At 58.8% G+C, this 56,051-nt stretch carries 58 protein-coding genes and 1 pseudogene (1 of these 59 running past the window's edge); 29 read left to right on the forward strand and 30 right to left on the reverse strand.

Annotated elements, in window-relative coordinates:
• Window positions 1–197: 197 nt before the first annotated feature.
• Both RGM3321_RS06915 and pyrE read right to left on the reverse strand, forming a co-directional pair.
• The gene (locus tag RGM3321_RS06915; RefSeq protein ID WP_244392263.1) at window positions 198–830 is read right to left on the reverse strand and encodes a DUF4124 domain-containing protein; all 633 of its coding nucleotides are present in this window, start codon (window positions 828–830) and stop codon (window positions 198–200) included.
• Window positions 831–840: 10 nt separating this feature from the next.
• Window positions 841–1,482: an orotate phosphoribosyltransferase gene (gene pyrE, locus RGM3321_RS06920; RefSeq protein WP_005778502.1), complete on the reverse strand. Its 642-nt coding sequence runs from the start codon at window positions 1,480–1,482 to the stop codon at window positions 841–843.
• 82 nt (window positions 1,483–1,564) lie between these two features.
• On the opposite strand from pyrE, the gene RGM3321_RS06925 reads away from it, so the two are divergent.
• Window positions 1,565–2,344, forward strand: coding sequence for an exodeoxyribonuclease III (locus RGM3321_RS06925; RefSeq protein WP_002551505.1), 780 nt, complete (start codon window positions 1,565–1,567; stop codon window positions 2,342–2,344).
• A gap of 69 nt (window positions 2,345–2,413) precedes the next feature.
• Here the strand turns inward: RGM3321_RS06925 and RGM3321_RS06930 are convergent, their stop codons facing one another.
• On the reverse strand, window positions 2,414–2,782 hold the full coding sequence (locus tag RGM3321_RS06930) for a DUF4870 domain-containing protein (RefSeq protein WP_244392264.1): 369 nt from the start codon (window positions 2,780–2,782) through the stop codon (window positions 2,414–2,416).
• A 21-nt stretch (window positions 2,783–2,803) separates the two neighbouring features.
• Entirely contained in the window at window positions 2,804–3,526 is a 723-nt protein-coding gene (gene rph / locus RGM3321_RS06935) for a ribonuclease PH (protein ID WP_003313989.1), read from the reverse strand.
• A gap of 313 nt (window positions 3,527–3,839) precedes the next feature.
• Between rph and RGM3321_RS06940 the strand changes: the two genes are divergently transcribed.
• From RGM3321_RS06940 to RGM3321_RS06965, 6 genes are all read left to right on the forward strand, one after another.
• Entirely contained in the window at window positions 3,840–4,703 is an 864-nt protein-coding gene (locus RGM3321_RS06940; protein WP_244392265.1) for a YicC/YloC family endoribonuclease, read from the forward strand.
• A gap of 13 nt (window positions 4,704–4,716) precedes the next feature.
• Window positions 4,717–5,361 (forward strand): guanylate kinase, encoded by a 645-nt coding sequence (gene gmk, locus RGM3321_RS06945; RefSeq protein ID WP_244392266.1) that lies wholly within the window; start codon window positions 4,717–4,719, stop codon window positions 5,359–5,361.
• 147 nt (window positions 5,362–5,508) lie between these two features.
• Window positions 5,509–5,772 (forward strand): DNA-directed RNA polymerase subunit omega, encoded by a 264-nt coding sequence (gene rpoZ, locus RGM3321_RS06950; protein WP_002551500.1) that lies wholly within the window; start codon window positions 5,509–5,511, stop codon window positions 5,770–5,772.
• A 60-nt stretch (window positions 5,773–5,832) separates the two neighbouring features.
• A complete protein-coding gene (spoT, locus tag RGM3321_RS06955) occupies window positions 5,833–7,938 on the forward strand; it encodes a bifunctional GTP diphosphokinase/guanosine-3',5'-bis pyrophosphate 3'-pyrophosphohydrolase (RefSeq protein WP_004655368.1) in 2,106 nt (701 codons plus the stop codon).
• A gap of 24 nt (window positions 7,939–7,962) precedes the next feature.
• Window positions 7,963–8,343, forward strand: a complete 381-nt coding sequence (locus RGM3321_RS06960) for a RidA family protein (protein WP_044319282.1) — start codon at window positions 7,963–7,965, stop codon at window positions 8,341–8,343.
• 54 nt (window positions 8,344–8,397) lie between these two features.
• Window positions 8,398–9,135, forward strand: coding sequence for a hypothetical protein (locus tag RGM3321_RS06965; protein WP_244392267.1), 738 nt, complete (start codon window positions 8,398–8,400; stop codon window positions 9,133–9,135).
• Window positions 9,136–9,186: 51 nt separating this feature from the next.
• Here the strand turns inward: RGM3321_RS06965 and RGM3321_RS06970 are convergent, their stop codons facing one another.
• On the reverse strand, window positions 9,187–10,035 hold the full coding sequence (locus RGM3321_RS06970; protein ID WP_244392268.1) for an SDR family oxidoreductase: 849 nt from the start codon (window positions 10,033–10,035) through the stop codon (window positions 9,187–9,189).
• A gap of 208 nt (window positions 10,036–10,243) precedes the next feature.
• Here RGM3321_RS06970 and exbB point away from each other — a divergent pair, with 208 nt between their 5' ends.
• The 6 genes from exbB to RGM3321_RS07000 all read left to right on the forward strand — a co-directional run bounded on the left by exbB (window position 10,244) and on the right by RGM3321_RS07000 (window position 16,956).
• The gene (exbB, locus tag RGM3321_RS06975; RefSeq protein WP_244392269.1) at window positions 10,244–11,197 is read left to right on the forward strand and encodes a tonB-system energizer ExbB; all 954 of its coding nucleotides are present in this window, start codon (window positions 10,244–10,246) and stop codon (window positions 11,195–11,197) included.
• Window positions 11,198–11,200: 3 nt separating this feature from the next.
• Entirely contained in the window at window positions 11,201–11,626 is a 426-nt protein-coding gene (gene exbD / locus RGM3321_RS06980) for a TonB system transport protein ExbD (RefSeq protein ID WP_002551495.1), read from the forward strand.
• Window positions 11,623–12,369, forward strand: coding sequence for an energy transducer TonB (locus RGM3321_RS06985; protein ID WP_058402720.1), 747 nt, complete (start codon window positions 11,623–11,625; stop codon window positions 12,367–12,369). The genes exbD and RGM3321_RS06985 overlap by 4 nt, the downstream gene beginning before the upstream one ends.
• Before the next feature lie 92 nt (window positions 12,370–12,461).
• Window positions 12,462–13,385, forward strand: coding sequence for a hydrogen peroxide-inducible genes activator (locus RGM3321_RS06990; RefSeq protein WP_244392270.1), 924 nt, complete (start codon window positions 12,462–12,464; stop codon window positions 13,383–13,385).
• 11 nt (window positions 13,386–13,396) lie between these two features.
• The gene (recG, locus tag RGM3321_RS06995) at window positions 13,397–15,472 is read left to right on the forward strand and encodes an ATP-dependent DNA helicase RecG (RefSeq protein ID WP_117140269.1); all 2,076 of its coding nucleotides are present in this window, start codon (window positions 13,397–13,399) and stop codon (window positions 15,470–15,472) included.
• Between the two features lie 86 nt (window positions 15,473–15,558).
• Window positions 15,559–16,956, forward strand: coding sequence for an aminoacyl-tRNA deacylase and HDOD domain-containing protein (locus RGM3321_RS07000; protein ID WP_244392271.1), 1,398 nt, complete (start codon window positions 15,559–15,561; stop codon window positions 16,954–16,956).
• A gap of 62 nt (window positions 16,957–17,018) precedes the next feature.
• On the opposite strand, the gene RGM3321_RS07005 is transcribed toward RGM3321_RS07000, so the two are convergent.
• A complete protein-coding gene (locus RGM3321_RS07005; protein WP_244392272.1) occupies window positions 17,019–17,420 on the reverse strand; it encodes a GFA family protein in 402 nt (133 codons plus the stop codon).
• Window positions 17,421–17,716: 296 nt separating this feature from the next.
• On the opposite strand from RGM3321_RS07005, the gene RGM3321_RS07010 reads away from it, so the two are divergent.
• A complete protein-coding gene (locus RGM3321_RS07010; protein ID WP_004655389.1) occupies window positions 17,717–19,024 on the forward strand; it encodes a CitMHS family transporter in 1,308 nt (435 codons plus the stop codon).
• Between the two features lie 68 nt (window positions 19,025–19,092).
• Here the strand turns inward: RGM3321_RS07010 and RGM3321_RS07015 are convergent, their stop codons facing one another.
• Complete coding sequence (locus tag RGM3321_RS07015) at window positions 19,093–20,586, reverse strand: YifB family Mg chelatase-like AAA ATPase (protein ID WP_244392273.1); 1,494 nt, start codon at window positions 20,584–20,586, stop codon at window positions 19,093–19,095.
• A 258-nt stretch (window positions 20,587–20,844) separates the two neighbouring features.
• Here RGM3321_RS07015 and RGM3321_RS07020 point away from each other — a divergent pair, with 258 nt between their 5' ends.
• From RGM3321_RS07020 to RGM3321_RS07030, 3 genes are all read left to right on the forward strand, one after another.
• On the forward strand, window positions 20,845–21,756 hold the full coding sequence (locus RGM3321_RS07020) for a hypothetical protein (RefSeq protein ID WP_244392274.1): 912 nt from the start codon (window positions 20,845–20,847) through the stop codon (window positions 21,754–21,756).
• A 364-nt stretch (window positions 21,757–22,120) separates the two neighbouring features.
• On the forward strand, window positions 22,121–25,507 hold the full coding sequence (locus RGM3321_RS07025) for a toxin VasX (protein WP_244392275.1): 3,387 nt from the start codon (window positions 22,121–22,123) through the stop codon (window positions 25,505–25,507).
• A 3-nt stretch (window positions 25,508–25,510) separates the two neighbouring features.
• Window positions 25,511–26,254: a permease gene (locus RGM3321_RS07030; protein ID WP_244392276.1), complete on the forward strand. Its 744-nt coding sequence runs from the start codon at window positions 25,511–25,513 to the stop codon at window positions 26,252–26,254.
• 66 nt (window positions 26,255–26,320) lie between these two features.
• Here the strand turns inward: RGM3321_RS07030 and RGM3321_RS07035 are convergent, their stop codons facing one another.
• From RGM3321_RS07035 to RGM3321_RS07075, 9 genes are all read right to left on the reverse strand, one after another.
• On the reverse strand, window positions 26,321–26,938 hold the full coding sequence (locus RGM3321_RS07035; RefSeq protein WP_244392277.1) for a hypothetical protein: 618 nt from the start codon (window positions 26,936–26,938) through the stop codon (window positions 26,321–26,323).
• A 113-nt stretch (window positions 26,939–27,051) separates the two neighbouring features.
• The gene (gene argE, locus RGM3321_RS07040; protein WP_244392278.1) at window positions 27,052–28,206 is read right to left on the reverse strand and encodes an acetylornithine deacetylase; all 1,155 of its coding nucleotides are present in this window, start codon (window positions 28,204–28,206) and stop codon (window positions 27,052–27,054) included.
• The gene (locus RGM3321_RS07045; protein WP_244392279.1) at window positions 28,203–28,880 is read right to left on the reverse strand and encodes a DUF1028 domain-containing protein; all 678 of its coding nucleotides are present in this window, start codon (window positions 28,878–28,880) and stop codon (window positions 28,203–28,205) included. Before RGM3321_RS07045 ends, argE begins: the two co-directional genes overlap by 4 nt.
• A 12-nt stretch (window positions 28,881–28,892) precedes the next feature.
• Entirely contained in the window at window positions 28,893–29,309 is a 417-nt protein-coding gene (locus RGM3321_RS07050) for a RidA family protein (RefSeq protein WP_032614164.1), read from the reverse strand.
• 31 nt (window positions 29,310–29,340) lie between these two features.
• Entirely contained in the window at window positions 29,341–30,636 is a 1,296-nt protein-coding gene (locus RGM3321_RS07055; RefSeq protein WP_244392280.1) for an NAD(P)/FAD-dependent oxidoreductase, read from the reverse strand.
• A gap of 126 nt (window positions 30,637–30,762) precedes the next feature.
• Entirely contained in the window at window positions 30,763–31,494 is a 732-nt protein-coding gene (locus RGM3321_RS07060) for a class II aldolase and adducin N-terminal domain-containing protein (RefSeq protein WP_003408339.1), read from the reverse strand.
• A gap of 58 nt (window positions 31,495–31,552) precedes the next feature.
• A complete protein-coding gene (locus tag RGM3321_RS07065; protein ID WP_244392281.1) occupies window positions 31,553–32,386 on the reverse strand; it encodes a transporter substrate-binding domain-containing protein in 834 nt (277 codons plus the stop codon).
• A 26-nt stretch (window positions 32,387–32,412) separates the two neighbouring features.
• Window positions 32,413–33,285: a phytanoyl-CoA dioxygenase family protein gene (locus tag RGM3321_RS07070; protein WP_244392282.1), complete on the reverse strand. Its 873-nt coding sequence runs from the start codon at window positions 33,283–33,285 to the stop codon at window positions 32,413–32,415.
• A gap of 24 nt (window positions 33,286–33,309) precedes the next feature.
• Window positions 33,310–34,830 carry an amino acid ABC transporter permease/ATP-binding protein gene (locus tag RGM3321_RS07075; RefSeq protein ID WP_244392283.1) on the reverse strand — a complete coding sequence of 507 codons (1,521 nt, stop codon included), beginning with the start codon at window positions 34,828–34,830 and terminating at the stop codon, window positions 33,310–33,312.
• Between the two features lie 475 nt (window positions 34,831–35,305).
• Here RGM3321_RS07075 and RGM3321_RS07080 point away from each other — a divergent pair, with 475 nt between their 5' ends.
• Together RGM3321_RS07080 and RGM3321_RS28455 are read left to right on the forward strand one after the other, a co-directional pair.
• Entirely contained in the window at window positions 35,306–36,220 is a 915-nt protein-coding gene (locus tag RGM3321_RS07080; protein ID WP_244392284.1) for a LysR family transcriptional regulator, read from the forward strand.
• Window positions 36,221–36,242: 22 nt separating this feature from the next.
• Window positions 36,243–36,347, forward strand: a pseudogene (locus tag RGM3321_RS28455) (addiction module antidote protein, HigA family); the annotation flags it as partial.
• A gap of 44 nt (window positions 36,348–36,391) precedes the next feature.
• Here the strand turns inward: RGM3321_RS28455 and RGM3321_RS07085 are convergent.
• Window positions 36,392–36,667 (reverse strand): accessory factor UbiK family protein, encoded by a 276-nt coding sequence (locus tag RGM3321_RS07085; protein WP_244392285.1) that lies wholly within the window; start codon window positions 36,665–36,667, stop codon window positions 36,392–36,394.
• A 417-nt stretch (window positions 36,668–37,084) separates the two neighbouring features.
• Between RGM3321_RS07085 and glnK the strand changes: the two genes are divergently transcribed.
• The 4 genes from glnK (at window position 37,085) to sutA (ending at window position 39,890) form a co-directional block, all read left to right on the forward strand.
• Entirely contained in the window at window positions 37,085–37,423 is a 339-nt protein-coding gene (glnK, locus tag RGM3321_RS07090) for a P-II family nitrogen regulator (RefSeq protein ID WP_002555808.1), read from the forward strand.
• Between the two features lie 33 nt (window positions 37,424–37,456).
• On the forward strand, window positions 37,457–38,794 hold the full coding sequence (locus RGM3321_RS07095) for an ammonium transporter (protein ID WP_096128115.1): 1,338 nt from the start codon (window positions 37,457–37,459) through the stop codon (window positions 38,792–38,794).
• Window positions 38,795–39,036: 242 nt separating this feature from the next.
• Window positions 39,037–39,462: a secondary thiamine-phosphate synthase enzyme YjbQ gene (locus RGM3321_RS07100; RefSeq protein WP_002555810.1), complete on the forward strand. Its 426-nt coding sequence runs from the start codon at window positions 39,037–39,039 to the stop codon at window positions 39,460–39,462.
• 98 nt (window positions 39,463–39,560) lie between these two features.
• Complete coding sequence (sutA, locus tag RGM3321_RS07105; protein ID WP_002555811.1) at window positions 39,561–39,890, forward strand: transcriptional regulator SutA; 330 nt, start codon at window positions 39,561–39,563, stop codon at window positions 39,888–39,890.
• A gap of 70 nt (window positions 39,891–39,960) precedes the next feature.
• Here sutA and RGM3321_RS07110 read toward each other — a convergent pair whose 3' ends face one another.
• Genes RGM3321_RS07110 through RGM3321_RS07135 form a run of 6 tightly spaced genes read right to left on the reverse strand, consistent with a single transcriptional unit; the run spans window position 39,961 to window position 44,534 of the window.
• Window positions 39,961–40,653, reverse strand: coding sequence for an HAD family hydrolase (locus tag RGM3321_RS07110; RefSeq protein ID WP_244392286.1), 693 nt, complete (start codon window positions 40,651–40,653; stop codon window positions 39,961–39,963).
• The gene (xerC, locus tag RGM3321_RS07115) at window positions 40,646–41,545 is read right to left on the reverse strand and encodes a tyrosine recombinase XerC (protein WP_057433664.1); all 900 of its coding nucleotides are present in this window, start codon (window positions 41,543–41,545) and stop codon (window positions 40,646–40,648) included. The genes RGM3321_RS07110 and xerC overlap by 8 nt, the downstream gene beginning before the upstream one ends.
• Window positions 41,546–41,547: 2 nt before the next feature.
• Window positions 41,548–42,282 (reverse strand): DUF484 family protein, encoded by a 735-nt coding sequence (locus RGM3321_RS07120; protein ID WP_244392287.1) that lies wholly within the window; start codon window positions 42,280–42,282, stop codon window positions 41,548–41,550.
• Window positions 42,283–42,295: 13 nt separating this feature from the next.
• Window positions 42,296–43,126, reverse strand: coding sequence for a diaminopimelate epimerase (gene dapF, locus RGM3321_RS07125; protein ID WP_244392288.1), 831 nt, complete (start codon window positions 43,124–43,126; stop codon window positions 42,296–42,298).
• A 4-nt stretch (window positions 43,127–43,130) separates the two neighbouring features.
• Window positions 43,131–44,378, reverse strand: coding sequence for a diaminopimelate decarboxylase (gene lysA, locus RGM3321_RS07130; RefSeq protein WP_244392289.1), 1,248 nt, complete (start codon window positions 44,376–44,378; stop codon window positions 43,131–43,133).
• Between the two features lie 9 nt (window positions 44,379–44,387).
• The gene (locus RGM3321_RS07135; RefSeq protein WP_002555817.1) at window positions 44,388–44,534 is read right to left on the reverse strand and encodes a lipoprotein; all 147 of its coding nucleotides are present in this window, start codon (window positions 44,532–44,534) and stop codon (window positions 44,388–44,390) included.
• Window positions 44,535–44,771: 237 nt separating this feature from the next.
• Here RGM3321_RS07135 and cyaY point away from each other — a divergent pair, with 237 nt between their 5' ends.
• From cyaY to rnk, 3 genes are all read left to right on the forward strand, one after another.
• Window positions 44,772–45,104 (forward strand): iron donor protein CyaY, encoded by a 333-nt coding sequence (cyaY, locus tag RGM3321_RS07140; protein WP_244392290.1) that lies wholly within the window; start codon window positions 44,772–44,774, stop codon window positions 45,102–45,104.
• A gap of 2 nt (window positions 45,105–45,106) precedes the next feature.
• A complete protein-coding gene (locus tag RGM3321_RS07145) occupies window positions 45,107–45,337 on the forward strand; it encodes a DUF1289 domain-containing protein (protein WP_244392291.1) in 231 nt (76 codons plus the stop codon).
• Between the two features lie 137 nt (window positions 45,338–45,474).
• Entirely contained in the window at window positions 45,475–45,882 is a 408-nt protein-coding gene (gene rnk / locus RGM3321_RS07150) for a nucleoside diphosphate kinase regulator (protein ID WP_244392292.1), read from the forward strand.
• A 156-nt stretch (window positions 45,883–46,038) separates the two neighbouring features.
• On the opposite strand, the gene RGM3321_RS07155 is transcribed toward rnk, so the two are convergent.
• The 3 genes from RGM3321_RS07155 to RGM3321_RS07165 all read right to left on the reverse strand — a co-directional run bounded on the left by RGM3321_RS07155 (window position 46,039) and on the right by RGM3321_RS07165 (window position 49,808).
• Window positions 46,039–48,885, reverse strand: coding sequence for a class I adenylate cyclase (locus RGM3321_RS07155; RefSeq protein WP_244392293.1), 2,847 nt, complete (start codon window positions 48,883–48,885; stop codon window positions 46,039–46,041).
• A gap of 182 nt (window positions 48,886–49,067) precedes the next feature.
• Window positions 49,068–49,316 carry a TIGR02647 family protein gene (locus tag RGM3321_RS07160; RefSeq protein ID WP_244392294.1) on the reverse strand — a complete coding sequence of 83 codons (249 nt, stop codon included), beginning with the start codon at window positions 49,314–49,316 and terminating at the stop codon, window positions 49,068–49,070.
• A gap of 216 nt (window positions 49,317–49,532) precedes the next feature.
• Complete coding sequence (locus tag RGM3321_RS07165; RefSeq protein WP_244392295.1) at window positions 49,533–49,808, reverse strand: hypothetical protein; 276 nt, start codon at window positions 49,806–49,808, stop codon at window positions 49,533–49,535.
• A 188-nt stretch (window positions 49,809–49,996) separates the two neighbouring features.
• Here RGM3321_RS07165 and RGM3321_RS07170 point away from each other — a divergent pair, with 188 nt between their 5' ends.
• The gene (locus tag RGM3321_RS07170) at window positions 49,997–50,671 is read left to right on the forward strand and encodes a glutathione S-transferase family protein (RefSeq protein WP_244392296.1); all 675 of its coding nucleotides are present in this window, start codon (window positions 49,997–49,999) and stop codon (window positions 50,669–50,671) included.
• 57 nt (window positions 50,672–50,728) lie between these two features.
• Here RGM3321_RS07170 and gltP read toward each other — a convergent pair whose 3' ends face one another.
• The 4 genes from gltP to RGM3321_RS07190 form a co-directional block, all read right to left on the reverse strand.
• Entirely contained in the window at window positions 50,729–52,060 is a 1,332-nt protein-coding gene (gene gltP, locus RGM3321_RS07175) for a glutamate/aspartate:proton symporter GltP (protein ID WP_244392297.1), read from the reverse strand.
• A gap of 457 nt (window positions 52,061–52,517) precedes the next feature.
• Complete coding sequence (gene rimK, locus RGM3321_RS07180; RefSeq protein WP_003318100.1) at window positions 52,518–53,423, reverse strand: 30S ribosomal protein S6--L-glutamate ligase; 906 nt, start codon at window positions 53,421–53,423, stop codon at window positions 52,518–52,520.
• Window positions 53,420–53,863, reverse strand: coding sequence for an ATP-dependent zinc protease (locus RGM3321_RS07185; protein WP_170947379.1), 444 nt, complete (start codon window positions 53,861–53,863; stop codon window positions 53,420–53,422). The genes rimK and RGM3321_RS07185 overlap by 4 nt, the downstream gene beginning before the upstream one ends.
• Before the next feature lie 49 nt (window positions 53,864–53,912).
• Window positions 53,913–54,695, reverse strand: coding sequence for an EAL domain-containing protein (locus tag RGM3321_RS07190; protein ID WP_244392298.1), 783 nt, complete (start codon window positions 54,693–54,695; stop codon window positions 53,913–53,915).
• A gap of 170 nt (window positions 54,696–54,865) precedes the next feature.
• Between RGM3321_RS07190 and RGM3321_RS07195 the strand changes: the two genes are divergently transcribed.
• Entirely contained in the window at window positions 54,866–55,273 is a 408-nt protein-coding gene (locus RGM3321_RS07195; protein ID WP_002555828.1) for a S4 domain-containing protein, read from the forward strand.
• 171 nt (window positions 55,274–55,444) lie between these two features.
• Window positions 55,445–56,051 carry the 5' portion of an Hsp33 family molecular chaperone HslO gene (gene hslO, locus RGM3321_RS07200; protein ID WP_244392299.1) on the forward strand. 296 nt of this gene lie beyond the right edge of the window, so 607 of the gene's 903 nt are visible here — the first part of the coding sequence; it begins with the start codon at window positions 55,445–55,447; its stop codon lies off the right edge, out of view.

Consider the following 56,051-nt stretch of genomic DNA (forward strand, 5'->3'; position numbering starts at 1 on the left):
TGGATGAATCGGTGCAGATCTACAATAGGGAGCGGCCACACTTATCCCTGAAATACAAAACGCCCGATGCGGTGCATCGGGCGTTTTGAGCGTGAAACAGGTGTAAACCTATTTCAGGACTAGACATTGATGATGATCGCTGATTATCGTTCCCACGCTCCAGCGTGGTAACGCCGCTCTGGACGCTCTGCGTCCGGTCATTGAGTCAGGCGCTGGACGCGTGCACGATCGACGGCGAAATCTGCTTCAGCCTTTACGCGTGCGGCCTGATACCCGGCGATATCGGTTTGCAGTTTCTGCTGCTGATCGCGCAAGTCATTCAACTGATCGACCAGCCCCTGCTGAACCGGACGCCCCGCGCGCTCCAGGTCGGCTGCCTGGCCTTGCAGATTGCGCTGCTGAGCCGCCAGCCCCTGAATATTGCCTTGGGCGACGCCAATAAGCGCATCCAGCTCGGCCAGTTTGCGGGCCTTGACGCGGTCCACTTCATCGACGCTGCTGTAGAGGCTCAGCAGTTGCGCATCAGCGGCGGCCTGGCGTTTTTCTGCTTCGGATTGGCGAATCTGCTCGGCAGTCGGCGCGGGCGGTACGACTTGTATCACCCGGCCACGACCATTGAGCACTTCGTAGCCTTTGGCAACGTAGTCGGGCGGCACGCCTTGCGTATCGATCACGGTCACGCCACGGCTGTCGACGTAGCGATAAAGGAGAGCTTCAGGCGCGTCGGCCGCTTGAGCGTGCAAAGGCGCAAGCATGCCAAGAGCCAGCAAGCCCCCCAAAACGCCCAGTACGCCTGAAACCGATGCCCGTCCCGTGCCGCTGACTGCCATAGGCTCGCCCTCAGATTCCGTATTGCGCGCGATAGGCTTCGACGGCAGGCAGATGCTGCTTGAGCTGCGGATCGTCGGCCAGGAACTCAAGCACTTGATTCAACGACACGATACTCACTACCGGGATGCCGAAGTCACGCTCGACTTCCTGAATCGCCGACAGCTCGCCATTGCCACGCTCCTGACGATTGAGCGCGATCAGCACGCCCGCAGCTGTCGCGCTCTGATCCTTGATGATCTGCATGACCTCACGAATCGCAGTGCCCGCCGTGATCACGTCGTCGATAATCAGCACATTACCCGCCAGCGGGGAGCCCACCAGACTGCCGCCCTCGCCGTGCGCCTTGGCTTCCTTGCGGTTGAAACACCACGGCAGATCACGGTCATGATGCTCGGCCAGCGCCACAGCAGTTGCCGAGGCGAGCGGAATACCCTTGTAGGCCGGGCCGAACAGAACGTCGAAGGCAATACCGCTTTCAACCACGGCTGCTGCGTAGAAACGCCCCAGCTGTGCCAGTGCGGAACCGGTGTTGAACAGCCCTGCATTGAAGAAGTACGGGCTGGTGCGCCCGGACTTGAGAGTGAACTCACCGAAGCGCAGAACACCGCGATCGATGGCAAAACGAATGAAATCGCGCTGATACGCTTGCATGGAAAAAGCTCCGGATACCACGGATTTAGCTAATTAGGTAGAGCTCGGGTATCATACACGCACGTGATTTTTGGGGCCATTTATGCGGATCATCAGTGTGAACGTAAATGGCATTCAGGCTGCAGTCGAGCGTGGTTTGCTCAGTTGGCTGCAAGCTCAGAATGCCGACGTCATCTGCTTACAGGACACCCGCGCCTCCACCTTTGAACTGGATGATCCAGCCTTTCAGCTGGATGGTTACTTCCTCTATGCCTGCGAAGCCGAGGTTCCCGCTCAGGGTGGTGTGGCGCTTTATTCGCGGTTGCAGCCGAAGGCGGTAATCAGCGGCCTCGGTTTCGAGACAGCCGACCGCTACGGGCGCTACCTGCAAGCAGATTTCGACAAGGTCAGTATCGCTACCCTGCTCTTTCCGTCAGGGATGAATGGCGATGAAGACCTGAATCAGAAATTCAAGCTCATGGACGATTTCGGCAAGTACATGGACAAGCAACGCCGCAAGCGTCGCGAATACATCTATTGCGGATCGCTCTATGTCGCGCAGCAGAAGCTCGACATCAAGAACTGGCGTGACAGCCAGCAGTCTCCTGGCTTCCTGGCGCCTGAACGCGCCTGGATGGACGAGATTGTCGGTACCATGGGCTATGTCGATGCCCTGCGTGAAGTGAGCCGCGAAGGTGACCAGTACAGCTGGTGGCCGGATAACGAACAGGCCGAGATGCTGAATCTGGGCTGGCGCTTCGATTATCAGATCCTGACTCCAGGCTTGCGCCGCTTTGTGCGTAGCGCCCGCCTGCCGCGCCAGCCGCGCTTTTCGCAGCACGCGCCGTTGATCGTGGATTACGACTGGACCCTGACTATCTGATAGCCAGGCAAGGCAGCAAACACGAAAAAGCCGACTTGAAGTCGGCTTTTTGCGCTGCCTGAAGTGATGCTACTTGATCAGGCGCAAGGTGAACGGATAGCGATAATCGACGCCGTCATTGGCTTTTATCCCGGCAATGATCGCCAGCACTCCGGCTCCGATGCCCACCAGCGTCAGTAACGCAAAGCCGATGATCAGTAGCACCAGCAGCATGCTGACGGTGGCCGCGATAGCGACTGTGATCTGAAAATTCAGCGCTTCCTTGCCTTGCGCGTCGATAAATGGATCGGTGTCTTTCTTCAACTGCCAGATAATCAGCGGGCCCAGCAGATTGCCGAACGGAAACATCAGTCCGGCAAACGCCGACAAGTGACAGAACATCGCCCACTGGCGAGCGCTTTGCGGCGGTTTGCTGAACGGTTGCAAGCTGTCACTCATTATCGGACCCCCTTCTGGGTATCAGTCGGCCAACGCGGCGCGCTGCAATTCAAACAATTCGGTCATGCCTTTCTGCGCCAGCGCGAGCATCGCGTTCAGCTCTTCCGGCTGAAATGGCGCGCCTTCGGCGGTGCCCTGAACTTCAATGAAACCGCCTGCACTGGTCATGACCACGTTCAGGTCGGTCTCGGCAGCCGAGTCTTCGAGGTAGTCGAGGTCGAGCACCGGCTCGCCCTGATACATGCCGACCGAAACAGCCGCGATCATCTGCTTGAGCGGGTCGCCGCCTTTCAGGCCGCCGCGCTTCTTGATCACCTTCAGCGCATCGGCCAGGGCCACCATCGCACCGGTAATGGACGCGGTGCGAGTGCCGCCGTCAGCCTGAATGACATCGCAATCGACGTACAGGGTGACGTCGCCCAGCTTGGACATGTCCAGCGCAGCACGCAGCGAACGACCGATCAGGCGCTGGATTTCGAGTGTACGACCACCCTGTTTGCCACGGCTGGCTTCGCGCTGGTTACGCTCGCCGGTAGCGCGTGGCAGCATGCCGTATTCGGCAGTCAGCCAACCCTGGCCCTGGCCTTTGAGAAAGCGTGGTACGCCGTTTTCGACGCTGACGGTGCAAATCACCTTGGTATCACCAAACTCGACCAGTACAGAACCCTCGGCGTGTTTGGTGTAGTTGCGGGTGATGCGGATCGAGCGGAGCTGATCGGCGGCGCGACCACTTGGACGTTTCATCTGGGATACCTGTACTGAGACGGAAAACTGCTGGGCATTATAGAGGCCACAGCTGTCGCTGGGCATCTCTAAAAGCCGTCAATGCCGATCCGGCGCAACCAGAAGGCCCTGGATCAAGGCTTTCGACGCGCAGATGCGGGGTAAAACAACGCCTTGCGTCACCTGCCACACTGTCGGATTGGGAGCCTGCGCCGCACTGCGCTACAATCCTGCGCCTCTACAGCCAGTCGGCTTTCACGACGCCCATGACCGCCACTTCTGCGCGCTCATGAACCAAACCACGCTTTTGCAAGCGAACCAAGAGGTATTTCCCATGGTGCACAGCATGACTGCCTTTGCCCGAGTAGAGCGGGCCGGTGCCCAGGGCACACTGAGCTGGGAACTGCGCTCGGTCAATCACCGCTATCTTGAGCCCCACCTGCGCCTGCCGGAGTCGTTTCGCGATCTGGAAGGTGCGATTCGCGAAGCGCTGCGCCAGGGGCTGTCGCGCGGCAAGGTCGAATGCACATTGCGTTTTGTCGAGGAAACCGCTGGCAAACCGCTGCAAGTGGATCTTGAGCGTGCAGGCCAGTTGATCGCCGCAGCCGAATCGGTTGCCGGCCTGATCAAGCAGCCTGCCGCGCTGAACCCCCTTGAAGTTCTGGCATGGCCCGGCGTACTGGTGGCTGATGCCAGCGACCCGCAGGTGTTGAACACCGAAGCACTGAAGCTATTCAATGATGCGCTGACCGAATTGAAGAGCGGGCGCGGGCGCGAAGGTGCAGACCTGGCCAGACTGCTTGATGACCGGTTGTCTTCCATCGTCGAAGAGGTTGCCACCCTGCGCACCCTGGTGCCGCAGATGCTGGCAACTCAGCGCCAGAAAGTACTGGATCGCTTTGCCGACATGAAAGCCGAACTGGACCCGCAGCGCCTTGAGCAGGAAATGGTTCTGTTGGCACAGAAAAGCGATGTTGCCGAAGAACTGGACCGCCTCAGCACGCACGTCACCGAAGTGCGTCGCGTAGTCAAGGCTGGCGGTCAGGCAGGCCGGCGCCTTGATTTCCTGATGCAAGAGCTTAACCGCGAAGCGAATACACTGGGCTCCAAGGCCTTTGACCCACGCAGCACGCAGGCTGCCGTCAACCTTAAAGTGTTGATCGAGCAGATGCGCGAGCAAGTGCAGAATATTGAGTAAGGCTGAACCTGACATGACCCATATCACTGGCACCCTGTATATCATTTCCGCCCCGTCCGGCGCGGGCAAGACCAGTCTGGTCAAGGCGCTGATGGACGCTCAGCAAGAGCCTCAGCACGGCGCGCAGGCAAAGATTCGCGTCTCGGTCTCGCACACCACCCGGGCCATGCGCCCCGGCGAAGTAAACGGCGTGAACTACAACTTCGTCGATCGTGCCGAGTTCGTGCGCATGATCGAGCACGGCGACTTTCTTGAGCAGGCCGAAGTCTTCGGTAATCTGTACGGCACCTCGCAGAGCCACCTGCAGCAGACCCTTGACGAAGGCCACGACCTGATTCTGGAAATCGACTGGCAGGGTGCCCGGCAGGTTCGTGCGCAAATGCCGCAGGCCCGGTCGATCTTCATTCTGCCGCCTACCCAGCAGGCATTGCGTCAGCGCCTGACCAACCGCGGCCAGGACAGTGACGAGATCATTGAAGCGCGGATGCGTGAGGCGGTCAGCGAAATGAGCCACTACAACGAGTATGAATACGTTGTGGTCAATGACGATTTTGCCGGTGCACTGGAAGACCTCAAGGCGATATTCCGCGCCAATCGTCTGACTCAGGAGCATCAGCAAGAGCAATACAGCGAGCTTTTTCAGGAGTTGCTGGCTTGATCGAGTCGTTTCCAGACATCAGGCAACAGGTTAAAAGCATGCCGTTGGTGGCTTGCCGCTTGATGCCTGGTGCTGTCCGCTTGTAAACTATCGAGTCCGCTCGCCCATCCGGGCATCGCGCATCCGCATTTGCTACGAGGAATACCCATGGCCCGCGTAACCGTTGAAGACTGCCTAGAACACGTGGATAACCGCTTTGAGCTGGTCATGCTCTCTACCAAGCGTGCCCGTCAACTGGCAACCGGCGGCAAAGAACCAAAGCTGGCCTGGGAAAATGACAAGCCTACCGTTATGGCGCTGCGTGAAATCGCGGCTGGCCTGATGGATTACGCTGTAATCGCAGAAGCCGAAATCGTTGAAGATGAACCATTGTTTGCAGCGTTCGAGGACGAGTCCAACGAGGCCGTCTAAGCCTATGCCAGGTCGACGTAGCACGGCGCAGGGTAAAAGCCATTGGCAAGGGGTAGCGCCTTGCCGAGCATAGACGCCCTCGCCGAAAGACTGTCGGCCTACCTCGGCAAGGACCAGGTCAATCTGGTCCGCCGAGCGTATTTCTACGCCGAACAAGCCCACGATGGCCAACGCCGTCGTAGCGGTGAAGCCTACGTCACCCATCCTCTTGCGGTGGCGAACATTCTTGCCGACATGCACATGGACCATCAGAGCCTGATGGCTGCGATGCTTCATGACGTCATCGAAGACACCGGGATTGCCAAGGAAGCGCTCAGCGCACAATTTGGCGAAACCGTCGCCGAACTGGTCGACGGGGTCAGCAAACTGACCCAGATGAATTTCGAGACCAAGGCCGAAGCCCAGGCAGAAAACTTCCAGAAAATGGCCATGGCCATGGCGCGCGACATTCGCGTGATCCTGGTCAAGCTCGCCGATCGCCTGCACAACATGCGCACGCTGGAAGTGCTGTCGGGCGAAAAGCGTCGGCGTATCGCCAAGGAAACCCTCGAAATCTATGCCCCCATCGCCAATCGGCTGGGCATGCACAGTGTGCGCATCGAATTCGAGGACCTGGGTTTCAAGGCGATGTACCCGATGCGATCCTCGCGAATCAACCAGGCGGTCAAGCGCGCCAGGGGCAATCGCAAGGAACTGGTCAACAAGATCGAAGAGTCCCTTAGTCATTGCCTGGCCGTTGACGGCATCGAAGGCGACGTGAGTGGGCGGCAGAAGCATCTTTATGGCATCTACAAGAAGATGCGCGGTAAGCGTCGCGCCTTCAACGAGATCATGGATGTCTACGCATTCCGCATCATCGTCGACAAGGTCGATACCTGTTATCGCGTGCTGGGCGCTGTGCATAATTTGTACAAGCCGTTGCCCGGCCGCTTCAAGGACTACATCGCGATCCCCAAGGCCAACGGCTACCAGTCCCTGCATACGACTTTGTTCGGTATGCATGGCGTGCCGATCGAAATCCAGATTCGCACCCGCGAAATGGAGGAGATGGCCAACAACGGGATCGCTGCGCACTGGCTGTACAAATCCAGTGACGACGAGCAGCCCAAGGGCACTCACGCCCGTGCAAGGCAGTGGGTCAAAGGCGTGCTGGAAATGCAGCAGCGTGCGGGCAACTCTCTGGAATTTATTGAAAGCGTCAAGATCGACCTGTTCCCGGACGAGGTTTACGTTTTCACGCCCAAAGGCCGGATCATGGAGCTGCCCAAAGGCTCCACGGCGGTGGATTTCGCCTACGCGGTACACACCGATGTCGGCAACAGCTGCATTGCCTGCCGGATCAACCGCCGGCTGGCGCCGCTTTCCGAACCGCTGCAAAGTGGCTCGACCGTCGAGATTGTCAGCGCCCCAGGCGCACGTCCGAATCCGGCATGGCTGAACTTCGTCGTCACCGGCAAGGCGCGTACGCATATTCGTCACGCGCTCAAGCTGCAACGCCGTTCCGAGTCGATCAACCTCGGCGAGCGCCTGCTGAACAAGGTGCTCAACGGCTTCGAATGCAGTCTCGACAAGATCACTCAGGAACGCATCCAACTGGTGCTCAACGAGTACCGGGTCGAAGTGCTGGAAGACCTGCTCGAAGACATCGGGCTGGGCAATCGTATGGCCTATGTCGTCGCCCGCCGCCTGCTGGGCGAGGGCGAGCAGCTGCCAAGCCCTGAAGGTCCGCTGGCGATCCGCGGTACCGAAGGCCTGGTGCTCAGCTACGCCAAATGCTGCACGCCAATCCCGGGCGACCCTATTGTCGGCCACCTGTCCGCAGGCAAGGGCATGGTTGTGCATCTGGATAACTGCCGCAACATCAGCGAAATCCGTCACAACCCGGAAAAATGCATCCAGTTGTCCTGGGCCAAGGATGTCACCGGTGAATTCAACGTCGAATTGCGTGTCGAACTCGAGCATCAGCGCGGCCTGATCGCTCTGCTGGCCAGCAGCGTCAACGCGGCCGACGGCAATATCGAAAAAATCAGCATGGACGAACGCGATGGTCGCATCAGCGTGGTCCAACTGGTGGTCAGCGTGCACGACCGTGTGCATCTGGCTCGTGTGATCAAGAAACTGCGCGCCCTGACCGGTGTCACACGCATCACCCGGATGCGCGCGTAGGCCATCCCATCATCAGGAGTTCTCATGACCAAGACTGTCATCACCAGCGATAAAGCCCCTGCGGCCATCGGCCCATACTCTCAGGCCATCAAAGCTGGCAATACCGTCTACATGTCCGGACAGATCCCGCTGGACCCGAACAGCATGGAGCTGGTCGAAGGCATCGAAGCGCAGATCACCCAGGTCTTCGAAAACCTGAAGTCTGTTGCCGAAGCGGCGGGCGGATCCTTCAAGGACATCGTCAAACTGAACATCTTTCTGACCGACCTGGGCCACTTCGCCAAGGTCAACGAAATCATGGGCACCTATTTCACCCAGCCTTATCCGGCTCGCGCAGCCATCGGCGTTGCAGCATTGCCGCGTGGCGCTCAGGTTGAAATGGACGCGATTCTCGTCATCGAATAATCCCCCGACGGAGCGTGCCTTGCGCTCCGTTCTCCCTGAAGGAAGGAATCCGTTATGCGCTCCGCGCTCGCCATCTCGCTGCTCGCCGTCATTCTGGGCGGCTGCGCCAGCCACGCCGACCGCAATCCGGACGGCACCTGGATCAACCAGACCGCCATCGACGCCGCCGTCAAACAAGGCAACCTGCGTCAGGCACTGCTCGCCAACGGCCCCAATCTGGAGTGGAAAATAAACTCCAAAGCCAATCAGGCCATTTACTCCAACGGTTTCGAGCTGGGTGAAGGCAAGATCGTCAGCGCTGCTGAAGGCAAGCTGCACATCGACTTCTACGGCAACTTCTTCGAAGACCTGAGCGTGAAGGGTGATGAACTGGTTCAAGCGGCCAGCGAGTCAGGCCCTGAACAGCACTTCCAGAAGCCGGAAAACCCGGCACCGGAAGGCGCTCAGCCTGGCACCAGCTTCGAGAAAGCCTTGTATAGCGCCTACATGGGCGGCAAATGGACTGTCGTGGAGGGCGATGGCCAAGGCAACACCGTGCAATTCATGCCTGACGGCAGTGTGCAGGGGCTTCCCGAAAACGATCGCTACGCACTATGCCTGGCGGGCGATTGCGCAGCCATGAGCGGCGAATATGACAGCATGTGGCTGGAGAAAGCCGAAAAAGGCAACCCGTGGATCTTTGCGCGCAAAGGCAAGCAACTGGAGATATTCCAGGCTATGAACAATGCCGGTGCTGACCAGATGCCCGAGCTGCGCCCAGGCCCACGTCGCTGGTTGCTCGAACAGCAATAAGCGACTCACGCGTCAGGAGCGCCCTTCAAGGCGCTCCTGACGGCGACTTGTTTACCCCAGCAATGCCGCATAGCCAGCCCGATAATCCGGGTACATCGGCACCCATCCCAGTGCGCGCGCCCTGGCATTGCTGCAACGCTTGCTGCCCACGCGCTGCACGCTGACTTCCTCCGACCATTCGGTCACTCCCAGATATTCACGTATCCACGCCACCACATCGGCCAGCGCAGCCGGATCGTCGTCAACGCCTAGATAGCAATTCTCCAGTGCCACACCTCGTTGATCCGCCTGAAGCAGATGCTCCAGCAAGCTGGCGGCATCATCGGCATGAATGCGATTGGCATAGACCGGCGGATCAACTCTGACACTGTGCCCCTGACGCACGCGGTTCGACAGATCACTGCGTCCGGGCCCGTAGATACCGGTCAGTCTCACTGCCGTGGCTGGCAGTCCGCTGTTCAGCGCGAGCTGCTCGGCTTCCAGCATCACAGTGCCGGTGTAGTTGGCCGGTTCGGTGACGGAGTTTTCATCAACCCACTCCCCGTTCTGCTGACCGTAGACACCGCTGCTTGAGACGAAGATCAACCGCTTTGGACGCTGCCCGGTCTGCTCAAGCCAGCTCAATACATTGCGCAGGCCCTCGACATAAGCCATCCGGTAACCCTCTTCGTCACGCTGCGAAGGCGTCGCGCAATACACCACATAGTCCAGTGCCGCAGTGGGCCACAGGGCAGGCTTGCGGGTATCGAACAAGTCGCCCGCCACACCGTGAACACCGGCAGGGAGCTCGGAAACAGTGCGCCGCAGCCCATGCACGGTCCATCCGTGGGGCAGCAGGCGGGTCGCGAGTCGCGAACCAATGTCGCCACAGCCGGCGATCAGAAGCGAAGGAGCAGTCATTCGGTATCTCCAGAAAAGGCGGTGTCAGTATCGTTAAAAACGCTCATCGACAGGCAAGCATTCGGCCGAATATGTAAAAAAGATACTGTATTACTTTTGTTAACAAGAACGATTTGCAATAATGGCAGCCCATTTGTTCCCTGTGAGCGTCGAGAGCACTGAACGACGCACTGGAACCATCCCCCATTTTCTCTCAGGTCCGGCCAGCATGACACGCATTCAATCAATCGCTTCGCCTACCCGGATGCCTCGCCTGCCTCGTGCATGGCGCGGTGTCGCAGCCCTCGTCTTGAGCCTGATGTTCGTACCTATGGCCCTTGCAGATCAATCGGCACCGACTGCGGCACCTGCAGCCTCTGCCGCCCCTGCGGCGACAGCTCCTGTCGCGCCTGATGCCGCAGCCCCAATGCAGGCTCTGGAGCCTGCAGCCGAAGACAACAGCCTGGGCATGGCCCATGACCTGTCGCCGTGGGGCATGTATCAGAATGCCGACGTCGTGGTCAAAGCTGTCATGATCGGCTTGGCCATCGCATCGATCATTACGTGGACCATCTGGATCTCCAAGGGTTTCGAACTGCTGGGTGCCAAGCGCCGGTTGCGTGGTGAAATCGTCAACCTGAAAAAAGCCCGCTCCCTGAACGACGCGAGCGCGACGGCCAGCAAGGAAGGCACCCTAGCCCACCTGCTGGTGCATGACGCCCTTGAAGAGATGCGCCTGTCGGCCAACAGCCGTGAACGCGAAGGGATCAAGGAGCGTGTCAGCTTCCGCCTCGAGCGCCTGGTCGCAGCCTGCGGCCGCAACATGAGCATGGGCACCGGCGTGCTGGCGACCATCGGTTCGACTGCGCCGTTCGTGGGTCTGTTCGGTACGGTCTGGGGCATCATGAACAGCTTCATCGGCATCGCCAAGACCCAGACCACCAACCTCGCTGTCGTGGCACCGGGTATCGCCGAGGCCCTGCTGGCCACGGCACTGGGTCTGGTTGCCGCAATTCCTGCGGTAGTGATCTACAACGTGTTCGCCCGCTCCATCGCCGGTTACAAGGCTCAGGTTTCCGATGCTTCGGCGCACGTTCTGCTGCTGGTCAGCCGCGACCTGGATCATCTGCCAGAACCGACCGAGCGCAATCAACAACAACCGCACATGGTCAAGGTGGGCTAACACGTGGGCCTGCATCTTAACGAAGGCGGCGATGATCTCGCCGAGAACCATGAAATCAACGTGACGCCGTTCATCGACGTCATGCTGGTGCTGCTGATCATCTTCATGGTGGCTGCACCGTTGGCGACCGTGGACATCAAGGTCGACCTGCCGGCATCCACTGCCACGCCACAGCCCAGGCCCGAGAAGCCGATCTTCCTCAGCGTCAAGACCGACAAGAGCCTGTATCTGGGCGAAGAGAAGGTTGCCCGCGAGCAGATTGGTCAGGTTCTGGACGCCCGGACCAAGGGCAAGAAGGACACCACGATCTTCTTTCAGGCCGACAAGGGCGTGGATTACGGCGATCTGATGGAAGTCATGAACACGCTTCGGGGTGCGGGTTACCTGAAGGTCGGTCTGGTTGGTCTTGAGACGGCTGGTAAGAAATGATCAGTACGCGCCAAAAACTGACGCGCTATAGCGGTAGTCTGTTGTTGGTGCTGGCCGTGCACGCTATCGCGATCATTATCGCCGTTCGCTGGCCCGCCTCTCAGGCGATCGAGCTACCGCCAGCGGCCATGATGGTCGAGCTTGCGCCTCTGCCCGAGCCGGCACCGCCGCCACCACCAAAAGTCGTTCAGCCACCTCCGCCGCCAGCCCCTGAAGAACCAGAGCCCATGCCGGAAGTCGCGCAAGCGCCGAAGCCGGAAATCGTGGTGCCCAAAAAGGTTGAAAAGCCCAAGCCAAAGCCGCAGCCGCCAAAGCCGCAGAAGAAGCCTGAGCCACCTCAGGAAAAACCTGCTGACGAAAAACCGGTCGACACGCCGCCTACGACTGCCAAACCGGAAAAAGCAGCTGCTCCGAAGCCCGCTCCTGCACCTTCGCCGCCCAGCAATGCGCTGCCAAGCTGGCAGGGTGACCTGTTAAGTCATCTGGGCAAGTACAAGAAGTATCCCGAGGATGCGCGTCGTCGTGGCATGCAGGGTGTTGCCCGCCTGCGCTTCGTTGTCGATGCTGACGGCAACGTCCTGTCTTACTCGATTGCCAACAGTTCAGGCAGCCCGGCGCTGGATCGAGCGACCATGGAAATGATCCGTCGCGCTCAGCCACTGCCCAAGCCGCCCAAGGAAATCCTCAACAACGGCACCATTGAAATCCTCGCACCGTTCGTTTATTCGCTGGATAAACGCTGAATTGTACTTTTGTTACTTGTGAGTGCTTCTGATAACGTGCGTCTATCGATCGCACCCGCTATGCTGGGGTCGCAACTTCATGGACGCACGTTATGACTCTTACAGAATTACGCTACATCGTCACGCTTGCCCAGGAGCAGCACTTTGGCCATGCGGCTGAACGCTGCCACGTCAGCCAGCCAACGCTGTCGGTGGGTGTCAAGAAACTCGAAGACGAACTCGGTGTGCTCATTTTCGAGCGCAGCAAGAGCGCCGTGCGCCTGACACCGGTCGGTGAAGGTATTGTTGCTCAAGCGCAGAAAGTGCTGGAGCAGGCTCAAGGTATTCGTGAGCTGGCCCAGGCAGGCAAGAATCAGCTGACCGCGCCGCTGAAAGTTGGTGCTATTTATACCGTCGGCCCTTACCTGTTCCCTCACCTGATTCCACAACTGCACCGGGTTGCTCCGCAGATGCCGTTGTATATCGAAGAAAACTTCACGCATGTGCTGCGCGACAAGTTGCGCAACGGTGAGCTGGATGCCGTCATCATTGCCTTGCCATTCAATGAAGCCGACGTGCTGACCCTGCCGCTTTACGACGAGCCGTTTTCCGTTCTGATGCCGGCCGATCACCCCTGGACTCAGAAAGAGACCATCGACGCCTCGGCACTCAACGACAAGAGCCTGTTATTGCTGGGCGAAGGTCACTGCTTCCGTGATCAGGTTCTGGAAGCATGCCCTACTCTGGGCAAAGGCAATGAAGGCGCCAGGCACACGACGGTGGAATCCAGCTCGCTGGAAACCATTCGGCACATGGTCGCTTCCGGGCTGGGTATTTCGATCCTGCCGCTTTCGGCCGTCGACAGCCACCACTACGCGCCCGGCGTGATCGAAGTCCGCCCGCTGACGCCGCCTGTGCCTTTCCGCACGGTCGCCATCGCATGGCGCGCAAGCTTTCCGAGACCCAAAGCCATCGAAATTCTCGCTGACTCTGCACGCCTGTGCTCGGTGGCACGTCCGAAACCAGTCGCAAGTTAGGCAGAAAAGAAATGAGCGAGCTTTCCAGGGTCTCGGTCACGGCGCTCAAGGGCGTCGGTGAAGCGATGGCAGAAAAGCTGGCCAGGGTCGGACTGGAAACCCTGCAGGACGTGCTGTTCCATCTGCCGCTGCGTTACCAGGACCGGACCCGCGTCGTACCGATTGGTGCATTGCGCCCTGGCCAGGATGCCGTGATCGAAGGCGTGGTCAGCGGTGCCGATGTGGTAATGGGCAAGCGCCGCAGCTTGCTGGTAAGGCTTGGCGACGGCACAGGTGTCGTCAGCCTGCGCTTCTACCACTTCAGCAACGCGCAGAAAGAAAGCATGAAGCGTGGCACGCACCTGCGCTGCTTCGGCGAAGCGCGTCCCGGTGCTTCCGGACTGGAAATCTATCATCCGGAATATCGGGCGATTACCGGTGATGAGCCTGCGCCCGTCGAACAGACCCTCACGCCGATCTATCCCACTACCGAAGGCCTCACCCAGCAGCGCCTGCGCCAGTTGTGTCAGCAAAGCCTGGCGATGCTCGGCCCCAAAAGCCTGCCGGACTGGCTGCCGGATGAGCTGGCCCGCGACTATCAGCTGGCCCCGCTGGATGATGCGATCCGCTATTTGCATCACCCGCCCGCCGATGCCGATGTGGAGGAACTGGCCCTCGGGCATCACTGGGCGCAGCACCGGCTGGCTTTCGAGGAACTGCTTACCCACCAGCTTTCCCAGCAGCGTCTGCGTGAAAGCCTGCGCTCACAGCGCGCACCGGCATTGCCTGTTGCGAAAAAGCTGCCGAAACAATTTCTCGCCAATCTTGGCTTCTCGCCGACGGGTGCACAGCAGCGGGTCGGCAAGGAAGTCGCCTACGACCTGAGCCAGCCTGAGCCGATGCTGCGGTTGATCCAGGGTGACGTCGGTTCGGGCAAGACCGTGGTCGCCGCGCTGGCTGCCTTGCAGGCGCTGGAAGCGGGTTATCAGGTAGCGCTGATGGCCCCCACCGAAATTCTCGCCGAGCAGCACTACATCAACTTCCAGCGCTGGCTAGAGCCGCTGGGCGTGGGCGTGGCCTGGCTGGCGGGCAAGCTCAAGGGCAAGGCGCGCGCGACGTCTTTGGAGCAGATCGCCAGTGGCACGCCCATGGTGGTGGGCACCCATGCGCTGTTTCAGGATGAAGTCCAGTTCAAGAACCTCGCGCTGGTGATCATTGACGAGCAGCACCGGTTCGGTGTTCAGCAACGTCTGGCGCTGCGCAAAAAGGGCGTCGGCGGCCTGATGTGTCCGCATCAATTGATCATGACCGCCACACCGATTCCACGCACGCTGGCGATGAGCGCCTACGCCGATCTGGACACGTCGATTCTGGACGAACTACCGCCCGGACGGACGCCGGTCAATACCGTGCTGGTTGCCGACAGTCGCCGTCTGGAAGTTGTGGAGCGTGTGCGCGCTGCTTGCGCCGAGGGTCGCCAGGCCTATTGGGTATGCACGCTGATCGAAGAATCCGAAGAACTGACCTGCAAAGCCGCTGAAACCACCTACGAAGAACTGAGCAGTGCCTTGGGTGAGGTTCGCGTCGGGTTGATACACGGGCGTATGAAGCCCGCAGAAAAGGCCGCGATCATGGCCGAATTCAAGCAGGGTGCGCTGCAATTGCTGGTGGCAACCACCGTAATCGAAGTGGGTGTCGATGTACCGAACTCCAGCCTGATGATCATCGAAAACCCCGAGCGCCTCGGTCTGGCTCAATTGCACCAGTTGCGCGGGCGCGTCGGGCGCGGCAGTGCGGTCAGCCATTGTGTGTTGCTCTACCACCCGCCGCTTTCACAGATCGGACGGCAGCGGCTGGGCATCATGCGCGAAACCAACGATGGCTTTGTCATCGCCGAAAAGGACCTTGAACTGCGTGGTCCCGGTGAAATGCTGGGAACCCGACAAACGGGCCTTCTGCAATTCAAGGTCGCCGACCTTATGCGTGACGCAGACCTGCTACCGGCCGTACGCGACGCGGCTCAGGCCCTGTTGGAGCGTTGGCCCCAACATGTCAGCCCACTGCTCGACAGATGGCTGCGTCATGGCCAGCAGTATGGCCAGGTGTGATGCAGGCTACGCTTTGAACACCACGTGCGACCGAAAAGGAATAACGTGGTTATACTTCAAAAAATGTAGGAATTTGGACATAGCTCATGACAGAAGTCGCCCACGTCAATGATCCGCAGCATGCGCCGTCGGTAATCCGGCAGTTGCTTGAAAAATTGGCTATCAGCTACAACGAAGTCATGGACGACAAAAGCTTGCCCCCGGCGCGCAAGGTTCAGGCTGTGCTGGTCGAGGACGCTGTCGGTGCGCTGCTTATCCTGTTCCCGCAGAGCCAGTTGCTCGACCTCAGCCGAATCACCGAGCTGACTGGGCGCCAGCTGACCGCTGTGCCGCATGATCGCTTGCAGCGCATGCTCACCAAGCACAACCTGCAAGTGCTGCCGGGGCTCCCGGCACTGACCAGCTCACCGTGCCTTTACGATGATCGCCTGCTGCAAGAGCCGACACTGCTGGTGGGCTCGGGTGAAAAGGGCCTGTTGCTGGAAATCAGCAGTGACGACTTCAAAGGCATGCTGAGCAAGGCCAGTGCGGCGCACTTCGGCCAGTCGGTCGCAGCCATTCGTCCGAACCTGGATCGTCCTGACGACGATCCGGCAGAAATCACCCAGGCCATGCATGTTTTCACGGCGCGTCGTATCCAGCAGCGTCTGGAAGCGACCCTGGAAATACCACCGCTGGCCGGAACTGCACAGAAAATCATCAAGCTGCGGGTCGACCCCGATGCGACCATCGATGATATCACCGGCGTAGTCGAAACCGACCCTGCGCTGGCGGCACAGGTCGTGAGCTGGGCGGCATCGCCCTATTACGCGTCCACCGGCAAGATCCGCTCGGTAGAAGATGCAATCGTTCGCGTACTGGGCTTTGATCTGGTGATCAATCTGGCGCTGGGCCTCGCGCTGGGCAAAACCCTGAGTCTGCCCAAGGACCAGCCGCAACAGACCACGCCTTATTGGCAGCAATCCATCTATACAGCTGCCGTCATCGAAGGCCTGACCCGCGCCATTCCCCGCGCCAGCCGCCCGGAAGCTGGCCTGAGCTACCTCGCCGGTTTGCTGCACAACTTCGGCTACCTGCTGCTGGCCCATGTGTTTCCGCCACACTTCACCCTGATTTGCCGCCAGCTGGAAGTCAACCCGCACCTGCACCACAGTTTTATTGAACAGCATCTGTTGGGCATCAGCCGCGAACAGATCGGTGCCTGGCTGATGCGCTATTGGGACATGCCCGATGAACTCGCCATCGCGTTGCGCTTTCAGCACGACCCCCACTACAAGGGCGAACATCACGTCTACGCCAATCTGGTCTATCTGGCCGTACGTCTGTTGCGGGTGAACGGCATCGGTTCCGGGCCTGAGCAGGAGATTCCTGACGAGTTGTTCGAACGCCTGGGCCTGTCCCGCGAAAAAGCCAACGAGTCAGTGAAAAAAGTGCTGGAGGCCGAGGTCCTTCTGCGCGAACTGGCTTCGCAGTTCAGCAAGTAGCCTGCGGATGTAACGTACGAATAGTGCCGAAGGCTCCGGCCTTGGCACTCTCCCCTCGAACCTTAGAAAGGCTCGCCTTCAACCCCCGGCAGGTGCTCATCCAGGCGTAGCCAGGGAAGCCGGTTCTCTATCCAGATGTGTCGAGAGGGCGTAGCCAGCTCCGGTTGGTCAAGCGTCGCAATGGTGACGTCGATCTCGTCCGGACTGTTGCGCGTGAACAACGCCATGTGCGCGCCGCACTTGCCGCAGAAATAGCGGACGCAGCTGGGTGCGGAGTCATAAGCGCAGGGGCTGCCGGTCAGCCACTTGAACGAAGCCAGCGGCACGCTTATCCAGGTTACGGCCGTTGCACCTGAGGTGCGTCGGCAGATGGAGCAGTGGCAGTGAGCGATGTCCCGCAACGGCGCATCGAACTGGTAACGCAGCCTGCCGCAATGGCAGCCACCCGAGTGTATCTCGTTCATCCGTGCCTCTCCTGTTCATGCCCGTAACCCCTGTGACAATAAAATTCCGGCAACTGCCGAATGAAAGCTCGGTGAAAGCTTGGCCAATTAGCATCAGCCCACTTCCGGCAAAAAGACCGGCTAGCCAGGAACGGATTCCAACGTGTTTCAGGCCCAATTAACAACAATAATGGTGATTCCGATGCTTGCTGACTTCTCGTTCCATACCCTCCTTGCGCCTCCACTCCACGTACCGATCTGCTGAGCTGACTCGTTCATTTCACGTTCTGTAGCCGTATTACGTCTGGAGTATTCCCATGCTGACTTTCCTTGGCTTTGCCATGGTTATTGCGTTCATGTACCTGATCATGAGCAAGCGTCTGACTGCGCTGATCGCCCTGATTCTGGTTCCGATCATCTTCGCTCTGTTCGGTGGCTTCGCAGCCCAGATCGGCCCGATGATGCTAGCGGGTATCACCAAGCTGGCGCCAACCGGCGTGATGCTGATGTTCGCCATCCTTTATTTTGCGCTGATGATCGACTCCGGCCTGTTCGACCCGGCCGTGCGCAAGATCCTGAAAATGGTCAAGGGCGACCCGATGCGCATTTCGGTCGGCACCGCCGTGCTGGCGCTGGTGGTGTCCCTCGACGGTGACGGCGCGACCACCTACATGATCTGCGTTGCCGCCATGCTGCCGCTGTACAGCCGCGTCGGCATGAGCCCGCGCATCATGGCCGGCCTGATCATTCTGGCCGGTGGCGTGATGAACATGACCCCGTGGGGTGGCCCGACAGCTCGTGCGGCCAGCGCCCTGCATGTCGATGCATCCGACATCTTCGTACCGATGATCCCGGCAATGCTTGCCGGTGTGGTTGCGATTCTGGCAATTGCCTACTTCTACGGCAAACGCGAACGCGCCCGTCTGGGTGAACTGCACCTTAAGGGTGATGAAGTCGATCACAGCGAAATCAGCGTCTCGCAGTTCCCGGATGCACGTCGTCCAAAGCTGATCTGGTTCAACGGCGCGCTGACCTTCGCACTGATGGTCGCCCTGATCATGGGCCTGCTGCCCCTGCCGGTCCTGTTCATGATCGCGTTCAGTATCGCGATGATCATCAACTACCCGAACCTGCAGGACCAGAAGGACCGCGTATCGGCCCACGCCGGTAGCGTACTGGCAGTGGTCGGCCTGATCTTCGCCGCGGGCATCTTCACCGGCATCCTGTCCGGCACCGGCATGGTCGACGCGATGTCGAAAAGCCTGCTGGCCGTGATCCCTGATGCGCTGGGCCCGTACCTCGCCGTGATCACCGCGCTAGTGAGCATGCCGTTCACCTTCTTCATGTCCAACGACGCGTTCTACTACGGCGTACTGCCAGTGCTGTCCGAAGCCGCTGCCCACTACGGCATCAGCCCGGTGGAAATGGCCCGCGCTTCCATCGTCGGTCAGCCGGTCCACTTGCTCAGCCCTCTGGTGCCATCGACCTACCTGCTGGTTGCGCTAGCCGGTATCGAGTTCGGCGACCACCAGCGCTTCACCCTGAAATGGGCGATTCTGGTGTGCATGTGCATCCTGGTTGCCGCACTGCTGATGGGGATCTTCCCGTTCTATAGCAGCATGTAAGCGTCTTTAGCTGTCCCAGGACTCGCCGTCGACTTGATCGTTGACGGCGAGTTTTTGCGTTTGGGCGATCAATTGGTTGAAGGCCGATACTGCAAGGCCTCGGCCAGATGACTGCGGTTGATCGCGTCCACCTGCTCCAGATCCGCCAACGTCCGCGCCACCTTCAGCAATCGATGCGCCGAGCGTAATGACAGGGTCAGACGCTCGCAGGCCGTCTCCAGCCAGCTTTCATCGACACTGGACAGCGCGCAGTGCTCGCGCAGCCCCGGTAGGTCGAGAAACGCATTGGCACAGCCCTGACGACGTTGCTGCCGTTCTCTGGCCTGCGCAACCACCGCTGCCGCGCTTGCAGTGTTCTCACTGGTGGTCGGGTCGGGGTTGAGGGCTGTCGCTTCGCGGGCGACCGTCAGGTGCAGATCAATCCGGTCCAGCAGCGGGCCGGACAACTTATTGCGATAGCGCTGCACCTGCTCGGTGGAACAACGGCAGCGCCCGGTCGGCTCACCAAGATATCCACAGGGGCACGGGTTCATCGCCGCTACCAACTGGAACCGCGCCGGAAAGCGCACGCGATCCCGCGCCCGGGAAATCACGATATGCCCGGACTCCAGTGGTTCGCGTAACACCTCCAGCACGCGGCGATCGAACTCCGGCAGTTCATCAAGAAATAGAACGCCGTGATGCGCCAACGTGATCTCGCCAGGTTGCGGACGACTGCCACCGCCCACCAACGCAGGCCCGGACGCCGAGTGATGCGGTTGTCGAAACGGTCTCTGCGGCCAACTGGTCAGCGGCACCTGACTGGCGACCGACTGAATCGCCGCCACCTCCAACGCTTCGTGCTCATCCAGCGGCGGCAACAAACCCGGCAAGCGGCTGGCGAGCAGCGTCTTGCCGGTGCCGGGCGGCCCGCTGAACAGCAGGTTATGCGCCCCGGCAGCGGCAATCACCAAGGCACGCTTTGCGGCGGTCTGGCCCTGCACTTCGCTTAAATCCGGATACGGCTTGGACTGGTGCAGCAGGCCGCTGGACTGATACGGCGCAATCACCGTACGCCCGTTGAAATGCGCGACCAGCTCCAGCAAATGACTTACCGCAATCACCCGCAGCCCCGAGGCCAGACACGCTTCTTCGGCGTTCACCGCCGGGATGATCAGCGTCCGCTCCGCAGCACGCGCCGCCAGCGCAGCAGGCAGCACCCCCTGAATCGGCCGAATCGCCCCCGACAGCGCCAGCTCGCCCAAGCATTCAACATCCTGCAACGCAACCAACGGCACCTGCCCGCTGGCGGCCAGCAAACCCAGCGCGATCGCCAGATCGAACCGCCCGCCATCCTTGGGCAAATCAGCCGGCGCAAGGTTGAGCGTGATGCGCCGCGCCGGAAAATCCAGCCCGGAATTGAGAATGGCACTGCGCACCCGGTCCTTGCTCTCCTTGACCGCCCCCTCCGGCAACCCCACCAGCGTCAGGGCCGGCAGGCCGTTGGCCAGATGCGCTTCAACAGTAACCGCCGGGGCTTCCACCCCGACCTGGGCACGACTATGGACGATAGCCAGCGACATGGATCATTCCTTGATATGAGCGATGGGCGGGTATCGTGCTTTATTTGCGGGATGGGGGTGAGGGGGGAATGGATACAGGGTGTGAGTGGGGAATTGCCTCTGACAAGCGATCCCCTCTGATTGGCACAGAAAAATGACTTTAATGATGCTCCTTACATCTCCACCACGCATAATGGCGGGTGGCCATACTTCGTAGTCAATCCCTGGCTAAAACCTTTTATGGCTAACCATACTCAAAACCACGGAGCTCTAATGACCATGGCTGATCAAGCACCCCCTGACGCATCTCCGCATGCTGCTAGCTCACCACGCAGTAAGCTTTACGATGGCACTCTAGCCGCCACCATCGCCATTGCTATTATATTTGCCGTTTCCAGCATTGTCCCCCACGCCTTTGAGAAACCTATACCTGCCTGGTGGTTTGGCATTGGCGGGATAGCGTCGTTCTTTATCCTCTACGCCCGGTTGCGCTCAACCAAAGTGGCGACCGCATTTGAATCCTGGGAAATCCTCGCTCTGGTCGCCAATAGCAAACCGGCTCAATTTTTGATCACTGCATTCAGCATTGTTCCTATGATTGTCTCCATCGCCAAAACCGCTGGTGTGCAACAGCAAATCCCGTTCACGGTTTATTTATACTGGGCCAGCGGTCTGGCACTGTTTATATTCCTGCTACTGTTCAAAGCGACCGCTCCGCTTGTGTACCGATATAAGTCATATCAGGAGGTGCTTGACCAGAGTGGCGGGCTTGAAGTCTTTCGTGAGGAACTGCTTGAGTTGCAAGTCATGGCGTCTAGCAGGACAGCACCCTTCGATAAGGCTAATGATCATATCTTCCTGGCTGACGATATCGTCACGATTCAATGGTTGCGCATCAGCGACAAAGCAGAAGCTCCAGAACTGTACTTCCTGATTCGCAAGTATTCTACAGGGCTTAAAGTAGGCTGGCGCCGAGCGTTGACACCCTTGCTTTTCATACCGGCGTTTGTCTTGGTAACTACGACGTTGGGTAATACATTAAAAGTCGGGGTTGAGGCTGCCGCTCAAGCTCAATGTTCCGGTGGGCTGATCAAAAGCATCTACGGCGGCATACTGTCGATTGATCCTGATTACAAAAAAAATGCCAAGCCGCCTGAAGGATGCGAGAGGTTCGATGCCCGGTACAGGTAGGCTCTGTAGGCGAATGGGGAATACTTCTTGTGCACATCAAGCGATGTCCAATGGTAAGGCAGTCGACACAATGCTCAGCTCTTTGAATACCTGTGATGCGCAGACTTTTGCGCATCCAAAGTCCGGGTGACACAGGCAGCGCTTTATATTCAAAGCGCTGCAACACACATGAAAGAATTCGCACGTATGCGCAAAAGCTTGCGCGCTTTTTAGCGGTTTCTTGGTTGAAAATTGATCAACTACTTCGCAGAAAATCTTTATCTATCTGTTTTTACTAGATAAAAATCTTCTCGGCACACATCTTGGAATGTACTTCTGCATACAGCGGGCGAAATTGCCCGTTTCTGCGCAGAGAATTTCCCGCATGACCGATAAAAACGGTACACACCAGCAACGACGCGCCGCACTGTTTCCCAAGACCCCGGCGGCAGCCACCAGCCTTTGCCCTTTCAGAGGGCCGAACGTCGCCATCGTGCCGGTGCGCTACGCGCTGGATCGCTCCCGCTACGACGCTGCGCCCGAGCAGTTGAAGCCATTGCCGAAACAGGGCAAATGGGCGCTGATGCCGACACTGAAAACACGCAGCTACACCCTTCGCCAGCTGTACGACGGCTACGTCTATGTGTTCGACGAAACGGCCGGGACGCTGCATGAATATGTCGCTTCAGCAAACAACGGCCATCTGAACCGCATCGTCTGGACGGACGCGCAGATCGGCAGTGATCAGCGAATCGGCCCCAGTGATGGCAAGCCCTTTCTGCTCTACCCGAGACGTAACACACTGCACATCGCCTTTTCCCCGCAGCAATGGACGTGGCGAATTTGCGAACACATGCGTTCCAGCGCCCCAAGCCGCGCGCTGTGGATGAAAGCGCTCGACCTGGCCAGCTACTGCATCACCATGGCCGAGCCGGACACCCTGCCGTTGAACCGGATCGCCGAGGCCGTGGCGGACATCGATAAGGGCCATGTCATTGACGACGGCCGTTTCGCTGACTCGGCGATCCCCACTGCTCGCCCTCTGTCGGAAGACGCCGAAACACATCCGTTATGGGCACCACTGGGTGCTGATGTTTTTTGGCAAGGCAGCGTCGACGATCAGGACAGTTCCCTGCTCATCGCCCTTGATGACCCGCTGGCTGTTTTCAACGATTTGGGCATGCAACTCGCCGCTGATCAGGCGGCTTTTCGCGACTGGCAAGCCGAGCACGAACACAAGATTCAGATCGCCCAGACTGTCTCCGGACTGTGTGGTGCCGAGAGCGACCCGCAAAAACTGCCAGCGTCGGTGCGCGGCAATGCGGCTCGCACGCACCAGTACCTGAGCGAGGTCGAAGCGTACTTCGAGCAATGCATCCTTGAAGAGGCACAGATCAGCAGCAGCAACGTTCCCGGAGATTTTCTGCTGCTGCCGGACATGTTCAAGAGCCTGGACATGCGCAAATCGATCGAGGCACGTTACGGCAGCGTCCCTACCGAAGAGGCCGCGCAGGCCTGGAAAGATCGCCACAAATGGAGGCGCGAAGTCGATCTGGCCAGCGCGCGCCAGTATCTTCAACAGCATCTGCCAAGCGGAGACGTACGGTTGCAACAGGTACGTGACACGCAACGCGACTTTCAACTCTGGGCAACACATATCGGCACAGACCCGTCCAAACTGTTTATCGACACCACCCGCCCAACACAGCTGCTGTACCTGCAAACGATCATGCTCAACCTGCAGATCATTTACGCCCAGGACAGCGCAGCCACCACCTGGCTGGCCGAGCAGGAAGCCAACGCCAGCACGCTGTTTGGTACCTTGCGCTACGGCTTCTCAGCCGCGCTCAAACAGGCGCTGCATCAAGAGGCCGACGCGCTATTGAACGGCCTCGGCGACGTCACCAACCTCGCCACACGCATTGGCGAACTCAATGGCGCCCTCAATCACCAGGGCTTTGCCGACAAGCCGTGGATGAAGGTGCTGAAGCAACCTGTTCAAGGTACCTTCAAGGCTCTCGGCGAACTGGCCAGTGGCGCAGGCAAGGCAACGCTTGAGAGTATCCTGCTGGCCTGGGTACCCATCGACAGCCGCATGGCCCTTGGCAAACAGCAGAACATCGTCGCATTGCTTCGCACCCTGTTGATCGGCCAGATTTTGCTTGGTTCGAAGGCGCATATTGCAGTCGATCAACAGGTATTCACCAAGTTAAAAAAGTGGACCCGCGAATGGCAGGTACTCAACAAGCAGATCAGCGATATCCGACGCAATTGGCTATATCCGAACGCCTACAACACACGCCAAAGCACTGCTCACAACCTGCACACCCATCAACAGAAACTGCGCGTCCACGAACTGAGCATCCCCGCTCTGCTCGACTTCCAGAACAACGAATACGCCAAATTACTGCAGGACGAGATTCGCCAGTACTTCCAGTCCGGCAAAACCTTGGCCAAGGACTGGCTGGCCCAAGCCAAACGCTGGACCGACCGGCTCGGCGGCGCTGCAGGCTCGATCACTTGGGGTGTGATCATGCTCAATTTCATCAATACCGCGCTCACTTACCGGGACCTTACTCAGGATGGAGACTTCAGTGCCAAGGATATTGGCAAGGTGACGTATGGACTGGGGTACAGCTTCAACCTGTTGATGGCGGTGTTTGTTGAAGCGCCGTGGAGCGTGATCAGGGATGCGACACCGGTGCTGATTGATGGCAAGAATGTAGGAATTCTGGACAGGTCCAGTGCGTATTGGAAAGCCAAGGGAAATATAACCTGGGGTAATGCAATACGTGGGTTCAGGGTTTCGATGGTGGCGATGGGTGGGTTTGGGATAGCGGCTGCTGCTTTAGAAGTCTTGGATATCCAAAATGACCTAACGCAAGCCAAGACTTCCGAAGAGAAGATAGTGATGCAGGTAAAATTTGCATCAGTGCTCATGATGGGAGCAGGCAGTGCCATTCAGTTCATTGCAGGGCTTTTTCCATCGATCACCATCACTGCTGTGGCGATGAGCCCGTGGTTTAGTCTGACTTTACTGCTTATAGGTGCAGTGTACCTATTCGCTACAACGGCCTTAAACTACTTCAAGCAGGATAGTATAGGTTGGTGGTTGCGAAGATGCTGCTGGTCCAAATCGATTGACTCCCGATACTCAACGGACGCAAGAGGCCAGCACGAAGAAAAGCTTGCCCTACTCAAAATCCAGTTAAGCCCTCAGGTTCACGTAAAAACCACCACGCGCATTGAAAGTCGTTATCTTGGCAAAGGTGACTACTACAGCACACCCGTGCAAGACGGCGCTGGCGTGCAGATTCTTTTGCCAAGCGCGGTACGCGGACAATCAGTGCACTTCAATATCATCAGTAGCAAACGCCCATGGGGGGTGCTTCCCGTGGAAAAAATAGATTCTCCGGTGCAGCAGCCATTCCTGGAGCGAGGGCAGTTCAAGCAGTCTGGCCATTTTGGAAAACTTGACAATCAAGCGGCCCGAAACGCTTACGAGGATTTTACCTTTCCGCTTATGCCCCCTGAAGGTGAAGACTTGATCTGGGAAACCTGGATTCCTCTTGAGGAAGAAGCAACCTATCTGGAACTACAAATATGGTATTCCGACAGCCTGATTAAATTTAGCCAGCAGGACATCGGCTACCTGTATCAACTCGGGCTAAATAGCGAGGGCGATACCAAGGTCGACGGCTTGGCCAGTGCTGAACCGGGAATAACATTGCTCGACCGAAGCCACGCCTTGACACTTGAAATAGCGGAATAAGGTATGACAAAGAAACTACCCCACCCGATCAGTCCGAAAAAATTCAACAACATCACGTGCGAATCAGAAGCTTGTGGAATATCCAAACATTATCAAAATGGTAAGGAAATATTGAAGTGGTCAATAAAAACTATCGCAAGACCGCCAAAAGAAATACTCCTCGCTGAGTTGGCAATGGTTTTCATCTATGCAACGATACTGAGCTTTGGCCTATGGGCAGGTTGGGAATTTTATTCAAAAGATCCATTGCAAGCAATTTATATTGTAGCGAGTACCAGCGGCGGAGCAGTTTACTTTATTCTCCTAGGTGTGCGCCAAAAAACCATCTACAACTACACCATAAAAACCAACTGTGCCCACCTGGAGTACTACCTCCACTACCCCGACTTCGCCTCGTCCTTCTTCAAGGGCATTGCGATAGCCTTCATCCTGATATTCGTCTTCATCGCCGCGCTCACCGGCTCACTGCTCTTCCTGATCGGCCCGGCAGCCATGGCCTGTATCGCAGCCCTCAAGCTACTAAACTGGGAAAACCCCATTCACCATGAACAAAGCCTGCCTTGGGATGAGTACAACTTTGTAACCGTCGACCGTAAACGCCTGATGATCGTCATACACCGCACGGATGTCACACTGGGCTTCGAGGCCCGTTTTCAGAACGAGATATTGTTCAACAAGTACCTGAACTTCCTCCACACCGTACTGCCCCCAACTGCGGAATTCACCGAAAAAGCCTGGAAGTGGTAGCCGCCTTTGCAACCCAATTAACCGGGAGTGGGCCAAGTTCGCCAACGTGTCTGGTGCTGTCTGCAATCAGCGGCCGGGCGAGGCCAACCGCGCATATTGGTCCTGACTGATCCACCCGGTAAACGAGCGATCATCGGCATTGATGAACTCGACCTGAGCCGCGCCATCCTTGAATGCCAGAACCCCGACCACGTCATCCTTGACGATATAGGCGCCTCGGGTGGCCTTGGCATTCGGTGTTTTTTGCAGCCAGGCCTTGTCCGCCGTGACGGTCACCAGACCGACCCACTGCTTGCTGGCGGTCCGGGTCAGGTCCAGGCCGGTGGCGATGTCCGGCGCCATCACGCTCATGCAGCCGGGGTGCTGCCGGCCTTGCTCGATCGTCAGCACCACGCCATCAGCCGAGGCCTTTAGTGTTCCTGGATAGACGTCATCCAGCCAGGACGACACCGCTGCGCCCTTCCCGGCCTCGACCTTGCCTTGCAGATAGAACGCACAGCTGAATGTTTCGCCGCGCGTCTCCGAGTAATAACCCTCGACCTGATGATCAGGCGTTACGGCCAGCATCAACTGCTCGTACTTGCCGGAATGCAGTGCCGTGTCCTGAGCGAAAACCGACGTGCCGACACACAACCACAGGGTTACGGCCAGGGAGCAGCGAGTAAGGGGACGTTTGTCAGTCATGCTTCCATCCATAGAACGTTCGAATAGCCGGGAGGAGTGGCCAGCCCATGACTGGCGCGCCGAGACGTTAGCGTATTTCGGCGCGCAACTGTATCACTGAAATCCGGAGCGATTCATGGCTGCGACGCGAACGCCAGTACACGTTTGAGCATCTCGTCACAGGCGTCAAGTTGCGCGACGCTGATGAACTCGTCCGGCCTGTGCCCCTGCTCCATGCTGCCCGGTCCGCAGACCACTGCCGGAATGCCTGACTGGTCGAACAACCCGCCTTCGGTTCCGAACGCCACCGTGCCGAAAGTCCGGGAGCCACAGAATCCGGCGATCAATTCCGCCGCCTGGCTGTGCAGGGGAATATCCAGCCCCAGATAGCTCGACAGTTCAGTGAAGCGAATCTCGCTCCGGGCACTGACCGCCTGCATGACCGGCAACAGTTTTTGCTCGGCGTAGGCGTGCATGGCAGTGACGATCTGCTGCGGATCCAGGGTCGGGAGCGCGCGCACTTCGAAATCGAAACGGCACTGCTCGGGCACGATGTTCAAGGCAGTCCCACCGCTGATCACGCCGGTCTGGATGGTCGAAAACGGCGGATCGAAACGCTCGTCAAGGGCATCAGTTGCCCTTAACGCCTCGCCCAGGCGACCCAGCTCACCGATCAACTGCGCCGCATACTCAATGGCGTTGACGCCACTGGGCGCGTGGGCCGAATGGCAGGCGGCACCGTGTACATCGCAGCGCACCGCGACCTTGCCCTTGTGGCCGAGCACCGGCTGCAACTCCGTCGGCTCGCCGATCACACACAGCATCGGCTTCACCGGCCGCGCCCGCAGCGATGCCAGTAACGAGCGTACGCCCAGGCAACCCACCTCCTCGTCGTAGGACAGCGCGATATGCACCGGCATGTGTAGCGATGCCTGGGTCAACGCCGGGACCAGCGCCAGCACGCAGGCAATGTAGCCTTTCATGTCCGCAGTGCCACGGCCGTAGAGTTTGCCATCCGCTTCGCTCAGTTCGAACGGCGGGAACGTCCATGGCTGGCCGTCGACCGGCACCACGTCGGTGTGACCGGACAACACGATGCCTGGCACGTCAGCCGGGCCGATGGTGGCGAACAGATTGGCCTTGGTTTTCTGCGCGTTGTAGATCAACTCACAAGAGACGCCGAAGCGTTCGAGGTATTCACCCACGAAGTCGATCAGGGCCAGATTCGATTCGCGACTGGTGGTGTCGAAGGCCACCAGCCGCGCCAACAGCTCGCGGCTGGAGTTCATCGCTCGTCTCCCGGCACGCCGTAGCCTGGTGCGCCAGCCGGGTTCAGGGCGCGGTCGAGGTAATCCTGCATTTGCGGCTGATAGGCCTGCCAAAGACTTTTCAGCTCGCCTAGCGGATCGTGCTCGGCCCAGTCGACGCGCAGATCGACGATGGGCCAAGACTGCTCGCCCACGACTTTCAGCGCCGCCGAATGGACCGGCCCTGCTTCGCCACCTGCTGCCAGACCGGCCTGCATCGCCTGTAACAAGCGCTCTGCCAGGTGCCCGGTTGCCTGCTCGAAGCACTGAATCATCGCGTCGATGACGGCCTGGCTCGCCAGCATGTTGCCAGCCACCACGCATTGATCGCCGCTGCCCGCGTTGTTGATGCCCAGTGTTTCGCTGCCGCTGAAATGCGCGACTCGCCCCTGATGATCAATCGCCGTGATCTGCCGATACTCGCTGAACGGGCTGACGTTCATGACCTGATCCAGCGCCTGAGAGGCAGATATGCCCTGCTCCATCAGGTCCAGCGTCTGCGGTCCCAGGGCCGGTAGTGTGATGTTCTGCGACGACACCGCGCCGACACCTGCGCGCAGCCAGGGGCAACGCGCGCCTACGGCAATGCTCGATGAGCTGATGGCAATGCCCAACTGGCCGGTTTTGGCACAGCGGGCGGCAATGGAAAAAGTCATGGGCAACAGTCCTTATTCAGGGATCACGGCGATCACGTCGATTTCCATCAACCATTGCGGCTGCCCCAGCGCAGACACCACCAGCCCGGTGGAGATCGGGAACACGCCTTTCAGCCATTTGCCCACTTCGTGGTAGACCGGCTCGCGATAGCGCGGGTCGATGATGTAAGTGGTGGTCTTGACGATATGCGACAGGTCACTGCCCGCCTCTTCAAGCAGTTGCTTGACGTTTTTCATCGCCTGCTGCGCCTGTGCAGCCGGATCACCGAGGCCGACCAGATTGCCGTCGAAATCGGTGCCGACCTGGCCCCTGACGTACACGGTATTGCCCGCGCGCACCGCCTGACACAGGTCGTTGTTCAGGCTTTGATTGGGGTAGGTGTCCTTGGTATTGAACATGCGGATACGAGTATGAGTCGGCGTAGTCATGGGTAACTCCTGTGGGCATTGAGCGCGATGATCAACCGTTGACGTTGCGCAACGGCACGACGGGGGTCGCACGTTTGCCCACGTCATAGGAACGGTATTTGTGCTGCGTGGCGATCTGATCGGCGACGTGTCTGGCGTCGTGCCATACGCCCCAGATAAACGCGGAACCGCGTCGCGACAGCCATGGCAGGCCGACGAAGTACAGGCCTTGCTCGCAGGACACGCCACGCTGGTGACGGGGTTTGCCTTTGCTGTCGAAGGCATCGACCTGTAGCCAGCTGTAATCCAGGGCATAGCCGGTGGCCCAGATGATCGACGTGACGCCTGACTCGATCAGGTCCAGTTCGCGGAGCGGATGGGTGATGCACGGCGCATCCGCCACGCGTTCACGGGCCGACGGCTCCAGCGGCAGGTCCAGGCCGTTGCGTGCGGCGTAGGCATCAGCGGCATCGAGCAGGGACAGGTAATTCGCGTCGCCACTGTCGAGGTTGCTCACCAGATCGTTCTGGAAGCGCACCTTGTTGCCGACGAAGCTTTCGGTCAGGCCCACGAGGTTCATTCCGGCCTTAGCCAGCCGACGGAAGTCGACCGTGTAGCCGCCCCTTGCACCACTGACCGCAATGGTCACGTGCTCTTTGCCGGGCTGCATGGTTTCGCTGTCCCACAACCCCAGCACACCCATCCACCAGCAGAAATCCCGGCCGCGATAGGCGCGTGGCGGACGGTCGTGAGGACCGACCGACAAGTACACCTTGCGACCCGAGAGCAGCAGCTCTTCGGCGATTTGCACACCCGAGGAACCAGCGCCGACCACCAGTACGCCGCCCTCCGGCAGTTGCTGCGGATTGAAATAGTGCGCCGAGTGGATCTGATGAAGCGCCTCGTTAACGGGCGCAATCGGCGGGATGACCGGCTTCTGGAACGGCCCTGTCGCCGAGACCAGATGGTTGACCACATAGGTGCCGGCACTGGTTTCGACGGTAAAACCTGCGCGCCCGGTGTTGCGGGTGACGCGTTTAACCTCGACGCCGGTCTTGATCGGCGCGTTGAATTTGCGGGCATAACGCTCGAAGTACTCGGCCACCTGCTCCTTGCCCGCGAACGCGTCCTGATCCATGGCGAATTCAAGGCCGGGAAACCGGTCATGCCAAGCCGGACCGTTGGCTACCAGCGAGTCCCAGCGGCCACTGCGCCACGCCTCGGCAACGCGGTGTTTTTCAAGCACCAGGTGCTCGATGCCAAGACGGCTCAGGTGTTCGCTGGTGGCCACTCCGGCCTGTCCTGCACCTACGACGAGCGTATCGATTTCTATGATTTTTTCTGTCATCTCGGCATCCCTCGACAGGTGGCTTACGACCTGTTGGACGTAATGAAAAGTGTTGAAACGTCGATGCGCGGGCGCAAAAAGCCCTACGCCATCCGCAGACGCGCATCCAGTCAGTAGCAGGGGCGATCAGTCGACCAAAGAGGGATCAGCCTGAATCATGAGCAGTTTCATTTCCTCAAAGTGCTGACGAGAGAAATCCGTAATCTTCTGCCAGTCACGGGCGGTCTTCTCGGCGACATCGTCCGCCAGCACCTTGAGCGGCTGGCCGGTGGACCAGGCCGTCACCAGAATCTGGCAGGCACGCTCCAGGGTCCAGATGTCATCGAAGGCTTCGCCAACGGTCGGCGCGGTGACGATCACGCCGTGGTTGCCCATCAGCAAGCGACTCTTGTCCTCCAGCAAACCGGCCAGTCGAGCACCTTCGGCGGTCGTGTCGGCCATGCCGCCGTAAAGCTCGTCCACCGCAATGCGGTTGAAGTAGCGCGCGGTGTTCTGATCGATGGGCGGTATATGCGGTTTGGCCAGGCAAGCCACGGCTGTGGTGTAGACCGGGTGCAAGTGCAGCACCACACGCGCATCGGGCAGACGCTGGTGGACCTGCCCGTGAATGGACCATGCCGTCGCATCGACATCGGGGCGATGCGCCGCGTCGGCATCATCGGCGTCGAGCAGCAGCAGATCGCTGGCGCGCACGCGTGAAAAATGTTTCCACTTCGGGTTGAGCAAAAACTGTTTGCCATCCGCCGAAATGGCCGCGCTGAAGTGGTTGGCGACCGCTTCATGCATACCCAGATGGGCGATGATGCGGAACGTAGCGGCCAAGTCTATGCGCGTCTGCTCTTCGAAATTAAGGGCCATGCTAATTGCTCTCCGGTCGAGCGTGCCTGCCGAACCTGCCAGGCACGTCCTTTGGTTGTCAGGGCTTGGGCATCAGGGCGGCGATGTCATCGGCTGTCGGTGCCTGAAACTTGTATTTCTCCAGCAGCGCGGCGTATTCCGGGGTCTTGCTGTACTTCTCAAGACCGTCTTCCAGGGCCTTGCGGACCTCGTCGTTGCCCTTCTTCACGCCAAAGCCGTTGAGCACCGGGTAGATCAGGGTTTCAGAAGAAATCACCACCCGGCTACCCAGTTTTTCGACCACGCCGCGTGCGACGGCTGCGTCAGTGATCTGCGCTTCGACGGCATGGGCCAGCATGGCCTGGGTGGTCTGTGGGTCGGTGCCGTACTCGCTGATGGCGATCGGTTGCAGACCGTTCTTCACGCAGTAGTCGGTCGAGAGTTTCTGCAGTTGCTGCAGCCAGGAAGTGGCCGCCATGGAGCCGATCTTGTGGCCACAGAAGTCCTCTGGCGTCCTGGGCTGATAGTCGCTGCCCTTGACCGACAGAATCGCCTCACCGCTTTTCAGGTAAGGAATCATGTCGATGACTTTCAGGCGGTCGGCGGTGATGTACATCGACGAGTTGGTGATGTCGAAACGTCCGCCCTGCAGCCCGCCGATCAGATTGGGAAAGCGCGTGTCGATGTTCTCGGCCTTGAGCCCCATGACCTTCGCCAGGCCGTCGAGAAACTCGATGTCAAAACCGGCGGGACGGTTCTTGTCCATGTACTCATAGGGAAAGAACGTCATGTCCGAGCCGGCGATGATCTTGCCGGGCTGCTGGAAGGCCGAAGCGGCAGACGAGGACAAGGCAACCACCGCGCCCAGCACAGCCAGGGCTACGGGACGAACAATCAGAGCTGACAGCTTCATAGGTATTCCTCGTGGAGTCATAGAGATCAGGCAACGGCGGCGTCTTTTCCGGCTTGCTGCACGAAAAATGAAGCACCCTTGGGTTTCTGCGGCAGGCGGATATGGTTCTCGGTGCTGCGTACCAGACCGCTCTCCTGGCCCGCGACCATCAACCCGGCATGCTCGCTGGGCAAAGGGTTCTCACCGAACGGCAATGCGTCTTCAGCGGCATAGACGCTGATGAACAGCGTGCGCGGGAACTCGGTTTCATTGGGGCTTGAAGCATGCAGCAGGCGTGTGTGCATGAAGCACACCGAGCCCGACGGGCTATAGCAGGCGACCGGTTGCTGGCAATGCTGTTCAACCACTGCATCGTCCACGGCACCGGTGAAACGCTCGTTCTGCCAATGCGACCAGAGCGCGTGCTTATGGCTGCCCGGTGCCACGTTCAGCGGGCCGTTTTCGGGAGTCACATCGCTGATCATCAGCAACGCGGTAACCAGGTCATCATTGCTGTGCGGCGTGAAGAGAAAGTCCTGATGCCACTTCACCTGAGTCGCGGTGTGCGGCAGCTTGGAGTTGATCTTGCTGTGATGAAAACGGGTGCCGTTGCCGCCGATCAGTTGCGCCGCGATGGCTGCCATCCGTGACTGAAACGCCGCATGCTGGTAAGCCGGCGAGATCTCCGTAGGCGAAGCCACGCGGCGCAGCGACGGATGATCCGGCCGATGATCGCTTTCGATGTCGAAGCGCGGACGCCCGTCCTGAGTCTGCCCCCAGGCCTGACTCTGACTGCGGCTGTCGTCGACCCACTGGTCGAAGTCCTGTTGCAGCGCTGCCACTTCATCGGCTGCCAGCACGCCTTCCACGACCAGAAAACCCTGCTCATGAAACTGGTCAATCTGCCATTGCTCGATCATGTTCTTCTCCTCTTCAACAAGGCCTCAGGCCAGTGAGACATCTTTAAGAAAGGCTTCAACGCGGGGGTGCTGGCCGTCGCGCAGCGCCTGGGGTTTGTCATCGCAGATCACGCGTCCCTTCTCCATAAAGACGATGCGGTCAGAGACCTTGAAGGCGAAGTTCATTTCATGGGTCACGATGACCATCGTGATGCCTTCCTGGGCCAGGGTTTCAATGACCTGCAACACCTCGTTGACCTTCTCCGGGTCGAGCGCCGAGGTGGGCTCGTCGAACAGCATGATTTGCGGGCGCATCATCAGGGCGCGGGCGATGGCGACGCGTTGCTGCTGGCCACCCGACAGCTGATGCGGGTATTTCCAGGCGTGCTCCAGCATCCCGACCTTGTTCAGCAATTCGTAGGCCTGCTGCTTGAGCTCAGATACCGGCGCCAGGCGGTGATAACGCGGGGCCAGCAGCAGGTTGTTGAGCACCGTCAGGTGCGGAAACAGGTTGAAGCTCTGAAACACCATGCCGATATTCAGGCGGTAGGCGGCGTTCTCCACGTAACGCGGCTTTTGCGCGCCCTGGCGAACCAGGTGAATGAATGGCTGGCCGTTGATCTTGATGTCGCCGTTGTCGATCTGCTCAAGGCCATTGAGCAGCCGGATCAGCGTGGTTTTGCCCGAGCCTGATGGGCCGATCACCGACACCACCTCGCCGGAATTGATCTGCAGGCTGACCGCACCGAGCACTTCGATGTCGTTGTATGCCTTGTGCAGTCGGGTCGCTTGCAGTGCCGGCCCTTCGAAGTCGATGACAGGACGAGCGACAACTGGCGATTTGCGGCTGGCCAGCTCGAGTATTTCGGTGTCCGGCGTGCGTGTGACCTTGTGCTGCGTGACGTCCAGATAGCGTTCCAGGCGTTTGAGCAGGAAGTCGAATACGGTCACGATCAGCACGTAATAGAACGCCACGGCCGCCATGGTTTCCATCACCAGAAAGTTCTGCGAATACAGGCGCTGACCGACCATGAGGATCTCGGTCAGCGAGATCACGGAAACCAGTGAACTGAGTTTGACGATGGAAATGTATTCGTTGGTCAGCGACGGCAGCGCCACACGCAGTGCCTGTGGGATCACGATCCGCCATTGCGTACCGACGAAGCGCAGGCCCAGTGCCCGGGCAGCTTCGGTCTGGCCCTTGGCGATGGACAGCAGGCCGCCGCGATGAATTTCTGCGACATAGGCTGTTTCGCACATCACCATGGCAATCAGGCCGGCCCAGAACGGATTGGCCAGCACGGCAGAAGTGGCGGGCACGGCCTGCGGCAAGTTGTAGACAAAGATCAGCAGTACCAGTAACGGCAAACTGCGAAATAACCAGATATAGGCTTTGGCCGGCAAGTTGATCAGCGGCAACGATGATTGTTTGGCCAGTGCCAGAACAAAACCCAGAACAATACTGATAACCCAGGTCAGTACACTGAGTTGAATGACCGTCCAGGTGGCCATCCAGAATTCCGTATCGCTGAACAGGCCAAACATGTATTTCCAATCAAACGTCATTGTCGGCTCGCTCGGCAAATTGAATAGTAATGGGCGACGTCCTGTTCAAGTTGAAACGGGACGCTGTCCGTTTGCCCTTCTGAAACCATCATGATTGATGCCAGGTCCGGCAGACAAATAGTAAGTTTTGGCCCGCAGCATAGGAAAATCCTAAGCAGATACGCCGGTATTCATCTTCAGGGCTGCGTCGCGTTGAAACGGGTTAGTTGTGCCTTAGTGTCACAGCGCATTGATTGCACACTTTTAGGGCGATTGAATAAAGCGGCAGCGATAAGCGCTCGCAATAGGTGCGCAGCCCGGTTTTTCGGGCTTTTCTGGCAAGAGTCTATTATTTTCGGGTATTACTGAGTGACCATGGCCAGCGGCGCGCCCGGTGAATCCGCCAAGGCGTGAGCGGCTGGCACGCTCCTCGCTAAGCATAGGTAAAAGCTATTCAAATGCAGCCGTCCAGCGTCTGCTCATCACGAGGTATTACGTGGCTCACTTTACCTTGAAACAGCTTAAGTATTTCGTGACAGCAGTCGAAATGGACAGCATCGCCGAAGCCTCGCGACAGCTGCATATTTCACAGCCATCCATCTCCGTCGCCATCAAGAACCTCGAAGAAGCCTTCAATCAGCCGCTGTTTGTGCGTCACCATGCACAAGGTGTTTCGCTAACTTCCGGTGGCGGGAAAGTGTATGAGAAAGCCAAAGAGTTGCTGCGACTTTCCGAAGAGCTTGAACAAAACTCCCGGGCCGAAAACAAACACGTCTCCGGCACTATCGCCATTGGCTGTTTTGAATCGGCCGCGCCGCTTTACATGCCCAGGCTGGTGGCCGGTTTCAAGCGTTTATACCCGGACGTCACCATTCAGCTCTATGACGGCGAGCAACATGAACTGATGCACGGGCTGCACCGTGGGCGCTTCGATCTGGCGTTTCTGTACGACCTGGAACTGGGAACCACGATCAATAAGGAGGAATTGAATGCACCGCACAAGCCCTATGCGCTGCTGCCAGCAGCCCACCCTCTGGCGAAGAAAAAAACCGTGACTTTGCTGGAGCTGAGCCGCGAGCCGATGATCCTGCTCGACGCCGTGCCCAGCAGGACCTACTTCATCGATATCTTCACGGAAAAGGGCTACACACCCGTGGTCGCGTACAGCTCCCCATCGATCGAAATGGTGCGCTGCATGGTCGGCCAGGGCCTGGGGTTTTCGGTGCTGGTCACACGGCCCAGAACCAACATGACCTACGACGGTGAGCTGCTGGTGCAGCTCGATATCGAAGACGACATGCCCGCCTCCACGCTGGTCATGGCCTACCTGCGCAACAACCAGCCAACCCGTGCGACGCGCCTGTTCATGGATTACTGCCGGACCATCGAGCTGGCACCGCCTGCAGCCTGAAGGCGCTTGCGAAGCGTGCAACGAATGCTGGCTGAACCTGCAACTTACTCACCACCAGGGCAAGACAGAAATGGAAAAGGCCGTTCAGATTCGCGAGCAGGTCAGGTGCCTGGCCCGCTGTGCATGACAATGTTCAGCGCTGCAGCGCACTGACAGCAAAACAAGGAAAGCTTATTCGGCTTTTTCCGTCCCTGCGGCCCCGCCAGCCTTCTCTTCCAGCTCGGCCATCTTGGCCTCCAGCGCCTCCAGGCGGGCGCGGGTGCGGGCGAGGACGGCCATCTGGCTGTCGAACTCTTCACGGCTGACCAGATCCAGTTTGCTGAAGCCGCTTTGCAGCAGGGCCTTGAACTGGGTTTCGAATTCGCTGCGCGATACAGGCGTTTCGCCATTGAACAGGCGAGAGGCGTGGCCGCTGAGAGCGTCGAGAAAGGCTTTGGGCGCGAGCATGGTTATTTTCCTGAATCAGAGGGCGGCAGTGTAACACGCAGTGTCTATAGTCAATCCCGAGGGCGCAATGCACGCTTATGGAGCGCAGTGACGGGCACATGAGCACCATTGCTGTGCATTAGCTCCATGATAGACCCTGCAAGGTCGTGCCAAACCAGCCCAAGGGCCTGTATTCAATGAATATTCACGAGATGGCAAGCTTTCTGCTTAGTGGCTTATGACCCATGCACTGATGCAGTCGCTGTGACGAATGCAGTGCGGCAGGCGGAGCGGGGAAGTGTTTCGTCAGAAGCGGTTTTCTGGAGTTGGTCTGGCCTGATCAGGCGGCCAACACGTTACAAAGCCAGGCACTGCGCTTAGACTTGAGTCGGGTTTGTTTTCCTGGGGCAAGTCCACCAAATTCGGGAGAAAGTTTTCATGAAGCTAGTCACTGCCATCATCAAGCCGTTCAAACTGGATGACGTTCGCGAGTCGTTGTCTGAAATCGGCGTGCAGGGCATCACCGTCACTGAAGTCAAAGGCTTCGGGCGTCAGAAGGGTCACACTGAGCTTTATCGCGGTGCTGAATACGTCGTCGACTTCCTTCCCAAAGTGAAGATCGATGTCGCCATCGATGACAAGGATCTGGATCGTGTCATCGAAGCCATAACCAAGGCCGCCAACACCGGCAAGATCGGTGACGGCAAGATTTTCGTGGTCAATCTGGAACAGGCCATTCGCATCCGTACCGGCGAGACCGATACAGACGCTATTTAAGCCGCCAAACCCAACGCCCCAGGAGAAAACAATATGACTCTGCGTCAATTCGCAGGGCTCGGTGCCCTGTTGTCCCTCGCATTACCTGGTCTTGCCCTGGCGGCTGACCCAGTGGCCGAGCCGGTGCTGAACTCTGGCGACACTGCATGGATGCTGACCTCGACCGCTCTGGTTCTGTTCATGACCATCCCCGGTCTCGCGCTGTTCTACGGCGGCATGGTTCGCTCGAAGAATATTCTGTCCGTGATGATGCAGTGTTTCGCCATCACCGGCTTGATCAGCATCCTGTGGGTCGTCTACGGCTACAGCATTGCGTTCGATACAACCGGTATGGAAGCGGGCGTCGTCAACTTCAATTCCTTCTTTGGCGGTATGGGTAAAGCGTTCCTGGCAGGCATCACGCCGGCAAGCATTACCGGTCCCGCTGCGTTGTTCCCTGAGGCGGTGTTCGTCACCTTCCAGATGACCTTCGCGATCATCACCCCTGCCCTGATTGTCGGCGCTTTCGCAGAACGCATGAAGTTCTCCGCAATGCTGGTGTTCATGGGTATCTGGTTCACGCTGGTCTACGCGCCAATCGCCCACATGGTCTGGGGCGGCGTCGGTGGCTTGCTGTGGGACTGGGGCGTTCTCGACTTCGCTGGCGGCACTGTGGTGCACATCAACGCCGGTGTAGCCGGTCTGGTGGCCTGCCTGGTACTGGGCAAGCGCAAAGGCTTCCCGACCACGCCGATGGCTCCGCACAATCTGGGTTACACCCTGATCGGCGCGGCAATGCTCTGGGTCGGCTGGTTCGGTTTCAACGCCGGTTCCGCCGCTGCGGCCAACGGCACTGCCGGTATGGCGATGCTGGTGACTCAAATCGCTACCGCTGCCGCCGCACTGGGCTGGATGTTCGCCGAGTGGCTGACCCATGGTAAGCCAAGCGCTCTGGGCATCGCGTCGGGCGTGGTTGCCGGTCTGGTCGCTATTACCCCGGCTGCCGGTACAGTGGGCCCGATGGGCGCGCTGATCATCGGTCTGGCAGCAGGCGTGATCTGCTTCTTCTGCGCCACCAGCCTCAAGCGCAAGCTTGGCTACGACGATTCCCTGGATGCGTTCGGCGTTCACGGTATCGGCGGTATCGTCGGCGCAATCCTGACCGGTGTGTTCGCAGCACCTGCACTGGGCGGCTTCGGCACTGTGACTGACATCGGTGCTCAGGTCTGGATTCAGTTCAAGGGCGTCGCGTTCACCGTCGTCTACACCGCGATCGTGACCTTCATCATCCTTAAAGTACTGGATGCCGTGATGGGTCTGCGCGTCACCGACGAAGAAGAGTCTGTCGGTCTGGACCTTGCGCAACACAACGAGCGTGGCTACAACTTGTAAGCAGCCGCAGATGCAAAAAAGAATGCCCGGTCTCCGGGCATTTTTTTTGTCTGATGTTTGCGGATATACCGCGGTTTTTTGCTGTCATTGATGTTGCCCGCGTCAATGATTTCGGCACCGTGACGCAGCGCAGGTACCGATGTATCGACAGTCTTCGTCAACTTGCAGGGAAGCCGGTTTATTGCGCGCTTTGCTTTTTTCTCAGTCGAGTTAGAATGCGCGCCGAAGGTGCGGAGAACGGTATGTGGCATCAATCCAGAATTGCCTTGCGGGCCAGGCCCCGAGGGTTCCATCTGGTGACTGACGAGATAGTCGCGGGCTTGCCCCCGTTGCGCGATTGCCGTGTCGGGCTACTGCATGTGTGGCTGCAACATACCTCGGCTTCGTTGACCATCAACGAAAATGCCGATCCGGCAGTACGTCGTGACTTCGAGCGTTTTTTCAACCGTCTGGTGCCTCAGGGCGTGGACGGCTACGAACATGACGACGAAGGCCCTGACGACTTGCCAGCGCATTTCAAGGCCAGTCTGCTGGGCTGCCAGTTGGTTCTGCCGGTGACTGCAGGGCGACTGGCGCTGGGCACCTGGCAAGGTATTTACCTGGGCGAACATCGAGACGCTGGTGGGTCTCGTAACGTCCTCGCCACCCTTCAGGGTGAGTGGATATAACCGCTGGAGTCAGCGGTTATGGAATTTTTCTGATCGCCTTAGCATTTCCGGGCGGTTGGGCTATAACTAATCAGCTTTCGCAAGTCATGAGGTAGAACATGAGCGACGACGACGATACTAACGACGATCTGGTAGACGATCTGGAAGGCGAAGACGGTGAGGAGCTTGCAGCAGCCTCCCCGGAAGACGACGCAGCCGAGCCAGACGATTCCGACGTTCCAGCAGCACCCGCAAAAGGCAAGGCTAAGGCCGCTGTCTCGGTCGATGAACTGCCTAGCGTAGAAGCCAAGAACAAAGAGCGCGATGCTCTGGCGCGTGCCATGGAAGAATTCCTGGCGCGTGGTGGCAAGGTGCAGGAAGTGGAGGCCAACGTGGTCGCCGATCCGCCCAAGAAGCCTGATAACAAATACGGTAGCCGCCCGATTTAAGGCTGCATGGCTGTATGAGGAAAGCCCGCCGTCGCTGCGGGCTTTTCTATGTGCGCTTGTCAGTGTGCTTTCAGGCCCAGCGTGCCAGGACTTCCGGCAACTGCGACAGGTTGTGGATCTCGGCATCCGGCAGCCGGTCTGCGTCCCAGGCTTTGCCTAGCGGGTTGTACCAAATGGCGCGCATGCCAGCCTGCTGGGCACCTGCGATATCGTCCTTGGGGTGGTCGCCTACGTGCACGGCCGCGCCGGCATCGACATTTGCGCGCCGCAACGCTTCCACAAACGGTGCCGGGTCGGGCTTGCCGATGCCCAGGTCCTCGGCGCACAGCGCGAAGGCAAAGTAGTCTGCCAGCCCCAAACGACGCACATCGGCATTGCCATTGGTAATCACGCCCAACGTGAAGGTCTTGGCGAGAATTTCCAGCATAGGTTGCACCTCAGGGAAAATCTGCACCTGATGGCGGCCATGCAGGAAGACTTCAAAGCCCCGGTCGGCAAGGTCCTGCGCCTCGTCCGGGTCGTAGCCGGCATCTTCGAGCGCATGGAACAGCACGCGGCGTCGCAAGGCGCTTATGCGGTGCTTGAAGGACGGGTCTTCAGCCACCAGGCGCGAGCGAATTTCCCACAGGTGCTCGACAGGAATCGCCCCCAGCCTGGGCGCGTTTTCGCCCAGCCAGTCACGCAGTGTGACTTCGGCACCGGCAATGGCAGGGGCGGTGTCCCAGAGCGTGTCGTCAAGATCAAACGTCACCAGCTTAATCATCTGCAGCTCCTTTACGTTTGGCTCGGGGATGGGCGCTGTCATAAACAGTAGCCAAATGCTGGAAGTCCAGGTGCGTATATATCTGCGTGGTCTTGATATCCGCATGACCCAGCAGCTCCTGCACGGCGCGCAGGTCCTGTGAAGACTCCAGCAGGTGGCTGGCGAACGAGTGACGCAGCATGTGCGGGTGCAGATTCTGCCCTAACTCCCTCTCGCCGGCCGCCTTTAGCCGCACTTGAATCGCGCGCGGGCCGAGGCGCTTGCCTTGCTGGCTAACGAACACGGCGTCGTCCTGCGGATTGGTCAAGGCACGCAGCGGCAACCATATTTCCAATGCCTGGCGTGCCTTGCTGCCGACCGGCAGTACGCGGGTCTTGCTGCCTTTGCCCAGGACCTGCACCAGCCCGTCACGCAGGTCCAGCTGGTCGAGGTTCAGGCCGGTCAGTTCGGACAGTCGCAATCCTGATGAGTAAAGCAGTTCCAGAATGGCTTGATCGCGATGAGCCAGAAAATCATCTTCAACACCACCGTCCAGCAATTGCGCGGTGCGGTCGGTGTCCAGCGTCTTGGGCAGACGCCGTTCGCCCTTGGGTGGTGACAGGCCGTTTGCAGGATCGTGCTGGCAGATGCCTTCGCGATTGAGGTACTTGTAGAAGCCGCGCACCGCCGACAGCATGCGCGCCAGACTGCGTGAAGACTGGCCCTGCTGATGCTGGCGGGCGGTAAAGCTGCGCAGGTGCTGGATATCCAGATCGTTCCAGCTCGACAGCTGCGCCTTCTGGCAATACGCCAGAACCTTGCCCAAGTCGCGCCGGTAGGCTTCAAGCGTATGAGGCGACACCTGGCGCTCACTGCGCAGGTGCATGCAGTAGGCGTCCAGATGCTGTTCCATGACTAGCGGACCGAGCGTAAAGAGTGAGCGAAACGTGGCAACAGGCGGCTCAGGACATCGGCGATGTAACTGAGGAACAGAGTGCCGACCGAGCTTTTGTAATGCTGCGGATCACGACTGCCGATGGCCAGCACGCCATGCAGGCCCAAGTGATTGAGGCTGGCGATGGCGGTAGAGCCGACTTCCTTGCCTTGCTCTGCGCCAAACAGGAACGCCCGTTCATGCTCACGCAAAGCGCCGCAGATGATCTTCTCGCCAATCAGGCCGCCGATGGCTTTCTGCGCTTCGGCGCTGCTGACCCATCGCCCCACTTGCATCGGGCTGTCGCTGAACAGGATCAGGCTGACGAAGGGCACCTGAAAGTCCTGACGCAGGCTGTCTTCGACAGCGATGACCAGTTCGTCCAGGCTGGTGGCATCCATCAGGGCGAGGTTCAGGCGTCGGGTCTTTTCGAACAGGCGGTCGTTGTCCCGTGCGACGTCCATCAGTTGCGACAGGCGATGGCGCATTTCGATGTTGCGCTCGCGCAGCAGCTTTAGCTGACGCTCGACCAGCGAAACGGTATTGCCACGCTGGTGCGGGATGCGCATCGACACCAGCAGCTCGTCGTGCTCGGCGAAGAACTCCGGGCGCTCAAGCAGAAAGGCGATGACCGCCTCTGCTTCAAGGTCTGGCGCTGCGCTATCGACAGGCGATTCGCAGGGTGTGCCTGTTGAAGCGGGAGGTTGATCGGTCATGGCAGTTACTCACTCAAAGACGAACTTGGCCTTCATAAACCCTGACGGCGGGGCCGGTCATCATGACAGAATGTCCCGGGCCAGCCCATTCGATGGACAGGCGACCTCCGGGCAGGTCGATCAGCAGCGGCGAATCCATCCAGCCTTGGCTAATGGCAGCAACCGCCGCCGCACAGGCGCCGGTACCACAGGCCTGGGTTTCCCCGGCACCACGCTCCCAGACACGCAACTGCGCACGCTGACGATCCACCACGTGGAGAAAGCCCACATTGACCCGTGCCGGAAAGCGCGGGTGATGCTCGATCTTCGGCCCCAACTCGTGGACTGGCGCGTTATTGATGTCATCGACCCGCAGTACGGCATGAGGGTTGCCCATGGACACAGCAGCCAGTTCGATATTCTGCCCGCCTACTTCGACGTTGTAACGGGTGGCCTGCTCCGGAGCTTCAAAAGGTATTTCTTCCGGGACAAACCTGGGTGGCCCCATATCGACGCTGATCTGCCCGTCGCTGCGGATATCCAGCTCGATGATGCCGCTCTTGGTCTCGACGCGTATCTGCTTCTTGGCTGTCAGGCGCTTGTCGAGTACGAAACGGGCAAAGCAGCGCGCGCCATTGCCGCACTGTTCGACTTCGGAACCATCGGAGTTGAAGATTCGATAGCGAAAGTCCACATCCGGGTTGTTTGGCGCCTCGACCAGCAAAAGCTGATCGAAACCGATACCGGTATGGCGGTCGCCCCATTGTTTGGCATGCTTGGGCAAGATGTGCGCGTGCTGACTCACCAGGTCCAGAACCATGAAGTCGTTACCCAGCCCGTGCATCTTGGTAAAACGCAGCAGCATGGGATTACTCCGGCAGCAGGCTTTCGCCAGCGAACAGCTCGGCCACGGTTTCGCGACGACGCACTTCAAAAGCCTGGGAACCGTCGACCAGTACCTCAGCAGCACGGCCACGGGTGTTGTAGTTCGAACTCATGACGAAGCCATAGGCACCGGCTGAATGGACCGCCAGCAGATCGCCTTCGGCCAGCGCCAACTCGCGCCCTTTGGCAAGGAAGTCGCCGGTCTCGCAGATCGGCCCGACGATGTCATACGCACGAGGTTCGCCGTCGCGCGGACGCACCGCTGTGACGTCCATCCACGCCTGATAAAGCGCTGGGCGGATCAGGTCGTTCATCGCCGCATCGACGATGGCGAAATCCTTGTGCTCGGTGTGCTTGAGGTATTCGACACGGGTCAGCAGCGCGCCTGCATTGGCCACGATGAAGCGCCCCGGCTCGAATAACAGCCCCAGATCCCGACCGGCCAGTCGTTCGCGCACGGCCTTGATGTAGTCGGCCGCCAGCGGAGGCTCTTCGTCGCGATAACGCACACCAAGACCGCCACCCAGATCGATATGGTGCAGGTGAATGCCGCAATCGCCCAAGCGATCAACCAGGTCCAGCAGGCGATCCAGCGCATCAATGAACGGCTCGAGCGTGGTCAGTTGCGAGCCGATATGGCAGTCGACCCCGATCACTTCCAGGTTCGGCAGTTGCGAAGCGCGAATGTAGACGTCTTCGGCATCTGCAATGGCGATGCCGAACTTGTTTTCTTTAAGGCCGGTGGAGATGTAAGGGTGAGTGCCTGCATCCACATCCGGGTTGACCCTCAGCGATATCGGCGCACGAACGTCGAGTTCGGCAGCCACTTCCTGCAGGCGCTCAAGCTCGTCGCTGGATTCGACATTGAAGCAGTGCACGCCGACTTCAAGGGCGCGACGCATGTCTTCACGGGTCTTGCCGACGCCGGAAAACACGATCTTCTCGGCTTTACCGCCTGCGGCCAGCACACGCTCCAGTTCGCCGCGCGAAACAATATCGAAACCGGCGCCAAGACGCGCCAGGACATTGAGCACACCCAGGTTGGAGTTGGCTTTTACGGCGAAGCAGACCATGTGCGGCATGCCGCTCAGCGCATCGGCGTAGGCACGGTATTGCGCTTCGATATGAGCGCGCGAGTAGACATAGGTCGGCGTGCCGAAGCGCTCGGCAATGGCAGACAATGCTACCCCTTCCGCGAACAGCTCACCGTCGCGGTAGTTGAAGGCGTCCATTGAATTCCCTTAAAGGTGCTTGTGCGATTGCGATTTGGCTTGTTCATCCGGAGTTTTGGTGTCATCCGGCAGATACAGCGGGCCTTTCTGGCCGCAGGCCGTAACAAGACAAGCGACCGCGACAAGCGCAGCAAGCGAAGAGATCAGGCGCTTCATGGCGAAATCCTTTGTAAAAGCATTAATAGCGCCAGAGTATACCGACCACCCGGCAGCTTGCCTATGCGAGGGATCTCCCGTCTGGCGGGGCTTTGCCGTGAATGTCGGGGCAGAGCGATGGTTGACGGGATTAATGCGCGCATACGTCGCCGATGGCGGGTAAGCTTTGCATTTGCCTGGCAGCGTCCGTATCTTGCCCCTCTGCGCCATCAGCAGACACTTATCGAGGTTCACGTAATGAGTTTGACCGAAGCCCGTTTCCACGACCTCGTCGATGCGACTCAGCAGAATATCGAAGATGTTTTCGATGAAAGTGGACTGGATGTCGACCTGGAAAACTCGGCCGGTGTACTGACAGTCAAGTTCGAAGGCGGCTCGCAGCTTATTTTCAGCCGTCAGGAGCCGCTGCGTCAGCTCTGGCTGGCAGCCCGCTCGGGTGGTTTCCACTTCGATTATGACGAAGAGAACAGCCGTTGGGCGTGTGACACCAGCGATGAGCTGCTCAGCGAGATGCTTGTGCGCATGACGCGTGAACAGGCTGACGTCGACTTGGACTTCTCCGAGATCTGATTGTGAGCCAGTCCCCCGTTCGACCGCCCAAACCGCTTTTCAGCAACGTCAGCCCGGCTGTGCCGTCGCCCTGTATCAGCCTGTGTAGGCTCGATGAGCAGAAGGTTTGCCTTGGGTGCTTCCGCCATGTCGAAGACATCCGCGAATGGCGCTCGGCCGATGACCATCGTCGTCGACAGATTCGCCATGAAGCGGATCAGCGTCGAGCCAGCGCGGGCCAGACCGCAGGCTGATACTGCGTCGGGTTGTGTATTTACCGCGCTGTGTTAGTGTCGGACTCTGCTTCTCCAGATTGAGAGGCCTGTAGAACCCCGCCCACCCCGGCGGGGTTTTGTTTTATTCATGGAGAATAAAGGAGTCTGCCCAGACCATGACCACAGCACCTTCGATCATCCTCACCCGCCTGGACGTACAGCGTCTCGAAAGTTTTATCGCCAGCCAGGACGAAGACACGCCGGGCATCCAGGCATTGCAGGCCGAACTGGACCGCGCCGACCAGGTAGTGGGCCACGATGAAGTGCCTGCGGGCGTTGTGACCATGAATTCGCGCGTGCATTGCCGTGAAGAAGTCAGCGGCAAGGATTACCACCTCAAGCTGGTTTATCCACAGGATGCAGGCGAAGACGGCACCGTCTCGGTCCTCGCCCCAATGGGCTCGGCGTTGCTGGGTCTGCAGGTCGGCCAGCACATCGACTGGCCAGCACCGGGCGGCAAGACCCTCAAGCTGACCTTACTGGCGGTGGAATATCAGCCGGAAGCCGCAGGCGAGTATGAGTAATCGAAGGCGCGCATCCATAGAGCGTCTCCGCACTCAAGAGCGTCCAGAACGGCATTCCCACGCAGAGTGTGCGGAACGATAGGCGCACCAGAGACCACCTATCGTGCCAATGCTCCGCGTTGGAACGTTAGGCGCGCGGTGCAGGACAAGCGTATGTCACGCTTGGTCCATCGCTTCGTTCAACAGCTTTTCCAGCTCGGCCTTGTGATGCAGGAAGAGGATGCTTTGTCCATGCCGGTCATCCAGCAGCCCGGACAGGTCCAGGTCGGTGATGTAACAGCGATAGCGCTGGGGTTCCAGGCGTTTGCCGAGAATTTGCCGGGCAACTGCGGCATACAACTGATCGCCATATTCCAGCTCGGAGAACTCGCAGTTGTCGCAGTACAGCGTGGCGCTCAGCTGTCCGGGCGAGGTTTCTTCGATGATTGCCTGCACGTCATAAAACGCTTTGTCCGCCGCAGTCGGTGCCAACCGATGTTCGACACGCCGGGCCAGCCCAGGGCCGGAAGGCAGCACTTGGTAATAAAGGGTTTCCAGCGAAACCGGCTCGGACGGGTCGTCCAGCGGCAATGACGCCCCTCGGCGATAAACCAGCGAGTGAAGAAAACGCTGCAGTGGCGTCAGCAGGCTTTGTTCGTCGTGATACGGCAGGCGCTGGTGCCAGAGCGAATTGTGTTCGTCCAGCAAATACACGTCGGCATCCGGCTCGTTGATTCGGTAGAACACCTGAATACATTCAGGCTGGCCAAGTGGCAGGATCAGGGCCAGATCGTGGCCGTCGAGCGCCTGAGGGTCCAGATGCAAAGGGCTGTACAACGGCAGCTCTTCACCCAGGTACTTGAACAGGCCTGGCAGGCTGTTGACCACTACATGACCGACCTGCCCGGGTTTGATCTCCAACACGTGATACTGCTGCTGCACCTGAATCAGATAACGGTGGTTCAGTTGACTGGCGAGTAATAACCGGGCCGTGCTGATCAGCTCTTCAACCCGCTGGGCGATGGCAGGTGCACGGTTATGGCAGAAGCAACGCACGCGAATCTGCGGCTGTTTACCGCTCTGCGGCAGGCTGCCAAGCAGCTCGCTCATGCAGTCGAGCAGGGCATGCGGGCCGTCATAGCGGCTGACCAGTGTTTCGTTCCAGGTATTGAGGGTGATCTGGTCCAGCGTCAGCACCAGATTTTCCCGGACACCCGCGTAACTCAGCGAGTCGGTGCGCTCGGTGGTCATCAGAATATTAAGGTCGCGGTGATGCCTGAGCGGGTCGACGCCGACATTGACCAGCAACAGTATCTCGCTGGGTGTACTGGGCAGGAGCAGCTCGTCGTCGCTGACCTCGGGCAGCGGCAGTTCAATACTCTGCTGCAAGGCACCCAGCAGGTTGAACAACTCGAACTCGCTCAAGTCACTGGCGCCCGGATGCAGCGCCACGCGGGTCGTGGTGTCGATCACGTTGTTGCGGTGGCACCAGGTCAGCAGCTCGAGCAATTCCCGGCTGCGCTTGATCGGCGAAAAGTTCGGCCACTCGTGAATACCCAGGTTGCCGTTGTACAGGGCCCACTGATGCTTGCCTGGCTCGCGCTTGTCAGGGGAGTGCACCAGCGTCAGCGTGTCTTCTGCAAGGTCCGGGGCGATGCCCGGATTGATGAACTCGACCTTGCCCGCCTTGCGCTCGAAAGCCGCATACAAACGCCGACCGAGTATGGTCAGGTCACGAGCATTGAGGGCATCGGCGGTGCTTTGCGTTCTGGCGAACCGGGTCTGAAAGCGATAGCTGTAATTGAGCTCGTTAACCAGCGCACGACGCTCGCTGGCCACCTGGCGGACTTTCCACTGACTGCGGCTGTCGAGCAGCGCCAGTTGTCGTTCATCCCAGCCCCACTCAGAGGTCAGGCGCTCCAGCAGCAGGCGTTGCCAACCGATGTTGCGCTGACGGCTCGAGCCGGTGAGCTTTTTGTTGACCTTCAGGTACAGGCTGCGCCGCACCAGTTCCAGACGCTCTTGCTCGTTGCGTGCCTGTAAATGCTCTTCGATACGCCGGTACAGAACCACGTACGGGTCCAGCTCATCCAGGTCCAGCTGGTTGGCGAACACCGCTTGCTTGAAACGCAGGCTCAGACACTGCACGCGGGGATGTTCACTGGAGTAAACCTCCATCAGCAGCAGCTTGAGAACAGACTTGTAGGGCGACTCGATACCCTTGAACAACTGCCACAAGCCGGCACCGATAAATTCCGCCGCAGGAATGTACGACATCGGCCCGAGGTCGAGCACTTCGTTGGCGCGGATGAAGCGTTTGCTCAGCAGGGTATGGGTGTAATCCTCATAATTCTGTTCTTCATAGACCGGCACCAGCCACCAAATCGGGGTGCGCCCTGCGAGCCAGATCGCCGTGCGATAAAATTCGTCGAGCAACAGGTAATGCTGGGTAGTGCCGCAGTCGTCAGAGCTGAGCTGCGAGTCGCGGTCCCCGCGCTTGAAGCGTTGCGGGTCGATCAGGAAAAAGTGCGCTTCTGCCCCCATAGTGGCGGCCCAGGCTTCAAGGGCCTGGCATTTTTTGCGCAGTTCGGCGACGGCCTCCGGCTCCAGCTCGCTGTCGTGGCAGACCCATACGTCCATGTCGCTTTGTTCAGCCTGGGCCAGCGTGCCGAGGCTGCCCATCAGGAACAGGCCATGAATCGGCAGGGGAGCGTTACCGCGCCGGGCTTTGTACGAGAAGGAGCGCGTCAGGCGTTGCGCTTCGGCCAGTGCCAGCGTGTCCGGTTCGTACTGCGAGACGCCAGCAGGCGTGCTACTGGAAACGTAACCGGGCAGCAGAGGGTGGTTGACGTGAAAGAACAGCGGCAGCAGCGTCAGAACGCTTTGCTGACGCGTCGACATGCCTTCGAGGGCACGCGCATATCGCCCGTCATTGAGCGACAGGAAACGGTTGCGCAGCTGGCTGAGAACCTTGCGGTCGATGCCCTCATCCAGGTCGGGGCGAATTTCAGGATTACGCGTCATCGCAACTCAAGGCATCTGGCCTGTGCAGGCATGGAATTACTGAGCAAGATGGCGGAGAAGGTTTGCAGCCGAGAGAAGAGGATTCAGTCGGGTTGTTATTCTGACGCCAGAATCCTGTATCGACCGGCGTTCAGATAAGTGAAGGGCCTGCCACGCTTTTTTGTGCGCAGGCCCTGCAACCGTCAAGCAGCTTGTTTGGAAACGTTGAGGATGGTCAACAATGATTGGGCATGTTGAGCGGCCTCAAGCCCGAGGCTGGTCAGATAACCGCCATCGACCTGGGTCGTCAGTCCTTTATCGAAGAGTCTTTGTGCTGCTGCAACGGCAGTGGGTGCCGCTACGTGGTGGACTTTCAGGCCTTCCTGGGTATTTCCCAGATTGTACAGTGCAAGGATTTCCAGTTCGGCAACCAACTCAGGGGTATACGACATAGGTACTCCAGACTTTTTTAGTAGTACGACCTCGCCGGCTGGCGGGTGTGCTCTGGAATCGACGTGTCCGATCTGCGCTCGTCGGTTCTGGATGACCGTTGAAGCCGGTTTGGCGTGATAGCCCCGGAGGTTCATGCGGCAGCGGGGCATTTGCAGTGTAGTCAGCGTCTGGAGTGTTTGCAGCATATATCTTGCTGGCACGATCTGACCGCAGGGTTACTTTTCCGGTGGCAGCTCGGGCAAGGCGCGCAGCGCTGCTTCATACCATTGCGTGTCGAACGGACGGTCCTGCTCCAGCAGGGCGTCGATTTCGATGGCCAGGACGTGCGCCATCATTTCGAGAATGTCTTCACGCTCATAATTAACCAGGGTAAGCATGTTGAAAACGGCCTTGGCTGCGGGCGGGTTACCGGATTCGATCTGGTTCTCGATGGCTTCGATCAGGGTCGAGGCGGCAAATTCTTCTTCGTCATTGTCGAGTGCGTCGTTCATGTTCATTCCTCTGGTAAGGCGGACAGTCTAACCGGATTCCTTCGGCAGGGCAGTCTTGCAGGTCTGTATCCCCTCATGTAGGACACGTCTTTAAGCCCCCTGAAATTGACGCAAGTCACTTATATATATGCTCCTGCTGGTAGCGTTCAGCCTCCGCGATCAGAAGGATCAGGCTAAGGAGGCCGACAATGCTGAAGCTCTATGGGTTTGCCGCAAGCAACTATTTCAATATGGTCAAACTGGCGCTGCTCGAGAAGCAACTGTCGTTTGAGGTAGTACCCTTGTTTGGCTGCCAAAGCCCGGAAGTACTTGCCGTCAGCGCTCGCGGAAAGGTGCCCGTGTTGGGGACGGATGACGGCTTTATCAGTGAAACAGACGTCATTCTGCGCTACATAGAGGAAACCTCACCGCAACGGCCGCTACTGCCCGAAAGCCCGTTCGCGCGTGCTCAGCTGTGGACCATTGCCAAGGAAATCGAGTTGTACATAGAGCTGCCTGCGCGCCTTTGTTACGCAGAGGTGATCTTCGGTGGCCGTCCAACGCCTGCGGACCTGAAGGCCAAGGCACGTCGTGACTTGATCAAGGGCTTTACTGCACTCGCCCAGCGTGGTCGTTTTGCCCCCTATGTGGCGGGCGAGCGATTCACCGTGGCGGATCTGTATTTTCTGTACAGCGTCGACCTGGCCCGGCAAGTGGGAGAGCAGTTGTTTGAACTGGATTTGCTGGAAGGAATGCCCAAGGCGCAAGCGCTCTTGGCGCGGCTTGCACAGAACCCGAATGCACAACGGGTAGCTGCCGACCGGGATGCAGACTGGCCAGTATTCATGGCGCGGATAAAAGGGTTAGGGCGGACTGCGAGTTAGCGTGATGATCGTTCCCCGGCATTATTGAGGAACGATCATCTATCAGCGTGCGGAAGATCAGTCAGCCGTCGGCTGGCCCATCGGCACAGGTTCCTTGCTGCGCCAGTGCGGCAGGGAGTTCCAGTAGCGCTCGCCCTTGGCATCGTCGTACATGCCTTCCCAGCGCGAAATGACCAGTACGGCCAGCGCGTTGCCGATCACGTTCAGGGCCGTACGTGCCATGTCCATGATCCGGTCGACGCCTGCAATGAACGCCAGACCTTCCAGCGGGATACCGGCGCTGCCCAGCGTTGCCAGCAGCACCACGAAGGAAACACCCGGCACACCCGCGATACCTTTGGACGTGACCATCAGGGTCAGTACCAGCATCAGCTGTGCACCAATCGACAGGTCAATGCCATACAACTGAGCAATGAAGATCGCCGCAATGCTCTGATAAAGCGTAGAGCCGTCGAGGTTGAACGAATAACCCGTCGGCACCACGAAGCTGCAGATCGCTTTCGGCGCGCCGTAGGCTTCCATCTTCTGGATCACGCGTGGCAGTACGGTTTCGGAGCTGGCGGTGGAGTAGGACAGAATCAGCTCGTCTTTGAAGATGCGCATCAGCCTGATCACCGAGAAGCCGAATGCCCGAGCGATCAGCCCCAGCACCACGAAGGCAAAGAAGGCGATGGCCACGTACACCAGAATCACCAGCTTGGCGAGCGGCAGCAAAGAGGCGAAACCGAAGTTGGCGACAGTCACCGCAATCAGCGCGAACACGCCGATCGGCGCGTAGTTCATGATCATGTGTGTGACCTTGAACATGGTTTCCGAGACGCCCTGAAACAGCTTCACCAGAGGCTCACGGACCTCTGCCTGCAGGCTGGAAAGCCCCAGACCGAACAGCACCGAAAAAAAGATGATCGGCAGCATCTCGCCACGCGCCATGGCAGCAAAAATGTTGGATGGGATCAGGTTGAGAATGGTCGCGATAAACGCGTGATCATGCTGAACTTCAGCAGTGGTCTGCTGATATTTGGAAATATCCACCGTACCCAGCGTGCTCATGTCGATGCCAGTGCCCGGATGGAACACATTGGCCAGCACCAGACCCACCAGAATGGCGATGGTGGTCACGACTTCGAAATAGAGGATGGTCTTCAGACCGATGCGTCCCAGTTTCTTGGCGTCGCCCACACCCGCGATGCCTACAATCAGCGATGCGACAACGATAGGAATAACGATCATCTTGATCAGACGAATGAAGATATCGCCCGCAGGTTGCAGGAGATTGGTGATCCACCAGGCCTTCTCGGCGCTGAAATGGTTGAGCAGCGCACCCACCGCGATACCCAGTACCAGTCCGATCAGAATCTGCCAGGCCAGACTCAGCTTTGCCTTCTTCATATTATTACCCTTGTTCAAAGTGGCTTGGGCAAGTCCAAGACCGATGCGCCGAGCGTGCTTTTCAAAGCAGTTTCAGGGCAGGGGATCCCTTTGGAAATGTCCCGAGAAGGTCACCGCAGACGAGCATCCCGGCTCTGTAGCAGGCGAAAAAAGTCGCAACTATTCCCATGGCACGCGCATACGTCTAATGCCGTAAACGACTACCTCATGCTCAATCGGCATACAAATAAGCAGAAATGTGTTGATTTATGTCACGAGGCGAGAGGGCTATTCGGCGCGAAGGTGGCTAAAACGTCGTCTTCGGCCTAATAGAGAGAAGCGGTTTTGCAGGAAGGACGTAGCGCTGCTGAATCGATTACTCGGCGCATTTAACAGATGTACGGTAGTGCAATGCTCAGGCCAGCTTATCCGCAGACAAGCTCATGGCCTGAGCGATTGGGTCGAGTCGCCCGCCCGGTCAGCCTTTCCCTTTGGTGCGGGTCATGTGCGGGCCGCTGTTTTTCTCCAGATACTCGATAATCATCCCGGCCACATCCTTGCTGGTGGTGACTTCGATGCCTTCCAGGCCAGGTGACGAGTTGACCTCCATCACCAACGGGCCGTGATTGGAGCGCAGAATATCCACACCCGCCACACTCAAGCCCATCACCTTGGCTGCACGCAATGCAGTCATGCGTTCTTCGGGGGTGATCTTGATCAGGCTGGCACTGCCGCCACGGTGCAGATTGGAGCGGAACTCGCCCGGTTTGGCCTGACGCTTCATCGAGGCGATGACCTTGTCACCGACAACGAAGCAGCGAATATCGGCACCGCCCGCTTCCTTGATGTACTCCTGCACCATGATGTCCTGCTTGAGGCCCATGAAGGCTTCAATCACCGATTCGGCTGCCGTGGCGGTTTCGCACAGCACCACGCCGATGCCCTGAGTGCCTTCCAGCACCTTGATGACCAGCGGCGCGCCGTTGACCATCTGGATCAGGTCGGGAATATCGTCCGGCGAATGGGCAAAGCCTGTAACCGGCAAGCCGATGCCCCGGCGTGACAACAATTGCAGCGAGCGCAACTTGTCGCGCGAGCGGGCAATGGCGACCGACTCATTGAGCGGAAACACGCCCATCATTTCAAACTGACGCAACACCGCACAGCCATAGAAAGTCACCGAAGCACCGATGCGCGGAATCACCGCATCGAAGCCTTCCAGAGGTTTGCCGCGGTAGTGGATCTGCGGCTTGTGGCTGGCGATGTTCATATAGGCGCGCAGGGTGTCGATCACCACCATCTCATGGCCACGCTCAATGCCAGCTTCGACCAGACGACGGGTGGAATACAGACGCGGATTACGCGAAAGCACAGCGATCTTCATGCAACACCTGAGGAAGTAGAGGCCGGGAACACCGGCTTGTCTTGTACGTAAGTTATGCCCGGATTGACCACCAGTTGGCCGTCGATCAGCGCTTTGGAACCCAGCAGCAGTCGATAACGCATCGACTTGCGGCAAGCCAGTGTGAATTCCACTGGCCAGATACGATCACCCAGGGCCAGCGTGGTGCGAATGACGTAACGCACCTGCGCGTGGCCGTTGGAGCTTTTAATGGTTTTCATGGCAACCAGTTGCGCCTCGCAGCGGCGATGGCGCAACTGAACCACAGTGCCCAGATGCGCGTTGAAGCGCACCCATTTCTGGCCATCGCGTTCAAAAGGTTCGATTTCGGTGGCATGCAGGCTTGACGTGCTCGCGCCGGTATCGATTTTTGCCCGCAGGCCCGCCACCCCCAGATCGGGAAGCGCCACCCACTCGCGCAGGCCGATGACTGTCAGATGGTCGAATGTCTTCAATGCGATTCCGTATTTCTCAAGACTTCCGCCAGGCGTCAGGTGCTATCTGCGCCAGGGCTTTGAATGCAGGTTTGGCGAACAGATAGCCCTGCATCAGGGAAATGCCGCAATCGGCGAGAAAGTCCCGCTCCTCAACCTGCTCTATACCTTCGGCAATGAGCTTAATCCCCAAGTCCGAACACATTGTGACAACCCCACGAACAATAGCCTGACGCGCGCGATCACGATGAATGTCGCGAATCAGGTTCATGTCGAGTTTTATCAGGTCTGGCTGAAAGTCCGCGAGCAGCGTCAGCCCGGAATAACCGGCACCGAAATCATCGATGGCGGTCATAAAGCCGAACTGGCGATATTCGCGCAGAATATTGCTCAGGTGGCCATTGTTATCCACATGCTCGCTTTCGATGGTTTCGAAAATCAAACGCTCGACAGGAAAGTCATGCTGCCTGGCGGCCTCCAGCGTACTGCGGATACACAGTTCGGGACGATACACGGCGTTGGGCAAAAAGTTGATCGATAAACGCTCGTTCATGCCCAGTTTCGCGGCACCGGCAATGGCCGTGGTCCGACAGGACTGATCGAAGCGGTAGCGGTTCTGGTCGTTGACCTGACTCAGAACAGACAGCGCACCTTCGCCATTGGGGCCACGAACCAGCGCCTCGTGAGCGAAAATCGACTGGTCGTGAAGGTTCACGATCGGCTGATAGGCATAGTCAAACGAGAAATCCAGTTCCGGACTGCCCGTGCATCCCGCGCACCCTTTTCTGGGGGCGGTCAACGAAGTTGGAAAATCTGTCACGTCGCGCTCCATGTAGGGGTCGGGCAATGAAAAGGGGAATAGCTGTTTTTGACAAGCAAGGATCGGTTACTTCATGTTCGTGTGGGTATGTACACATCAGGCGAGCGACGCAGTCGCGTTTCCTGATGAGCCCGATAACGTTCAGACTGCTGCACTGATGAGGAATTCAAATGGCGCAAAAGCCGGAAGAAGATGACAAGGTCCGTCTGGATAAATGGCTGTGGGCCGCACGTTTTTTCAAAACACGCGCATTGGCCAAAGCAGCTATCGAAAGCGGCAAGGTGCACTGTCGCGGCGAACGTTGCAAGCCCGGCAAGGAGCCTCGTCCAGGCGACGAGTTTCAGATTCGCATGGGCTTCGATGAGCGCACGATAGTGGTCGAGGCGTTGTCCACCGTTCGCCGGGGTGCGCCTGAGGCGCAGACGCTGTATAGCGAGACACCCGACAGCATCGCCAAAAGAGAAAGCGCGGCCGCTCAGCGCAAGGCTGGCAACCTGGGTGTTACTACCGACGGCAAGCCCACCAAGAAGCAGCGCCGGGAGCTTTTTGGTTTTCGTGCCAGCCACAACAACGACTGAAAAGCAGGCCTGGCGGCCCCGGCGATCAGCCCGAAGGGCCAACCCGCTTGGAAGCACACCGGATAGCTCCTAAAATGCCGGTCAATCCGCATGGCCACGGCGCTTTCGAGTGCCGGACGGTGCTTGCTCAGCCGCGTGCCATCCAATGTCATTACTTCAGATACCTTCCCTATGCATGATTTATCGGACACCGATTTCACCCAGCGCTTCATCTTCGACGAAAGCGACGTTCGTGGAGAGCTGGTAGCCCTTGAACGCAGTTATGCCGAAGTGCTCGCCAAGCACCCGTACCCGGAGCCGGTCGCGCAGCTGCTGGGCGAACTGATGGCTGCCGCCGCTTTGCTGGTCGGCACCCTCAAGTTCGACGGACTGCTGATTTTGCAGGCGCGCTCCAGCGGCGCTGTACCGCTGTTGATGGTCGAATGCTCCAGCGAACGCGAGCTGCGCGGCATCGCACGCTATGATGAAATGCTCATCAAGCCAGACGCGGGCCTGCAGGACCTGATGCCTGATGGCTCGCTGGCATTGACCGTCGACCCGCACAAGGGCAAGCGCTATCAGGGCATTGTGGCGCTGGATGGCGTCGACCTGTCGGAAAGCCTCTCCAACTACTTCGTGATGTCCGAGCAGTTGGGCACCCGTTTCTGGCTCAAGGCTGACGGTCATCGCGCCCGCGGCCTGTTGCTGCAGCAACTGCCCGCCGCACAGATCCCCGACCCGGAAGAGCGCGATGCCAGCTGGGAGCATGTCATCACCCTCGCCAGCACCCTGACTGCCG

Origin of the sequence: Pseudomonas sp. RGM 3321, from assembly GCF_022836805.1 — a bacterium.
In the GTDB taxonomy this organism is placed as follows: Bacteria; Pseudomonadota; Gammaproteobacteria; order Pseudomonadales; family Pseudomonadaceae; genus Aquipseudomonas.

Coding starts and splice junctions, on each gene's coding strand:
- RGM3321_RS06915 (WP_244392263.1), bottom strand. CDS start 830: ATGGCAGTCAGCGGCACGGGACGGGCATCGGTTTCAGGCGTACTGGGC.
- pyrE (WP_005778502.1), bottom strand. CDS start 1,482: ATGCAAGCGTATCAGCGCGATTTCATTCGTTTTGCCATCGATCGCGGT.
- RGM3321_RS06925 (WP_002551505.1), top strand. CDS start 1,565: ATGCGGATCATCAGTGTGAACGTAAATGGCATTCAGGCTGCAGTCGAG.
- RGM3321_RS06930 (WP_244392264.1), bottom strand. CDS start 2,782: ATGAGTGACAGCTTGCAACCGTTCAGCAAACCGCCGCAAAGCGCTCGC.
- rph (WP_003313989.1), bottom strand. CDS start 3,526: ATGAAACGTCCAAGTGGTCGCGCCGCCGATCAGCTCCGCTCGATCCGC.
- RGM3321_RS06940 (WP_244392265.1), top strand. CDS start 3,840: ATGGTGCACAGCATGACTGCCTTTGCCCGAGTAGAGCGGGCCGGTGCC.
- gmk (WP_244392266.1), top strand. CDS start 4,717: ATGACCCATATCACTGGCACCCTGTATATCATTTCCGCCCCGTCCGGC.
- rpoZ (WP_002551500.1), top strand. CDS start 5,509: ATGGCCCGCGTAACCGTTGAAGACTGCCTAGAACACGTGGATAACCGC.
- RGM3321_RS06960 (WP_044319282.1), top strand. CDS start 7,963: ATGACCAAGACTGTCATCACCAGCGATAAAGCCCCTGCGGCCATCGGC.
- RGM3321_RS06965 (WP_244392267.1), top strand. CDS start 8,398: ATGCGCTCCGCGCTCGCCATCTCGCTGCTCGCCGTCATTCTGGGCGGC.
- RGM3321_RS06970 (WP_244392268.1), bottom strand. CDS start 10,035: ATGACTGCTCCTTCGCTTCTGATCGCCGGCTGTGGCGACATTGGTTCG.
- exbB (WP_244392269.1), top strand. CDS start 10,244: ATGACACGCATTCAATCAATCGCTTCGCCTACCCGGATGCCTCGCCTG.
- RGM3321_RS06985 (WP_058402720.1), top strand. CDS start 11,623: ATGATCAGTACGCGCCAAAAACTGACGCGCTATAGCGGTAGTCTGTTG.
- RGM3321_RS06990 (WP_244392270.1), top strand. CDS start 12,462: ATGACTCTTACAGAATTACGCTACATCGTCACGCTTGCCCAGGAGCAG.
- recG (WP_117140269.1), top strand. CDS start 13,397: ATGAGCGAGCTTTCCAGGGTCTCGGTCACGGCGCTCAAGGGCGTCGGT.
- RGM3321_RS07000 (WP_244392271.1), top strand. CDS start 15,559: ATGACAGAAGTCGCCCACGTCAATGATCCGCAGCATGCGCCGTCGGTA.
- RGM3321_RS07005 (WP_244392272.1), bottom strand. CDS start 17,420: ATGAACGAGATACACTCGGGTGGCTGCCATTGCGGCAGGCTGCGTTAC.
- RGM3321_RS07010 (WP_004655389.1), top strand. CDS start 17,717: ATGCTGACTTTCCTTGGCTTTGCCATGGTTATTGCGTTCATGTACCTG.
- RGM3321_RS07015 (WP_244392273.1), bottom strand. CDS start 20,586: ATGTCGCTGGCTATCGTCCATAGTCGTGCCCAGGTCGGGGTGGAAGCC.
- RGM3321_RS07020 (WP_244392274.1), top strand. CDS start 20,845: ATGGCTGATCAAGCACCCCCTGACGCATCTCCGCATGCTGCTAGCTCA.
- RGM3321_RS07025 (WP_244392275.1), top strand. CDS start 22,121: ATGACCGATAAAAACGGTACACACCAGCAACGACGCGCCGCACTGTTT.
- RGM3321_RS07030 (WP_244392276.1), top strand. CDS start 25,511: ATGACAAAGAAACTACCCCACCCGATCAGTCCGAAAAAATTCAACAAC.
- RGM3321_RS07035 (WP_244392277.1), bottom strand. CDS start 26,938: ATGACTGACAAACGTCCCCTTACTCGCTGCTCCCTGGCCGTAACCCTG.
- argE (WP_244392278.1), bottom strand. CDS start 28,206: ATGAACTCCAGCCGCGAGCTGTTGGCGCGGCTGGTGGCCTTCGACACC.
- RGM3321_RS07045 (WP_244392279.1), bottom strand. CDS start 28,880: ATGACTTTTTCCATTGCCGCCCGCTGTGCCAAAACCGGCCAGTTGGGC.
- RGM3321_RS07050 (WP_032614164.1), bottom strand. CDS start 29,309: ATGACTACGCCGACTCATACTCGTATCCGCATGTTCAATACCAAGGAC.
- RGM3321_RS07055 (WP_244392280.1), bottom strand. CDS start 30,636: ATGACAGAAAAAATCATAGAAATCGATACGCTCGTCGTAGGTGCAGGA.
- RGM3321_RS07060 (WP_003408339.1), bottom strand. CDS start 31,494: ATGGCCCTTAATTTCGAAGAGCAGACGCGCATAGACTTGGCCGCTACG.
- RGM3321_RS07065 (WP_244392281.1), bottom strand. CDS start 32,386: ATGAAGCTGTCAGCTCTGATTGTTCGTCCCGTAGCCCTGGCTGTGCTG.
- RGM3321_RS07070 (WP_244392282.1), bottom strand. CDS start 33,285: ATGATCGAGCAATGGCAGATTGACCAGTTTCATGAGCAGGGTTTTCTG.
- RGM3321_RS07075 (WP_244392283.1), bottom strand. CDS start 34,830: ATGACGTTTGATTGGAAATACATGTTTGGCCTGTTCAGCGATACGGAA.
- RGM3321_RS07085 (WP_244392285.1), bottom strand. CDS start 36,667: ATGCTCGCGCCCAAAGCCTTTCTCGACGCTCTCAGCGGCCACGCCTCT.
- glnK (WP_002555808.1), top strand. CDS start 37,085: ATGAAGCTAGTCACTGCCATCATCAAGCCGTTCAAACTGGATGACGTT.
- RGM3321_RS07095 (WP_096128115.1), top strand. CDS start 37,457: ATGACTCTGCGTCAATTCGCAGGGCTCGGTGCCCTGTTGTCCCTCGCA.
- RGM3321_RS07100 (WP_002555810.1), top strand. CDS start 39,037: ATGTGGCATCAATCCAGAATTGCCTTGCGGGCCAGGCCCCGAGGGTTC.
- sutA (WP_002555811.1), top strand. CDS start 39,561: ATGAGCGACGACGACGATACTAACGACGATCTGGTAGACGATCTGGAA.
- RGM3321_RS07110 (WP_244392286.1), bottom strand. CDS start 40,653: ATGATTAAGCTGGTGACGTTTGATCTTGACGACACGCTCTGGGACACC.
- xerC (WP_057433664.1), bottom strand. CDS start 41,545: ATGGAACAGCATCTGGACGCCTACTGCATGCACCTGCGCAGTGAGCGC.
- RGM3321_RS07120 (WP_244392287.1), bottom strand. CDS start 42,282: ATGACCGATCAACCTCCCGCTTCAACAGGCACACCCTGCGAATCGCCT.
- dapF (WP_244392288.1), bottom strand. CDS start 43,126: ATGCTGCTGCGTTTTACCAAGATGCACGGGCTGGGTAACGACTTCATG.
- lysA (WP_244392289.1), bottom strand. CDS start 44,378: ATGGACGCCTTCAACTACCGCGACGGTGAGCTGTTCGCGGAAGGGGTA.
- RGM3321_RS07135 (WP_002555817.1), bottom strand. CDS start 44,534: ATGAAGCGCCTGATCTCTTCGCTTGCTGCGCTTGTCGCGGTCGCTTGT.
- cyaY (WP_244392290.1), top strand. CDS start 44,772: ATGAGTTTGACCGAAGCCCGTTTCCACGACCTCGTCGATGCGACTCAG.
- rnk (WP_244392292.1), top strand. CDS start 45,475: ATGACCACAGCACCTTCGATCATCCTCACCCGCCTGGACGTACAGCGT.
- RGM3321_RS07155 (WP_244392293.1), bottom strand. CDS start 48,885: ATGACGCGTAATCCTGAAATTCGCCCCGACCTGGATGAGGGCATCGAC.
- RGM3321_RS07160 (WP_244392294.1), bottom strand. CDS start 49,316: ATGTCGTATACCCCTGAGTTGGTTGCCGAACTGGAAATCCTTGCACTG.
- RGM3321_RS07165 (WP_244392295.1), bottom strand. CDS start 49,808: ATGAACGACGCACTCGACAATGACGAAGAAGAATTTGCCGCCTCGACC.
- RGM3321_RS07170 (WP_244392296.1), top strand. CDS start 49,997: ATGCTGAAGCTCTATGGGTTTGCCGCAAGCAACTATTTCAATATGGTC.
- gltP (WP_244392297.1), bottom strand. CDS start 52,060: ATGAAGAAGGCAAAGCTGAGTCTGGCCTGGCAGATTCTGATCGGACTG.
- rimK (WP_003318100.1), bottom strand. CDS start 53,423: ATGAAGATCGCTGTGCTTTCGCGTAATCCGCGTCTGTATTCCACCCGT.
- RGM3321_RS07195 (WP_002555828.1), top strand. CDS start 54,866: ATGGCGCAAAAGCCGGAAGAAGATGACAAGGTCCGTCTGGATAAATGG.